57 protein-coding genes and 2 pseudogenes (2 of these 59 only partly in view) are annotated in these 57,671 nt (G+C 40.4%); 15 read left to right on the top strand and 44 right to left on the bottom strand.

Annotation, left to right across the window (positions count from 1 at the left end):
- The 6 genes from C6348_RS04185 to C6348_RS04160 form a co-directional block, all read right to left on the bottom strand.
- On the bottom strand, positions 1–522 hold the 5' portion of the coding sequence (locus C6348_RS04185; protein ID WP_106041985.1) for a LutB/LldF family L-lactate oxidation iron-sulfur protein. 900 nt of this gene lie to the left of the window's left edge; 522 of the gene's 1,422 nt are visible here — the first part of the coding sequence; its start codon is at positions 520–522; its stop codon lies off the left edge, out of view.
- Positions 523–543: 21 nt separating this feature from the next.
- Entirely contained in the window at positions 544–1,260 is a 717-nt protein-coding gene (locus C6348_RS04180; protein WP_106042324.1) for a (Fe-S)-binding protein, read from the bottom strand.
- Positions 1,261–1,500: 240 nt separating this feature from the next.
- Positions 1,501–3,096, bottom strand: coding sequence for a M48 family metallopeptidase (locus C6348_RS04175; RefSeq protein ID WP_106041983.1), 1,596 nt, complete (start codon positions 3,094–3,096; stop codon positions 1,501–1,503).
- A 274-nt stretch (positions 3,097–3,370) separates the two neighbouring features.
- Positions 3,371–4,222: an SDR family oxidoreductase gene (locus tag C6348_RS04170; RefSeq protein WP_106041981.1), complete on the bottom strand. Its 852-nt coding sequence runs from the start codon at positions 4,220–4,222 to the stop codon at positions 3,371–3,373.
- 131 nt (positions 4,223–4,353) lie between these two features.
- On the bottom strand, positions 4,354–4,767 hold the full coding sequence (locus C6348_RS04165; protein WP_095285206.1) for an Rrf2 family transcriptional regulator: 414 nt from the start codon (positions 4,765–4,767) through the stop codon (positions 4,354–4,356).
- Positions 4,768–4,815: 48 nt separating this feature from the next.
- Entirely contained in the window at positions 4,816–5,289 is a 474-nt protein-coding gene (locus C6348_RS04160; RefSeq protein WP_106041979.1) for a VOC family protein, read from the bottom strand.
- 160 nt (positions 5,290–5,449) lie between these two features.
- Here C6348_RS04160 and C6348_RS04155 point away from each other — a divergent pair, with 160 nt between their 5' ends.
- A complete protein-coding gene (locus tag C6348_RS04155) occupies positions 5,450–5,893 on the top strand; it encodes a DUF2188 domain-containing protein (RefSeq protein ID WP_106041977.1) in 444 nt (147 codons plus the stop codon).
- A gap of 23 nt (positions 5,894–5,916) precedes the next feature.
- On the opposite strand, the gene ku is transcribed toward C6348_RS04155, so the two are convergent.
- Positions 5,917–6,765 carry a non-homologous end joining protein Ku gene (gene ku / locus C6348_RS04150; protein WP_106037743.1) on the bottom strand — a complete coding sequence of 283 codons (849 nt, stop codon included), beginning with the start codon at positions 6,763–6,765 and terminating at the stop codon, positions 5,917–5,919.
- 114 nt (positions 6,766–6,879) lie between these two features.
- On the opposite strand from ku, the gene C6348_RS04145 reads away from it, so the two are divergent.
- Together C6348_RS04145 and C6348_RS04140 are read left to right on the top strand one after the other, a co-directional pair.
- A complete protein-coding gene (locus C6348_RS04145; RefSeq protein ID WP_106042322.1) occupies positions 6,880–8,745 on the top strand; it encodes a DNA ligase D in 1,866 nt (621 codons plus the stop codon).
- A 34-nt stretch (positions 8,746–8,779) separates the two neighbouring features.
- Positions 8,780–9,475 (top strand): YoaK family protein, encoded by a 696-nt coding sequence (locus C6348_RS04140; RefSeq protein WP_106030930.1) that lies wholly within the window; start codon positions 8,780–8,782, stop codon positions 9,473–9,475.
- Positions 9,476–9,502: 27 nt separating this feature from the next.
- On the opposite strand, the gene C6348_RS04135 is transcribed toward C6348_RS04140, so the two are convergent.
- On the bottom strand, positions 9,503–9,739 hold the full coding sequence (locus tag C6348_RS04135) for a hypothetical protein (protein WP_060596409.1): 237 nt from the start codon (positions 9,737–9,739) through the stop codon (positions 9,503–9,505).
- A 460-nt stretch (positions 9,740–10,199) separates the two neighbouring features.
- Positions 10,200–11,312, bottom strand: a complete 1,113-nt coding sequence (locus C6348_RS04130) for a Rap family tetratricopeptide repeat protein (protein ID WP_106041975.1) — start codon at positions 11,310–11,312, stop codon at positions 10,200–10,202.
- A 757-nt stretch (positions 11,313–12,069) separates the two neighbouring features.
- Between C6348_RS04130 and C6348_RS04125 the strand changes: the two genes are divergently transcribed.
- Both C6348_RS04125 and C6348_RS04115 read left to right on the top strand, forming a co-directional pair.
- Positions 12,070–12,315, top strand: a complete 246-nt coding sequence (locus C6348_RS04125) for a hypothetical protein (protein WP_034660753.1) — start codon at positions 12,070–12,072, stop codon at positions 12,313–12,315.
- A 508-nt stretch (positions 12,316–12,823) separates the two neighbouring features.
- Complete coding sequence (locus C6348_RS04115) at positions 12,824–13,195, top strand: iron chaperone (protein WP_034660752.1); 372 nt, start codon at positions 12,824–12,826, stop codon at positions 13,193–13,195.
- Positions 13,196–13,247: 52 nt separating this feature from the next.
- On the opposite strand, the gene C6348_RS04110 is transcribed toward C6348_RS04115, so the two are convergent.
- The gene (locus C6348_RS04110) at positions 13,248–13,829 is read right to left on the bottom strand and encodes an undecaprenyl-diphosphatase (RefSeq protein ID WP_060596382.1); all 582 of its coding nucleotides are present in this window, start codon (positions 13,827–13,829) and stop codon (positions 13,248–13,250) included.
- 141 nt (positions 13,830–13,970) lie between these two features.
- Positions 13,971–14,513, bottom strand: coding sequence for a GNAT family N-acetyltransferase (locus C6348_RS04105; RefSeq protein ID WP_106041973.1), 543 nt, complete (start codon positions 14,511–14,513; stop codon positions 13,971–13,973).
- A gap of 113 nt (positions 14,514–14,626) precedes the next feature.
- Here C6348_RS04105 and C6348_RS04100 point away from each other — a divergent pair.
- A pseudogene (locus C6348_RS04100) lies at positions 14,627–15,013 on the top strand (macro domain-containing protein); the annotation flags it as partial.
- A gap of 237 nt (positions 15,014–15,250) precedes the next feature.
- Here C6348_RS04100 and C6348_RS04095 read toward each other — a convergent pair.
- From C6348_RS04095 to C6348_RS04085, 3 genes are all read right to left on the bottom strand, one after another.
- A complete protein-coding gene (locus tag C6348_RS04095) occupies positions 15,251–15,724 on the bottom strand; it encodes an antitoxin YezG family protein (RefSeq protein WP_099725746.1) in 474 nt (157 codons plus the stop codon).
- Entirely contained in the window at positions 15,724–17,646 is a 1,923-nt protein-coding gene (locus tag C6348_RS04090; protein ID WP_106041971.1) for a T7SS effector LXG polymorphic toxin, read from the bottom strand. Before C6348_RS04090 ends, C6348_RS04095 begins: the two co-directional genes overlap by 1 nt.
- 134 nt (positions 17,647–17,780) lie before the next feature.
- Positions 17,781–18,458, bottom strand: a complete 678-nt coding sequence (locus C6348_RS04085) for a hypothetical protein (protein ID WP_142394257.1) — start codon at positions 18,456–18,458, stop codon at positions 17,781–17,783.
- Positions 18,459–18,664: 206 nt separating this feature from the next.
- On the opposite strand from C6348_RS04085, the pseudogene C6348_RS19350 reads away from it, so the two are divergent.
- A pseudogene (locus tag C6348_RS19350) lies at positions 18,665–18,862 on the top strand (hypothetical protein); the annotation flags it as partial.
- A gap of 65 nt (positions 18,863–18,927) precedes the next feature.
- Here C6348_RS19350 and glnA read toward each other — a convergent pair.
- From glnA to spoVK, 5 genes are all read right to left on the bottom strand, one after another.
- Positions 18,928–20,262, bottom strand: coding sequence for a type I glutamate--ammonia ligase (gene glnA, locus C6348_RS04075; protein ID WP_106041967.1), 1,335 nt, complete (start codon positions 20,260–20,262; stop codon positions 18,928–18,930).
- Between the two features lie 59 nt (positions 20,263–20,321).
- On the bottom strand, positions 20,322–20,732 hold the full coding sequence (locus C6348_RS04070) for a MerR family transcriptional regulator (RefSeq protein ID WP_060596372.1): 411 nt from the start codon (positions 20,730–20,732) through the stop codon (positions 20,322–20,324).
- A gap of 91 nt (positions 20,733–20,823) precedes the next feature.
- Entirely contained in the window at positions 20,824–22,104 is a 1,281-nt protein-coding gene (locus C6348_RS04065) for a methionine gamma-lyase family protein (RefSeq protein ID WP_106041965.1), read from the bottom strand.
- A gap of 18 nt (positions 22,105–22,122) precedes the next feature.
- Positions 22,123–23,385 carry a GTPase HflX gene (gene hflX / locus C6348_RS04060; protein ID WP_106041963.1) on the bottom strand — a complete coding sequence of 421 codons (1,263 nt, stop codon included), beginning with the start codon at positions 23,383–23,385 and terminating at the stop codon, positions 22,123–22,125.
- A gap of 121 nt (positions 23,386–23,506) precedes the next feature.
- Positions 23,507–24,466 carry a stage V sporulation protein K gene (gene spoVK / locus C6348_RS04055; protein WP_034662129.1) on the bottom strand — a complete coding sequence of 320 codons (960 nt, stop codon included), beginning with the start codon at positions 24,464–24,466 and terminating at the stop codon, positions 23,507–23,509.
- Positions 24,467–24,786: 320 nt separating this feature from the next.
- Here spoVK and C6348_RS04050 point away from each other — a divergent pair, with 320 nt between their 5' ends.
- On the top strand, positions 24,787–25,545 hold the full coding sequence (locus tag C6348_RS04050; protein ID WP_106041962.1) for an N-acetylmuramoyl-L-alanine amidase: 759 nt from the start codon (positions 24,787–24,789) through the stop codon (positions 25,543–25,545).
- A 66-nt stretch (positions 25,546–25,611) separates the two neighbouring features.
- Here C6348_RS04050 and C6348_RS04045 read toward each other — a convergent pair whose 3' ends face one another.
- The 9 genes from C6348_RS04045 to C6348_RS04005 all read right to left on the bottom strand — a co-directional run bounded on the left by C6348_RS04045 (position 25,612) and on the right by C6348_RS04005 (position 32,486).
- Positions 25,612–26,229, bottom strand: a complete 618-nt coding sequence (locus C6348_RS04045; RefSeq protein WP_106041960.1) for a hypothetical protein — start codon at positions 26,227–26,229, stop codon at positions 25,612–25,614.
- 84 nt (positions 26,230–26,313) lie between these two features.
- Positions 26,314–27,294: a class 1b ribonucleoside-diphosphate reductase subunit beta gene (gene nrdF, locus C6348_RS04040; RefSeq protein ID WP_060596362.1), complete on the bottom strand. Its 981-nt coding sequence runs from the start codon at positions 27,292–27,294 to the stop codon at positions 26,314–26,316.
- Between the two features lie 17 nt (positions 27,295–27,311).
- A complete protein-coding gene (gene nrdE, locus C6348_RS04035) occupies positions 27,312–29,414 on the bottom strand; it encodes a class 1b ribonucleoside-diphosphate reductase subunit alpha (protein WP_066030874.1) in 2,103 nt (700 codons plus the stop codon).
- Positions 29,374–29,766: a class Ib ribonucleoside-diphosphate reductase assembly flavoprotein NrdI gene (gene nrdI / locus C6348_RS04030; RefSeq protein ID WP_008360380.1), complete on the bottom strand. Its 393-nt coding sequence runs from the start codon at positions 29,764–29,766 to the stop codon at positions 29,374–29,376. The genes nrdE and nrdI overlap by 41 nt, the downstream gene beginning before the upstream one ends.
- A 265-nt stretch (positions 29,767–30,031) precedes the next feature.
- On the bottom strand, positions 30,032–30,244 hold the full coding sequence (locus C6348_RS04025) for a hypothetical protein (RefSeq protein ID WP_003212415.1): 213 nt from the start codon (positions 30,242–30,244) through the stop codon (positions 30,032–30,034).
- A gap of 79 nt (positions 30,245–30,323) precedes the next feature.
- The gene (locus tag C6348_RS04020) at positions 30,324–30,650 is read right to left on the bottom strand and encodes a YmzC family protein (RefSeq protein WP_106041958.1); all 327 of its coding nucleotides are present in this window, start codon (positions 30,648–30,650) and stop codon (positions 30,324–30,326) included.
- Between the two features lie 161 nt (positions 30,651–30,811).
- Positions 30,812–31,033, bottom strand: a complete 222-nt coding sequence (gene hfq, locus C6348_RS04015; RefSeq protein WP_003211269.1) for an RNA chaperone Hfq — start codon at positions 31,031–31,033, stop codon at positions 30,812–30,814.
- 25 nt (positions 31,034–31,058) lie between these two features.
- A complete protein-coding gene (gene miaA / locus C6348_RS04010) occupies positions 31,059–32,015 on the bottom strand; it encodes a tRNA (adenosine(37)-N6)-dimethylallyltransferase MiaA (protein ID WP_106041956.1) in 957 nt (318 codons plus the stop codon).
- 69 nt (positions 32,016–32,084) lie between these two features.
- A complete protein-coding gene (locus C6348_RS04005) occupies positions 32,085–32,486 on the bottom strand; it encodes a YmaF family protein (RefSeq protein ID WP_106041954.1) in 402 nt (133 codons plus the stop codon).
- Positions 32,487–32,590: 104 nt separating this feature from the next.
- Here C6348_RS04005 and C6348_RS04000 point away from each other — a divergent pair, with 104 nt between their 5' ends.
- The 4 genes from C6348_RS04000 to erbB all read left to right on the top strand — a co-directional run bounded on the left by C6348_RS04000 (position 32,591) and on the right by erbB (position 34,191).
- Positions 32,591–32,842, top strand: a complete 252-nt coding sequence (locus C6348_RS04000) for a hypothetical protein (RefSeq protein ID WP_012010040.1) — start codon at positions 32,591–32,593, stop codon at positions 32,840–32,842.
- 101 nt (positions 32,843–32,943) lie between these two features.
- Positions 32,944–33,486 (top strand): TetR/AcrR family transcriptional regulator, encoded by a 543-nt coding sequence (locus tag C6348_RS03995; protein WP_106041952.1) that lies wholly within the window; start codon positions 32,944–32,946, stop codon positions 33,484–33,486.
- Between the two features lie 3 nt (positions 33,487–33,489).
- Positions 33,490–33,807: an SMR family multidrug efflux transporter EbrA gene (gene erbA / locus C6348_RS03990; RefSeq protein WP_060596350.1), complete on the top strand. Its 318-nt coding sequence runs from the start codon at positions 33,490–33,492 to the stop codon at positions 33,805–33,807.
- 15 nt (positions 33,808–33,822) lie between these two features.
- Positions 33,823–34,191 carry an SMR family multidrug efflux transporter EbrB gene (gene erbB, locus C6348_RS03985; protein ID WP_034662159.1) on the top strand — a complete coding sequence of 123 codons (369 nt, stop codon included), beginning with the start codon at positions 33,823–33,825 and terminating at the stop codon, positions 34,189–34,191.
- 47 nt (positions 34,192–34,238) lie between these two features.
- On the opposite strand, the gene C6348_RS03980 is transcribed toward erbB, so the two are convergent.
- Both C6348_RS03980 and C6348_RS03975 read right to left on the bottom strand, forming a co-directional pair.
- The gene (locus C6348_RS03980) at positions 34,239–34,688 is read right to left on the bottom strand and encodes an OsmC family protein (protein ID WP_106030914.1); all 450 of its coding nucleotides are present in this window, start codon (positions 34,686–34,688) and stop codon (positions 34,239–34,241) included.
- Between the two features lie 77 nt (positions 34,689–34,765).
- Complete coding sequence (locus tag C6348_RS03975) at positions 34,766–35,500, bottom strand: poly-gamma-glutamate hydrolase family protein (RefSeq protein ID WP_034662166.1); 735 nt, start codon at positions 35,498–35,500, stop codon at positions 34,766–34,768.
- 584 nt (positions 35,501–36,084) lie between these two features.
- Between C6348_RS03975 and aprX the strand changes: the two genes are divergently transcribed.
- Positions 36,085–37,410 (top strand): serine protease AprX, encoded by a 1,326-nt coding sequence (aprX, locus tag C6348_RS03970; RefSeq protein ID WP_106041950.1) that lies wholly within the window; start codon positions 36,085–36,087, stop codon positions 37,408–37,410.
- A gap of 90 nt (positions 37,411–37,500) precedes the next feature.
- Here the strand turns inward: aprX and C6348_RS03965 are convergent, their stop codons facing one another.
- The 3 genes from C6348_RS03965 to C6348_RS03955 form a co-directional block, all read right to left on the bottom strand.
- Positions 37,501–38,649 (bottom strand): Rap family tetratricopeptide repeat protein, encoded by a 1,149-nt coding sequence (locus tag C6348_RS03965; RefSeq protein ID WP_106041948.1) that lies wholly within the window; start codon positions 38,647–38,649, stop codon positions 37,501–37,503.
- Positions 38,650–38,814: 165 nt separating this feature from the next.
- Positions 38,815–39,564 carry a poly-gamma-glutamate hydrolase family protein gene (locus C6348_RS03960; protein ID WP_034662173.1) on the bottom strand — a complete coding sequence of 250 codons (750 nt, stop codon included), beginning with the start codon at positions 39,562–39,564 and terminating at the stop codon, positions 38,815–38,817.
- A 312-nt stretch (positions 39,565–39,876) separates the two neighbouring features.
- The gene (locus C6348_RS03955) at positions 39,877–40,350 is read right to left on the bottom strand and encodes a CarD family transcriptional regulator (protein WP_034662177.1); all 474 of its coding nucleotides are present in this window, start codon (positions 40,348–40,350) and stop codon (positions 39,877–39,879) included.
- Between the two features lie 568 nt (positions 40,351–40,918).
- Between C6348_RS03955 and C6348_RS03945 the strand changes: the two genes are divergently transcribed.
- Positions 40,919–41,317, top strand: a complete 399-nt coding sequence (locus tag C6348_RS03945) for a hypothetical protein (RefSeq protein ID WP_106041946.1) — start codon at positions 40,919–40,921, stop codon at positions 41,315–41,317.
- 125 nt (positions 41,318–41,442) lie between these two features.
- Positions 41,443–41,979 (top strand): biofilm surface layer hydrophobin BslA, encoded by a 537-nt coding sequence (bslA, locus tag C6348_RS03940; RefSeq protein ID WP_060596340.1) that lies wholly within the window; start codon positions 41,443–41,445, stop codon positions 41,977–41,979.
- A 208-nt stretch (positions 41,980–42,187) separates the two neighbouring features.
- Here bslA and mutL read toward each other — a convergent pair whose 3' ends face one another.
- The 11 genes from mutL to rny form a co-directional block, all read right to left on the bottom strand.
- A complete protein-coding gene (mutL, locus tag C6348_RS03930) occupies positions 42,188–44,089 on the bottom strand; it encodes a DNA mismatch repair endonuclease MutL (RefSeq protein ID WP_106041944.1) in 1,902 nt (633 codons plus the stop codon).
- A gap of 20 nt (positions 44,090–44,109) precedes the next feature.
- A complete protein-coding gene (mutS, locus tag C6348_RS03925) occupies positions 44,110–46,686 on the bottom strand; it encodes a DNA mismatch repair protein MutS (RefSeq protein ID WP_106036804.1) in 2,577 nt (858 codons plus the stop codon).
- Between the two features lie 124 nt (positions 46,687–46,810).
- Positions 46,811–47,356 carry an outer spore coat protein CotE gene (cotE, locus tag C6348_RS03920; protein WP_003212450.1) on the bottom strand — a complete coding sequence of 182 codons (546 nt, stop codon included), beginning with the start codon at positions 47,354–47,356 and terminating at the stop codon, positions 46,811–46,813.
- 269 nt (positions 47,357–47,625) lie between these two features.
- On the bottom strand, positions 47,626–48,060 hold the full coding sequence (ricA, locus tag C6348_RS03915; protein WP_003211238.1) for a regulatory iron-sulfur-containing complex subunit RicA: 435 nt from the start codon (positions 48,058–48,060) through the stop codon (positions 47,626–47,628).
- Between the two features lies 1 nt (position 48,061).
- Complete coding sequence (gene miaB / locus C6348_RS03910) at positions 48,062–49,588, bottom strand: tRNA (N6-isopentenyl adenosine(37)-C2)-methylthiotransferase MiaB (protein ID WP_060596336.1); 1,527 nt, start codon at positions 49,586–49,588, stop codon at positions 48,062–48,064.
- 158 nt (positions 49,589–49,746) lie between these two features.
- Positions 49,747–50,928 carry a glycine C-acetyltransferase gene (locus C6348_RS03905; RefSeq protein WP_106041942.1) on the bottom strand — a complete coding sequence of 394 codons (1,182 nt, stop codon included), beginning with the start codon at positions 50,926–50,928 and terminating at the stop codon, positions 49,747–49,749.
- Positions 50,925–51,989, bottom strand: coding sequence for an L-threonine 3-dehydrogenase (gene tdh, locus C6348_RS03900; RefSeq protein WP_034662202.1), 1,065 nt, complete (start codon positions 51,987–51,989; stop codon positions 50,925–50,927). Before tdh ends, C6348_RS03905 begins: the two co-directional genes overlap by 4 nt.
- A 173-nt stretch (positions 51,990–52,162) precedes the next feature.
- Entirely contained in the window at positions 52,163–55,207 is a 3,045-nt protein-coding gene (locus C6348_RS03895; protein WP_106041940.1) for an efflux RND transporter permease subunit, read from the bottom strand.
- 202 nt (positions 55,208–55,409) lie between these two features.
- On the bottom strand, positions 55,410–55,670 hold the full coding sequence (gene spoVS / locus C6348_RS03890; protein WP_003211281.1) for a stage V sporulation protein SpoVS: 261 nt from the start codon (positions 55,668–55,670) through the stop codon (positions 55,410–55,412).
- Positions 55,671–55,871: 201 nt separating this feature from the next.
- Positions 55,872–56,666 carry a TIGR00282 family metallophosphoesterase gene (locus C6348_RS03885; protein WP_034662209.1) on the bottom strand — a complete coding sequence of 265 codons (795 nt, stop codon included), beginning with the start codon at positions 56,664–56,666 and terminating at the stop codon, positions 55,872–55,874.
- 88 nt (positions 56,667–56,754) lie between these two features.
- Positions 56,755–57,671, bottom strand: partial view of a ribonuclease Y gene (gene rny, locus C6348_RS03880; RefSeq protein WP_003211958.1) — the 3' portion only. The gene runs 646 nt beyond the window's last position; 917 of the gene's 1,563 nt are visible here — the last part of the coding sequence; its start codon lies off the right edge, out of view; it ends in the stop codon at positions 56,755–56,757.

Below are 57,671 nucleotides of genomic sequence, written 5' to 3'. Positions count from 1 at the left end.
GAGCTTTTCGTGAAAGACTTCTCGTATTTGTTCTTTCGTCATATGAAGAGCAGGTGCCACAATATGTGAAGGAGGTTCATGATCATCTACTTGCAGAATATACTCGCCAAGATCGCTTTCCACCACCTCACAGCCGATCTCTTCAAGCGCTTGATTCATTTCAATTTCTTCTGTGACCATTGATTTTGATTTAACGATCTTTTTGGCCGCTTTTTTCTGTGCCACATTTTGTATATACGCCGATGCCTCTTCCTTTGTTTTTGCAAAAAAGACATGTCCTCCACGTGCACTAACGCTTTCACTTAATTGGTATAAGTAGTCATCAAGATGCGTCAGCGTATGCTGCCGGATTTCCTCGCCAAGTTCTCGCCACTTTTCCCAGTTGCCAAGCTCTTCGCTCGCAGATAGCCGCCTTTCATACAGGCGTTCCTGCGCTGAGGATACAGCACCTCTCATGACAGTATCTTCTAACCCTTCCCCGATTCGTTCTTTAAAGCCCTTCTCTCCAATTTTCATACTCATGTGCCGTTCCCCCTCTTAAAGTCAGCGGCTATTTAATACTTCTGCGATATGCATCACTTGAATGGGCTTATCAAGACGATTCAGCCTCCCGCCAATATTCAGCAGACAGCCGCAGTCAGCACCAATAATGTATTCAGCGCCTGTCTCCTCTATGCTTTGGACTTTCTCATCGACCATTTGCTCAGAAATAGATGTCATTTTTACTGAAAAGGTTCCTCCAAATCCACAGCAATTTTCTGCGCGCGGCAATGGTGTCATCGTCAAATCTTTGACATTTGACAACAGTGTGAAAGGTGCTTCCTTAATTCGCAGCAGTCTCGTCATATGACAGGATGTGTGATAGGTTGCGTTTCCTTTCAGACTCGCCCCTACATCTGTGACGTGTAATATATCAACAATAAACTCGGTTAATTCATATGTTTTCTCAGCAAGTGCCTCAGCTTTTGCAGTCCACACTGGATCTTCTTTTAAAAGATGAGGATATTCTAAAAACATCGCCTTACAAGAACCTGACGGTGTCACGACATATTCAGCTGATTCAAAGGCTTTGATCATGTTTTTTGCTGCTTTGATGGTTTCTTTTGTATAGCCGCTGTTAAAGGCTGGCTGTCCGCAGCACACTTGTGCCTCTGGAAATTCCACTTCTACACCGAGCCTTTCTAGTACTTTCACTGTCGCCTTTCCTACATTTGGCTGCATGGTGTCAATTAAACAGGTAACGAATAAATGGACTTTCATCGGCGAACTTCCCTTCTTTGCTGCAATTTGATTCATCATTTTGGTCATCTGATGACGAAATAACAGGCCTTATTTTCATTTTAATCCCAAATTTCTGAAATTTCAACGAAGTGATTTGTCTAAATTTGGACATATGGCATGTGTAGCTTGAATGAAAAAAACGCCCTTTTGATAGGGCGCTTGAGAAGATTTATTTTGAAATCAATTCACGAATTCTTTCTTCAATAGGTGTGAGGTGGCCTAATTTTTCTTTATGTTCTCAATTCGTTTTTCAAAAGAGGGGTGACTTTCACGCCATTCAGACTTTCTTCCATAATCTCCATCTTCTTCTTCAATAAGACTGCTTAATTTAATCAAAGTATTGAGATACAGTGTTTTATTCTCAAGATGGGAAACAGCAAAGTTATCAGCCTGAATCTCAAATAACCGGCTGATTTTCTTTGGCAGCCATTCCGTAATGAAGATCATGAGAATTATTCCTATTGGGAAAATAAGAACATATTGCCACCATCCGTTGGCAAGCATAACCTGTCTGGCATAATACATACTGATGCCCATAAGTAATGTTACGATCAAAGTTAGGTACATGGTATAATGTGCGTGTTTTAACTTCGCATGTCCCATTTCATGATATAAGATAGCACGAATTTCATCTTTATCAAACTTATTTAACAACCCTTCTGTCACATACACATCGACTCTTCTTTTAAATGGAAGTTTAAAAGAATATATCCAGGCATTCACATCCTGTTGAGAGTCTTTTTTCACCCAAATATTTACCTTTTGGTTTGTCTTATACTCAATATCCTTGCGAATACACATGAATGCTTCCGTATTTAAAACTTCATATTTGTTTATTATTTTTTGAATGATTGAGTAACCAATAATAAATAATATGATTAGAGCGAAGTACCAGCCACAAAATAGAAAAAGGTTATCCATGATCTTCGCTTGAAATGACAAAGGAAGTAATAAATAAGATCCGAAATATAACAAGGATAATGTGGCAGCACCAATCAAAACGACTTGCTCCCTAACATTCATTAAGAACGAATTTCCTGACGCGCCTTCATTTTCTTCTAAATCTTCAGGCGTATCTTTTGTAGTATACTCAAATGAATAAGCAGTCAATAAGACTGACAGGAAACTAGGTACAAGTATAGAGAGAATAATACTTAAGACATAAGAGCCTGTTATTGATAGCACATATCCCATTAAGAAATAATAATTTAATCCCAAGGGAAGAAAAATGGCTAGAACAAAGGGAATAAATAATGTGAATAGGTTTTTCATAGATTCATGAAGATTAAAAAATAAAAATAACATAGCTGGAAAAAGGATTCCCATTAAGGTAATTAATATAATATATGTGGTATTATGCTTAAAACCTGTTTTGACCTTAGTCGTTTCTGTTAGATTCGTTAGATTGTATTTAGAGAAAAAAGGATTTTGCGATACCTGTTCCATCTTAATTTTATCATCATGAATAAGTACAAAACCTCTTCTTAGAAAAACCGTTGCCTTATCTTTCATTAATTTGTCAGTTTCAATTGTGCTAATTCCATTCCTAGAGGGAATCTCCGTGAAATTTATTTGCTTTCCCCCCAATTGAAAGGCTGCTTCTGAACGATCTTTGGAGTGACCATCTTGATAGGTTAATAAAAAATTACCCTGATAAAGAGAATGGGAGATTAATACTTTTGGATTGTTATCTTTGTTCGAATCAAGTAGAACAAATGGAGAAACAACTGCTGAACGGATACCAACTTCAATCAAAATGACTATTATTGTAATAATGCTTGCAATAAAATAAGAAAGTGAGGCTTTTCGTAACATTTCATCACATCCTGCTTATGTAGGTTTAAAAAGGTTGCATATGTTAAGAAAGTAAGAGTGATAGCCATTATATACATCCATTTTCCAGAAGAACTTATGAAAATCTAACCCTTATTAGCTTCCATATGCTAGGGTACACTTTCTCAATTAAACAGGAAGAATAAACAAATAATAAGCCTAAATTCCATTTTAGTCCCAACTTCCTGAAATTTCAATGAAGTGCTCGTGTGGCTGAATGAAAAAAACGCCCTTTTGATAGGGCGCTTGAGAAGATTTATTTTGAAATCAATTCACGAATTCTTTCTTCGATAGGTGTTAAGGGCCGGCCTAATAATGTTTCGAAATCACGGCTTTCAACAGCTAAGGCACCATCGCGTATGCCGCTTTGAATGGCTTTGACAAATGGCACAGCTTCTTTTGGTACACCATTTGAAGCTAAAAATTCTCCAAATGTGTCGACATCAATTTGCTCGACTTTGATCTCTTTTCCGCTTACCTCACTGACAATGTGTGCAAGTTCAGTATGCGTCCGAAGAGGTCCTGACAGCTCATATATCTCCTGGTCATGTACAGGAAGTGTTAACGCATTTGCGGCCGCTTCTGCGTAGTCATTTCTTGTTGCCCAGCCAACCTTGCCATCACCAATTGGACTTAAAAATGGTGCGCCGCTAACGGCTGCTAGAATCGTATCTCTTTCGTTTTCTACATACCAATTGTTTCTTAAAAACACATGAGGAATGCCAGAGGCCACAATCGCTTCTTCTGTTTTTGCATGGTCATGTGCAAGGACAAGCTGACTCTCTCTTGCACTCACAACGCTTGTATAAGCAATAAAGGATACACCAGCTGCTTTCGCCGCTTGGATGGCAGCCGTATGCTGCTGCACGCGGTCTCCTTCTGCAGTTGAAATCATCAAAAGACGGTCAATGCCTTGAAAGGCTGCCTTAAGGGTGTCTGGCTGAGTAAAGTCTCCATGGCGTACATCCACCCCAGCTTCCTTCAAATGTGCTGCTTTTTGCGGGTCCCGAACACTGACCGCAATTTGTTCAGCCGGTACCTTTGTAAGCAAATGCTGGACGACGAGCAATCCAAGCTGTCCTGTTGCGCCTGTTACTAATAACTTCATTTGTTTGACCTCCTCATTTTGTGATTCGACGGTGATGTTTTGGTACAGCTTTACGTATCCGTTTATTCGTTATAACCATCTCGATTACAACAACTGGTGTAAAAAAAGCTCAAGTTCAGCCTGAGCTTCTTTTATTCTGACTCTGTCAACAATTGCTGGATGGTCACTTGTTTGAGGTGATTTTCAAGCGCTGCCTGAGCTTCTTTTAGTTCACTCCTCAGTCTTGTATCCATTGCTTGACCAATCGGACATGCGATGACTGGCTGATGGAAGTTAAATAAATCTTCATCCTCGCTTACATCGACAGCACGGTACACATCTAACAGCGTGATTTCCTCTGCCGGCCTTTTTAAATAAGCCCCGCCTACTCCGCGGCGTATCTCAATAAGTCCCGCCCGTTTGAGCATTGCCATCATTTTTCGAACAATGGCTGGATTTGAATTCACACTCTCCGCAATAAAATCCCCTGTACACTCTTTTGGAACACCTGCAATAAATGACAAAATATGAACAGCAATCGGATACCTGCTGCTAATTTGTTTCACAATCTTTCACCACCGTTGTAATCAATATAGTTACAATGAGTGATTTTGTCAATCAATAAACGGATTTTTCTTTCTATCCCAGTCCTCATATGTCATGATATCGTAGTCTTCTGCTGTATCAAGTTCAAGCGGGGCAATGCATTCAAGCAAATTCTCATCTGGGTCAAGAAAATAGATCGCTGCATGAAATTGCGGCGGATTATCCAGAACTAAAGGCTGTTCCTCTTCTGAAAAGCCAAACATTGGGTGAATACTGATGCCTTTTTCAACCAGCCAAGCCTTGATCTGTTCGATATTGGACGTTGTAATTTGAAAGGCAACGTGCCGAGTTGATGGATGGTATGGAAAGGCGTTCATATCTACTTTCCACAAGCCAAGCCAGCTCTTTCCTTTCTCAATCCATAAAAAAGCAACTCGTTCATTTTCGTGAGCAAGTGTCAATTCCAATTTTTCATAAAACGCAATAGATGCCTTCAAATCACTCACAGGTAAATGGGCTTCATACAAACCTTTTATCATCATCAAAACCACTCCTTTTCTCCCTTCTATTCTGCTGGATTTGATGAGATTCCGCCTCAGCAAAACGATGTATTTTATCCCCTTCATTGGTTTGAGAAGAATGATATGTTTGATCCATTGCAGATGGGGGAAGGTGTTCAAATAAAAGAAAGGAGCGGTTCATATGCCTTGGACGATGAACGATTATCCAGCTTCATTTAAATCATTAGACAACGTCATTCGAAAAAAAGCGCTTGAGATTGCCAATAAAATGATTCAGGAAGGCTATGAGGAAAATAGAGCCATTCCAATTGCAATCAGTCAAGCGAAAGAGTGGAAGAAAAACGCAACGGAGAAAGAGATAGAGAATTTCTCATCTCATGGTTCTGTCAAACCTTCTGAGGGCAGCAGCTCTGCACGACCAGAGCTCATGGATCATGCGCAGCATGTCGTCAAGCACGAAGAAGGCTGGGCGGTTCAAACAGAGAAAGCAAAACGAGCAAGTGAGGTCAAAGAAACGAAACAAGAAGCAATTGACCGGGCAAAGGAGATTGCATCTAATAAAGGGACTTCTGTTGTTATCCACAGAAAAGATGGAACAATTCAGGACGTGTTAAAACCGCAATAAGACCGCTCGAAAGCGGTCTTTTCTTATGCATTCTTTTCTTTTTTCGCTGGTGCTTTTCTTTTTTTAGGTGCTGCTTTTTTCGCTTTGGCTGGTTTTGATCGATCGATTGAAGCCTGTAGAGCCGCCATTAAATCAGTCACATTGGATGCAGGATCTTTTTTGCCTGTCGTTTCTGGCTGAACTGTATGTTCTCCAGATATTTTATCGCCAATTAAGTTCATCAGCTGTTCTCTGTATTCATCCTGATATGCAGCTGGATCGAAAGTTGTGGTTAATTGTTCGATTAAAAGAAGCGCTGTATCTAACTCCTTTTTCACAATGTTCTCCTCTTGGGGGATATTCGGTACATCAGATACTTGTCTAATTTCATCAGGGAAATGAATGGTTTCCATCAGCAAAATATGTTCATAGCACCTAACGATTGCTAATTGCTCCTTTGAGCGGATCATAATCTTCGCCACACCAATTTTTCCCGATTCCTCTAAAGCTTTTCTTAATAATGAATAAGCCTTCGCACCGCCCGTATCTGGTGATAAAAAGTAACTTCTTTCATAATAGATTGGATCAATCTCTTCTATTTTCACAAAATCAATGATTTCAACCGCTTTTTCTTCATTTTCTTTTCGCAGTTTTTCAAGCTCTTCATCGTCTAATTCAATGAATTTATTTTTCGCATACTCGTACGCTTTGACGATTTGTTCTGGTGCCACCTCTTCCCCGCAGTTAGCACAAACCTTTTTATAGTTAATGGGCGTGTGACACTCTTTATGCAGCTGTCTTAATTTAATATCTTTGTTCTCTGTAGCAGTAAACAGCTTAACTGGAATATTGACTAGTCCAAAGCTAATGCCGCCTTTCCAAACTGTATGCATCGCGTCGCCTCCGTTCTTTTCTCCTTACTATGTAATGTTTTCGTTAGACTTATGTATGCGAATGAAAATTTCATCCCACTCTAAGAACACATCATATGAGGAAGTGACATGACAATGAAACCTATGCGATTAACGGCGGCACATGATATTCCTACCGGTTCAGACTGGGTGTATGAATTAAAATATGATGGCTTTCGGACCATCCTGATGTGGGAGGAAAACGAGATTCATTTAGAAAGTAGAGCCGGAAAACGATTAAACGAACAGTTTCCTGAGGTTATTGAACAGTGCGAACAATTAAGGGACCAGTTTGCTCCTTTTTTACCACTTACGTTTGATGGGGAATTGGTCTTTTTACTGGATGAACAGCAAAGCGATTTTGCGAGGGTTCAGCAAAGAGGCAGGCTGAAAAACAAAGAGGCTATTAAGCTGCAGGCTGAGCGGTTTCCATGTCATTTGATTGCATTTGATCTATTGAGATGCACAGGGAGATCCCTTGTTGATTTACCATTGATGGATAGGAAAAAACAGTTACAGCAAGTTTTCCAAGAAGCAAAACTTCCGCCAACTGTTCAGCTGGAGCACCCTTCCCTTCTTCAACTTATTCATACAGACACAAATCATGAATATATGAAAAAGCTGATGACGACGTATTTAGCAGAAGGACTCGTTGCGAAAAAAAAGACGAGTAAATGGCACGACAATACCCGGTCAAAAGAATGGCTGAAAGTCAAAAACTGGCGCTATGTCTCTGTCATTGTGACTCGTTTTGATAAAGAAAATGGCTATTTCCAAGGCTGTATTTATCAAGATCATCATCTCACCGAGGTTGTCCAATTCAAGCATGGGTTTTCTAAAGAAGAAGAACAAACGCTGCGTACACTCTTTCAAACAAAAGGCCAGCTAAAAGGAGCATCAGGATATGAAATCCCTCCTTCTATCGTCGCCAGCATTGCTTGTATATCCTTTGATGGATCCGCCTTAAGAGAGCCGCGTTTTTCTTCCTTTTTACTAGATACTGACCCAGCAGCGTGTACGTTTCAGCAAATGCTCAAACAGCTGTATCCGCTCCCTGCCGTGATTGACGTCACTCATCCTGAAAAACCAATTGTGCCGGCTCTTCATCTGAACAAGGCAGATTACTTACTTTATTTGAGACAAGCGGCTCCCTATCTCTTGCCCTTTTTACGTGAAAGACGACTTACTTTAATTCGGTTCCCTCATGGCGCTGGGGATGAATTTTTTTATCAAAAGTCGACACCTGATTATGCACCAGATTTTGTGTTGACCGATCAAGTTGATGATATTGCTTACACGGTCTGTAATGACCCTCAGACGCTTCTTTGGCTCGGTAACCAGCTTGCGATGGAATTTCATATTCCTTTTGAAACAAGGGATACGGACCGGCCGGTCGAAATCGTCTTTGATTTAGACCCGCCATCTGTTAACGAGTTTCACCTAGCCATAGAAGCTGCCAAGCGAATCAAAGCGCTTTTAGACGGGCTCTTTCTTACAGCCTTTATTAAAACAAGTGGCGGTAAAGGACTGCAAGTGTATATTCCATTAAAGAAAAATGCCTTCACATACGAAGAAACGAGATCATTCACCGCGTTTATATGCCAATTTTTATGTGAACAAGCTCCTGAGCTATTTACTTTAGAACGTCTTAAGAAAAAACGCGGCAATCGCTTGTATTTAGACTATATTCAGCACGATGCTGGAAAAACAATCATCGCGCCCTATTCACCAAGAGGAAATGAGCTTGGACTTGTAGCGACACCGCTTGAATGGGACGAACTCCATCACGATGGCCTTCATCCTTCTTTGTTTACCATGCCAGCTGTTATAGAGCGTCTAAAGGAAAAAGGAGATCCATTCCGCCGTATGAGGCATCTTGTAAATGATGACACTTTCAGACAAGTCTTACATCGGCTTGAAGACATCATACCGGCACATAAGATGGACATACGCCGTCATTAAGCGTTACACTTATTCATTAGAGAGTAAGAAAGGGATGACCATTTTGACCGCACATTCATTTCGAAATATAGCACTAATCTTCTTGTGCCTTTCCGCAGGAATTGTGGATGTGATTGGCTATTTGAGCCTAGGGCATGTGTTTACAGCCAATATGACAGGTAATATTGTGCTGCTTGGCATTGCAGCAGGAAGCTCCTTGCAGCTAACAGCCCTTCATTCCATCACTGCACTGAGTGGATTCGTTCTAGGGGTTTTACTTGCTGTTGTGATAGGCGGAAAGCATGAGAAAACGTTTTGGCCAAAAGCCGTTACACGTATCTTTATCATAGAAGTCATGATACTACTTTTATTTGCTCTCATGACCATATTTCCTTATACACAAGGTGCTTATTTTATGCTCATTATCCTTTTAAGTATGGCCATGGGCCTGCAGACAGCGGCCGCCCGCAAATTAAATGTGGCTGGCATTTCCACAACGGTTCTAACGAGTACACTCGCTAACCTATTTGAAGATTTGGCTCAGCGCATTTCACACCGGGAAAAAAGAAAAGCTCCTATACAGCATGTCAGTTTCATGCGAATAGGCTCTATTGTCTTTTACTGCCTAGGTGCCGCTTTAGCGGCATACACAGATGCGTACGACCCGTTTATCATCATTTGGCTGCCTATCTCTATCCTTGGGGTGATTGTGATCACTGCTGCATTGAAGCACTTTCACCAATTGAAATAGCCAATCGTTAGATGGCTATTTCAACGTTCACTCATAACTTCTCACATAAAAACCAGGAGGACGCCCCATAATGAACGTGGAGCCATACGGATATCCAGAAAATGTCCCGAATCCCCCGTATCCAGGGAAGCCGCCTAAACCAGAAAACACACCAGGGCTCACATAATATCCGCCAAAGCCGATATGAGAACCAACCGATCCGATATGTGCTCCCCCACCGCTAAAACCGCCTCCATGAAAACCTCCATAAACTCGTGGATACATACAATCACCTGCTTTCGTCTAACAACTCATCACATCATATGCATGACAAATGGAGCGGTGTTCCGACTTTTTCTTTTACTTCTATGTACAATAGACCAATTTGATAAAATGTGAATGAAAAGTCCTGCAAAAAATTAAATTAAGCAAAGAAAGGTGACCTTTTTAACTTGTTGCGCTGCCCTATGTTTATTTAGAATAATGGGGCAGGTAACAATTTGCACACCCCCTTTGTTGCGAATTCTTCTTATTAAACGTTCTTGTAGCGTTTAATAAGAAGAGCCTATTAACAACATACAAAAAACCCTTGCTGACGATGATCAACAAGGGCGAGAGATAAATGGTGGATTAACCACCAATGATTTTTTCTGCTACTTCGAAAGAACCCGCAACGTTTTGAGTCAGAACTGACGCAGCGATCGCTAAACCTACAACGAATAATACTTTTAAACCTGTTTTCATCTTAAATCAACCCCATTCTTTTCATATGTAAATCCGCTTCTAAACTTTTGTTCAAGTAAAAAACAGACTGCTCATAAAGTGCTTGCTTTTCACAATACTTAGCAGCAAAATGTGAAAGCTCTTTTACTTCATGATATTCATTCTTCTCTTCTAACTTTCTTAATTTCTCATCAATTTGCTGAAATCTTTGTGGTGCATTCGTTAAGTAAAGGTCATGGACGATGCCTATTTTCAGCTGAAACACTTCATGAGAAGCATCTTTTATTCTGGCATACGCAGCCTCTATATATTGGCTTGCACACTGCTTTTCACCAATCACACAGAGTTCCCGGCTGATCAGATACGTAGAATGGAAAAAGAAATCCGACTCATAATATTCTTGATGGGACAGTGCTTTTTCAAGATGACGTATTGATTCTTTCGGTTTGTTCCAAAATGAATATAAAATGGCTACATTGTGATGGAGCTGAGCCAGCATAAAGTCATCCTGCTCGCTTGTCAAAACCTCTTCCGCCAGGCGATAATTTTCAAGCGCCTCTTCATACCGGCCGATCTCTGTTTGATTCGCCGCAATGAGAGAGTATGAAAGGGCCGTTCTTCTTTCATAATGCTTGTGCCGTTTATAGACGTGAAGTGCTCTGCGGATATAGCTTAATGAGAGCATGATATGACTAAGCCGGTAGTAAAGCCAGGCCACCTTAAAATCGAAATCAGCACGTTCGATCTCACTTGGAATTTTATCTAAGAGCTTTTCAGCACTTTGATACATTTGCAATGCAACCTCGTAATTTCCTTGATGCTGCTCATACACACCCTCATAAAAATCAAAATAGTAGGCAAGTCGGTTAGACAAGTCATCCTCTTTTTTCCCATGATGACCTTCTATACTTCTCGTTGAAACACTGCCCTTTTGCCCTCTTAAATTGTACATGAGAATGTGATGTCTCTTCTCAAGAAGAGAATAGTACATAAGGATGTCCGCATCGTCAATTTCCTCTACCGCTTGTTTCGCTTTAGCAAATAACCGTTCTGCCTCATCTGCATGATCTTTTTTGATTTCCATGTTCCAGTCATTTAATAATGATGCCAATTCCGCAACAGGAATCTTGCTCATTCTACACCCCCAATCACCTTCAGCTGCATCACATGATTTCACTAAATATGGAACTTCTATTAGCAATTGCTAATTAGTCCATTTGAGATCATTTTAATATGAATCACTTGAATCTTCAATAACCGTTTCCATTGAAAATGCGTTTCTTTCTTCTAGTCAATGATGTTTGTGTAAAAATTCCGCCTTTTTTCGGAATTAAAGTAACCAATCATCTCGTAATGAAATGAAAAAGTCCTTTTTTGAGCTTTTTGTCCTTGAACGCTTGTGAGTAACGCCTTCATTTTTGTTTGATAGTTTATCTCTTTCAGTTTACTCATCAACAGGTTTGTCACTTTCTATCAGCCCAATTCAATGCTGTATACAAATCCATATGGTCTTTTATCATATGTGCCTTTGACTATTTTGTGCGATTCGCGTAAAGATCAGCGGCAGAAAGAGAACCCATGGAACTAATCGCAAAATTTACCGAACGAAAAGTCACTTTTAAAAGCTGTTCAATTAATCTATCGCATAATACGATATTACGTCATGCTCCGCCAAAAACGACGCCAGTTATACGCAAATAAAAAAACAAATCAATAAAGCTTTAAAAGTGTTAAAAGGTTTATTCATACATTGTGAAAATTATCACCTTATATAAATAGGTAAATTTAAGGTATTTTTACAAAATTGGACACAAAATGCTTTTTCTCTTTGATACTATTGAATTAACCTATTTACAAATAATAGGTTAATTCAAATTAAGGAGTTGTTTTGTTTGAAAAAATCAACATTAAAAAAAGCTGTATTATCTATCGCCTTTTCTGCAACAATGTTATTTTCTATGAATACTGCAAGTGCTGCTCCGTTAGAGTGGGTCAGAGATGCTTATCCTGATCAGTGGGATTACGTATTAATTAAACAAAATGGGGTAAGTTACACTCAAGTTTGGACAAGTAGTAACAGTTATTTCCTTGTAAAATGCGAAGTATTATCTAACGGAAAATGCTTTGTTTCAAAATAAAAATATTTACAAAACGACTTCCAATTTTGGGGTCGTTTTTTACTTCAAAGTCAAACTCCTCTAAACGGGTGCTTTAAATTAAACCTCAATGAGAGCATAATCCAGGTCTAGGAAAGTCTTTGCTTTTAAAAGTGTATACAATCTTTCACTCATACCGATTTCATTATATACCTTGTAATAGTTAATTTTGGAGCATATTTTGGTTTAATCTCCCTAATCTCTTTATACATAGGTTTTTCTTTACAATAACCCTATTAGCATTTTACTATATATAATAAGATCAATAACTTCCGCGCCTCAGCAGCTCTAGAAGGCTAGAGCACTGTAAAACGAATTATAGCTGGCGAGCCGCAAGGTAAGGGTTCAGAAGCATCGAAAAGCACACTAGCTGCGACAGGTGAAATTCCGTAGAGCGGCGTGTTGCCCCTAACCTATGCTTACGAAAGGAGTGCGGGTTCGAATCCCGTCTGAGACGTATGAGGTCGATGGAATTGGAGGATAAAACATCATGCATGTGTTTGAAGAATATGTAAGCAATATCGGTAATCCAAAGCTGAAGCAGCGCACACAAGACATTTTACAATGGATTTTAGACACATTCCCTCAATTAGAGCCAAGAATTGCTTGGAATCAGCCCATGTTCACAGACCACGGCACATTTATTATTGGGTTTAGCGTAGCAAAACATCACATTTCTGTCGCACCAGAAGGTAAAGGAATCGATCACTTTTCAGCTGACATTGTACAAGCGGGTTACGATCATGGAAAAAAGATGTTTCGCATGAAGGAAAGCTTGCCAGTTGATTATCCTCTCCTAAAAAAAATCATCGAATTTAATATCGAAGACAAAGCGGATTGTTCAACGTTTTGGCGAAAATAAAAAGCACCCCGATCTGAGCCATTAACAGATCGGGGTATTTTGCTGCAACATGTTATTTTGTTCTCTTCCTTACAACTTTCTGCTCAAGCCACTCATAACATGACAAAATGGCATTAACGCTCCTTTGGCATATCGGCAAATATACAACAGCGACCGCTGTTAAACACGCTATGACAGCACCTGCTAAGACATCAAATGGATAATGGACACCTACCCAAATCCTTGAAAAACCAACGGCGCACGCAATGATCAGCCAATAAACATGGCGCTTGTGAAAAAGCCAAAAGATCAGACAAACAGAAAAAATAAAGATGGTATGATCACTCGGAAAAGAGTTATTTACTTCCTTTTGAATCAAAAGATTGACATGACTCATTTCGGCAAAGGGCTGCTGGTTGGAATAAAAAATTCCTGCAATTTTGCCAATTAACTCTGCCAATATGAAAGTAAATCCGGCAGATACGACCACCCGCCTATTGGTTCTGCTCCGATTTTGAAACCATATGAACAGACACATGAGCGCTGCTAACAGCACTGTATATTCAGCTAGTCCAATGAATAACGGATTCAAGTAACCATGATCGATACTGAGCTGATTCACCCACCTAAATAAATCTTCATTATACCCCTGCATCTCATTTCATCCCTTTTTCCTCGATTTATGACAAGGATAATTGAAATGAGATGACCGCTCCATCGATCGAACGAACAAACCATGGAATCATATGACATGTTTGTCACTTTGCTGTCACCTGCACATCATTCACTGAGTGCTCTATAGAGAGTGATGCTGCTCCCATTCCTTTTTTAGCAAAGCATATTGATACGTGTTTTCATATTTAGGGGTGCCGTCCTCATAAGTAGTAAATGAAATAAAATCAAGAAAAAGGCCTTCTTTCCGCATGCCTAATCGCTCACATAATGCCTGTGAACGGACATTATCATCTTCTACATAGGCATAAAGCCGCCTTGCTCCCTTTTCTACAAATAAATAGGTCAAGAATGCTTCAGCACTCTCACGTGCATACCCCTTTCCTTCATATGCTGCATTGAAATTCCAGCCGATTGAATACGTATCAGGCTCCTCTTTTAAATGAAACAACTCACCGATAATTTGTTGACTTTCTTTTAAACAAACCGCTACATATGAATGATCTTCTTTTCTCTTTTGCACTTTAGCCACAGCTTCTTCTAATGAAAAAATTCGATCACTAAGAAAACAATTTACTCTTGGATTAGACAAGTACTCCAGCATCCCTGCCGCATCTTCATCACAAAACGGTCTAAGAATTAAACGATTCGTTTCTAATTGATTCATAAATGACTCCTCTTTGCATCATTTCGTGTTTTCTAGTCTCTCCATATTTTAGATGACATGCACCAGCTTTGACAATCAAGTTGTTGTGAAGTGTCTTCAATAACTGTAAAGGGGTCATGGGCGCTGGATTAGCCAAACAAATCAAAAGCAAATACCCCAATGTATACAAAGAGTATAAACAATTATGTACAGAACAAGGAGATGACTTGTTAAGCTCCGTTCAACTCATCACAACTAATGACGGAAAAACAATTGCCAACTTATTTGCTCAAACTGGATACGGAAGAAAAAGAATGCAAACTGATTACGATGCCTTACGCAGCTGCTTACAAAGCCTAAAAGACACAGTAACCTATTCACATGAAGAGAAAAACCGAACTTCCATCGCCATTCCTTACGGGATAGGCTGCGGACTGGCGGGCGGCGATTGGACGATTGTTGAAGACATGATTGAAGAGGTATTGGGTGATTGTGAAGTGACGGTTTATTGGTTTAGATAAAGTGAAAAGAAAGATTTAATTAGAAAAGAATATTGTGTTTTTCGATATTTTTGCTTTCGTGAATCGGTTTCTTTGACATGCTAATCAATACACAGTTGATTCCATATGTATTGATTTTTATTTTGTTGCTAAGTGTTGAATAAGAGCACCATTTCTGCTTGGAATGATGCTCTCAATATGTTCTCTAGTCTTTATTTCTTTAATCTATCAAAACGAATTTTATAACATCTCTAAAAGTTACTCCAATGTAGAGAGGTATTTTTCTAAATGTTTTTTACCAGAATTACTTTTAGGTATAATACCTAGATGATTATATTTCCAAATAGTTTTTCTTTCATGAGGGTTTGTATTCAAAAGGTCATCATAATTAAATTCTATATTAAAATGCCCCGTTTCATCAAATATCATTGTGAAGTTTGTCCAAGGTTCTTGACCATTTTGTTCAAACTCTCTCTTAAGTTCTTGGATACAGTCAACTAATTGATGCCATCTTTCTTTGTATTCATGTTCACTCACTTCAAAAAGTTCAGTGATCTCATGACTATATACCAGTTTACCCTCATTTTCTTTAGATGAAAAATAAAAGTAAACAGTTTGAGAACCTTCAACTACCTCACCATATAAATACACCTTTCCCCATTCAATTGGTATTGTTCCCACTACAACATCAACTATCTCTTTATATAAATGTTCTATTTTTTCTTCATTCATTACTTTTTACCTCCATACACATTGTCGAACCTTTTGATTTCCCATTCATCATCACCGATTTTATATTTAATATCAAAAGTTTCTGGGCGTAGAGAATCCGCTTTATAGTTAGGTGTAATCTTCACTTTAACTTCATCACCATTTTGAAGAGCATCAGCCCAAGTATTTTCAAGCTTTTTCCACTCACCTTTGTTTAAATTCCCATTCATCGGCACAAGATTATCAATATCTCCAGATCCTTTAAAAATTGAAGCAATTAAATGCCCACCATCATCATCTAGTAATCTGTCAGGCTTTCCTGAATTGGACTGAGCATATTGGTTTCTTTTGACCTCTCCATATTTTAAATCACTTGCTTCGACTTTGACAATCCGTCCGTAGTGATCTGTTGTGTAGGTGTAACCTTGTTTAGTTGTATAAACGACATTGGGTTTTAATACTTTTTTACGTTTCCATTTCACATAGTGATCTCCGTAACTGACAACGGTTGGCGGTGATTTTGGTGCTGGTAATCGTCTGCCTGTCTTAGAGATTCCGTATCCTGAATTGTTGTCTAGACGCTTTGCCATGGAGAGGAGTTTATTTTTAAGATTTTCTCCGTCAAAAACGTTATACGGTAGCTTCGGTCCACCAGCCATTTGAAACTTTGGTGAATATGGCAATAGGCTAGGAATGGAGACTCTGTCTAATGATTTTGCTCCTTGTTCAAGCCCTTTCTTCACCGTAGTTTTGGCCGCTGTTGTCCCCGTTTTTGTAATGGCTCCTGCCCCTTTAGAACCAAAGACGATTTCTGCTAGAGAACCAGTCGCATAGGCGAACCAGTGTGAACGAGAATACGCATCACCATCTATGACTTCTTTTTGGAATGAGTCTGAAATTGATTTTCCAATCGCTTTCGATGTTTCAATTGGGTGAGAAACAGCCGTAACGACTGATTCAACGGCACCTCCAGGGTCTGTTACAAGATCGTAGATGCCAACTACTGTATCTTTGGCCACATCATATAGACCAACTGCAGCACCTTTTACACTATCAACGAATACCTCTGATGCTTCTTCCTGCGCTTTGATTTGGAGCAGCTGGCTGTAATACATTTTTTGATCGTAAGAAAGATTTTCATATCCAATTTCGTCTACAATCTCAAAGTATTTCTCTACTGATATACACGAAGGATCATTGAGCTTTTCTTTCAATTCTTTGATTCTTCGTTTCTCTTTTTCTTCTTTTTTTAATTTTAAATATGCTTTCACTTGAGCATCGATTTTATCATGATTCTTGTACACATCTGTCTCATGAAATGCTTTTGCATCATAATACATGGGCTGAGCGTTCTTTCCTTTTCCTGTAGCAGCCATCATTTTTGTATAAAATGTTGCAAGATGTTGCTCAATCGGTTCTGATTTTTCGTATTCTGTTTTTAGGGCATGATCTAATGTATGTATAGCCTCAATTGCATCTTTTCTTTTTTTGTTCGCATCATCTAAGTGCTCGTCTACCTCTTTGCTCGAAAATGTCTGCAATTCAATCAAATCACTAATATCGTCAAAAATAGCCGTAAGGGCTTCTTTTTGTTCCTTCACCATATCTTTATTGTTCTGAATGCCTTGCTTCAATTGAGCGTCTAAGAAGTGCTCGTCAATAAATGTACTACCGCCTAATGATTCATCATCAAGCTTTCCTTTCACTCCATCTAAAAAAGCCTTTTGCATATCGATAAAATCAAGATAAGTGTCCGTGTATAGTGCAAGATCATTATAAAAAGCTTTGATATTATCTGCACCTTTTCCAGTAAACTCGTCACCTAATCCCGATACACTTTTTAATGCTTTTTTCACAAATTTCATTTCTTCTTGAAGCTCATGATAGGCCTTTGACCTCTGTTCAACAGCTGATAGTAAAGATGGAGCATCTAATATTTTCATATAAAAAAGACTCCTTTTATGGAATATTCTTTTACTAGAATACCATAAGGAGCCTCACACTTTATACCACTTTATCCATTTATGAATATCCTTTTTTACTTCAGGGGCATTCCTTAGTTTTCTTAATTAGACCTTTATTTTATAAAGTAATTTTCTCGTTCTAAACCCTTAATAATATCTTTTATTTTTCGGTCACCTCTTGAATAAAAAGCCAAAAAAATAGTTTTAAATATTTTAGGCAATAATTTATAGGTTTCAATTTTTGAACAAAGATGAATGAATTTATCCTTTGATTTTTGTAAGTTTTCTATTTGATCCACTGGATAAAGAATATATTCATCTTCAATAAAAATTGATTGAATTATTAATTCCTTATAAAAAATATCAATATGAATTTGTTCTGTATTTTTATTTACATCGTGATCAAAATTCATATTTTTAACTTTCTCAAATATTTCTTTTTTTATTAAATCTAACTTTTTTTTGATTTTTATGCGTTTTATATTTGGTTGATAATGAGATACCTTTGTTTGAATATAATTCATACCAATAACTTTTGCTACAACCGTTCTATGATTACCATCTCCAGAAGTGAAGTAACAATCTAAATCTTCTAAATAGCTAAGATGAATTTTCCTATCCTGATCTTCCTTAAATGACTTTTTATAGCTTTCTAAGCCTTTTTTCTCTAGGCTATCTATAAGATAATCCACTCTACTTCCCATCGCATCAAAATTTTCTAACCAAGAGTCAACTCGGTATGCTCCCACAATTTTACTTACCTCAACTAATCTCTCCTTCTCTTCTTCCATTTTAGGCACATACTTATATAATCTAAAATCAGGATAATTATGTGGATATGTAGTACTCATATTCTCTATTTGACTTTCAGATACTCCTGCCCTAACAATTTTTTTATTCTCTCAGACATTCTCTTTCAACTCACTTCTATTTAAGATTTGCAAAAATTTTATTTATTAAAAGCCCCTCCATTTGGCGCTGTCCCCCCGTTTTTACACTTTTAGAATCTTGGGCATCTATGAAATATGTTCAGGAGCAACTTGGCCATAAAAGCATTCGAGTAACATCTGATATTTATTCTCATATTAGCAAAAAAATTGACATGGATTCAATGAATAAATATGAAGAGCACATCTCCAAGATCATGGAGTGGTTTTTTCATCATTTTTTGTGGGTGATACCTGTTTCATTTTAAAAGATAAGAAACACCCCCAAAAACAATAAACCCCTGAAACCAATGGCTCCAAGGGGTTTTTATTATTAATACTGAGACATATACTGATCGCGTTCCCATGGGTGTACTTGGGTGCGGAACATATCCCATTCGATTTCTTTTGATTCGATGAAGTGTTCGAATAGGTGATCGCCTAGTGCGTTGATCATGACTTCGTTTGATTTCAGTAACTCAAGTGCTTCTGCAAGTGTTGCAGGTAGGTCAGAGATGCCGTTTTCAAGGCGCTCTTCTTTGTCCATGACATAAATGTTTCTGTCGATTGGTGCTGGTGCGTCTAGTTTATTTTTGATTCCGTCTAGACCTGCTGCAAGTAATACGCTTAGTGCAAGGTATGGGTTTGCAGATGGGTCTACGCTGCGCACTTCTACACGTGTGCTGATGCCGCGTGATGCAGGGATACGGATCAATGGGCTGCGGTTTTGTGCACTCCATGCCACGTAGCAAGGTGCTTCATATCCAGGTACAAGACGCTTGTAAGAGTTCACCGTTGGGTTTGTGACCGCTGTAAAGCTTGTTGCGTGCTTGACGATACCTGCGATAAAGTGTCTAGCAGTCTCGCTTAATTGTAAATCTGCTTTTTCATCAAAGAATGCGTTTTTTCCATTTTTGAATAATGATAGGTTACAGTGCATACCAGAACCGTTTACACCGAACAATGGTTTTGGCATGAATGTCGCATGAAGACCGTGCTTTCTCGCAATCGTTTTGACAACGAGTTTGAACGTTTGAATGTCATCACAAGAACGGATAGCGCCAGCATATTTGAAATCAATTTCATGCTGTCCAGGTGCTACTTCGTGGTGAGATGCTTCAATTTCAAAGCCCATTTCTTCAAGCTCAAGCACGATATCACGGCGGCAGTTTTCGCCTAGATCTGTTGGTGCAAGGTCAAAGTATCCGCCTTTATCGTTTAGTTCAAGCGTTGGTTCGCCTTTTTCATCTAATTTAAATAAGAAGAATTCTGGCTCAGGCCCAAGGTTGAAATCACTAAATCCTAGATCTTCCATTTCCTTTAAGACACGCTTTAAGTTATTACGTGGGTCTCCATCAAATGGCGTCCCGTCCGGCTTGTAAATGTCACAAATAAAGCGTGCAACTTTACCTTTTTCTGCTGTCCAAGGGAAAATAACAAATGTGTTGAGATCTGGGTATAGATACATATCTGATTCTTCAATACGTACGAAGCCTTCAATAGATGAACCGTCAAACATACATTTGTTATCGAGAGCTTTTTCTAACTGGCTCACAGGAATTTCAACATTTTTAATCGTTCCGAGAATGTCTGTAAATTGCAGACGAATGTACTTTACGTTTTCCTCATTTACTAATTTTACGATATCTTCTCTTGTGTATTTTGCCATTTCGTAAAACTCCTCCCCTACAAAAGGTAAAATTGTATAGCAATGCTTTTGCTAATTGGTTAACGGAAGAACCTTGACATATCCCCCTGCCTAAAGGTCGTTCCTTGTTGGAAACGTCCAGCCTGAATGAGTTCTTTCTTCAGTAGCTTCCTGAGTTCATCATCTGTCAAGTTGTGCTTGGCTGTGGTTTTCTCCTCGGCCTTTGTATTAGACGCTGGATGTTCTGCCTCAGCTTTGGCAAAAAGTTTTTTGATCCCTGCCATGTTTACACCTTGTTCGATGAGGTTTTTAATTTCTAGTAATTTATCAACATCATGGAAAGAAAATAATCGGCGATTCCCATCACTTCTTGCTGGAAATACTAATCCATTTTCCTCATAATAGCGAATTTGCCTTGCAGATAATTCTGTTAGCTGCATGACAATCCCAATTGGGAATAAAGGCATTGAGCGGCGAATGTTATCACTCATCTCAACTGTCTCCTCCTCTTTGCTTAAATTTATTATATGTCATGTTATATTATGTGTCAACAATATGTTAGGAATATTAACATGGATTTTTTTATTGAGCAGGTATGTCGATAAAACCTTGTTCCAATAAGGCATCTACAGCACTGCAAATCGCATTTTTCACATGGGCATACGTGAGTCCGCCTTGAACGTAGGCTGTATAAGGCGGTCTGATCGGTCCATCGGCTGACAATTCGATGCTAGCTCCTTGGACGAAGGTGCCCGCTGCCATGATGACATCATCCTCGTAGCCCGGCATATAGCTCGCATGCGGTGTGACGTGACTGTTGATCGGAGATGCATATTGAATCGCCTGGCAGAACGCAATCATTTTGTTAGGATCGCCAAATTCGACGGATTGAATCAAATCCGTTCTTTTCGCATTCCACGCTGGGTTCGTTTGGAATCCGAGCTTCTCAAGAAAACGAGCCGTGAACACTGCGCCCTTTAAGCTTTGCGCCACAACATGCGGTGCTAAGAAAAATCCTTGATACATTTCCTGAAGCGCATACAGCGAGGCACCCGCTTCACTGCCGATGCCCGGAGATGTCATTCGATAAGAGCAAGCTTCTACCCATTTTTCTTTTCCAACGATGTAGCCGCCTGTTTTGGCAAGCCCGCCGCCTGGATTTTTAATAAGGGAACCTGCCATAAGATCCGCTCCCACATGACATGGCTCTTGTAATTCAGTAAATTCACCATAACAGTTGTCCACAAACACAATGATTTCTTCATTGATCTCTTTTACAAATGAAATCATTTGCTCGATTTCTTCTATTGTAAAGGAAGGTCTTGACGCATAGCCTTTCGAACGCTGAATGCCGATCATTTTTGTTTTAGAGGAGATTGACTCTTTTACTTTGTCATAATCGACGGATCCATCTTGTCTTAAATCAATGGCCTTGTAATCAATCTGGAAGTCTTTTAATGAGCCTGTCCCTTCTTTGCCGCGAATCCCTACAATTTCTTCTAGCGTATCGTATGGTTTTCCTGTCATATAGATCAATTCATCGCCAGGTCTCAGCACACCAAATAACGCAATGGAAATCGCATGTGTGCCGGAAATGATCTGCGGACGCACAAGGCCGCTTTCTCCTCCGAAGACATCCGCGTAGATCTTTTCTAACGTGTCTCTTCCCATATCATCGTAGCCATATCCAGTTGTCGGGTTAAAGTGAGAGTCACTGACTTTATGCTTTCGGTAGCTTTCAAGCACCCGCCACTCATTTTGTTCGCTCTTTTGATCAATTTGCTGATGCACGTGTAAAATGTCTTGTTCTGTTTCTGCTGCTACTTTTTCTAAAATACTGCCGTGTTTTAATGTATGAAACATCTTGATTTAATTCCTTTCTTACAACATATACTTCTTGATTTGACCTAATATGGTCTGCTCCTCACCACTAAACCCGGTGATGTCATAAAGTTCTGCTTCTTTTTGAAATTCTAGTGATTCCACGAGCGTTTCTGATTTTAATGCGGAGATGAGCTTTCCTTCATACGCTGGAATCTTCACATGATATGGCTTTAAAAAGGTTTTTTTCAGTTCAGCCATGATATCCGCTTTTAACCGCTTCACATCTTCTTCGCGTCTCGCACTGATTAACAGATGACGATGCTTTGAAGATGGGATGAAATCCGGTCTGATTCGATCTTCTTTGTTATAAACCGTCAGCATTGGAATACGATCTGCTTCTAATTCCTCTAAAAGCTCATGAACCGTTCGTTCGTGACCTTCGTAATCCTCATTAGAAGAATCGATGACGTGAAGCAAATAATCAGCTTCCTTCACTTCTTCAAGAGTGGAACGAAATGCCGCAATCAGTGTTGTTGGAAGGTCTTGGATAAAGCCAACAGTATCTGAAATCAGCACACTGTAGCCAGATGCTAATGTCATCTTACGTGTCATTGGATCAAGCGTCGCAAACAGCAGATCCTCTTCATGACTATCTGCTTCTGTTAATTGATTAAACAAAGTAGATTTTCCGGCATTCGTATATCCGACAATGGCAATTTGGAACACCCCATTTTTCTTCCGGCGTTCCCGGTATCTTGTACGGTGTTCTTTGACTGTAGATAATTGCCCGTTAATTTCGTGAATGCGGTTTCGAATATGGCGTCTATCTGTTTCAAGTTTTGTTTCACCTGGACCTCTTGCGCCAATTCCGCCTCCTTGTCTTGAGAGGCTGATCCCTTGTCCGCTTAGTCTTGGCAAGGCATACTGAAGCTGGGCAAGCTCTATTTGCAGCTTCCCCTCTCTTGTACGAGCCCTTTTTGCAAAGATGTCTAAAATCAATTGTGTACGATCAATAATTTTCACATCTAAGGCAGTTGCCAAAGCTTTTAGCTGACTTGGAGACAGTTCGTCGTTAAAAATAATGACATCACATTCGAATTCATCGCAAAGCACTTCAAGCTCTTCTACTTTGCCTTTACCGATATACGTTGCGCTGTCTTGTCTATTTCTCTTCTGCGTCATTACGCTGACAGCTTCACCGCCAGCTGTTTTGGTTAAGGAAGCTAATTCTTCCATTGAGTATTGAAAGCGTTCATCCGTGACATGCGGCAATTGACAGCCGACAAGGATCGCTTTTTCTGTCATTTCATGTTCATTCAACGTCAGTTGTTTCCTTTCTGTACTTAAGTTTTCAGTAGTACCATCATACCAAACACATCACACGTATACCACTATTCGGATGGTTTATTTTAGTATCTCTTTATAAAAAGGATACGCCATTTTAAGTAGGCGTATCCTCTTTCATTTGCAGATCGTGACTTTTAATCGTGAGCAAATCTTTTTTATCATAATGATCCACAAGCAGAAGTCTCATCGCTTGGGTTCGAATGGCCTTTTCAATCGTGTTTCGCACAAACCGGCCGTTACTGAATTTTGCAGGGCTTGTGGTGCTTTTAATGTGCATTAAATAATCTCGCAGCTTCCATTCAGCTTCTTGCGTAAATATATATTCTCTGTCAGCCATCATTCGTTTGGCAATGTCCATGAGCTGATCGACAGTATAATCAGGAAAGCTGATATTGATTGGAAATCTGGATTGCAGGCCGGGGTTTAATGATAGAAAATGATCCATTTCCTTGGAGTAGCCAGCAAGAATGAGAATGAATTCGTGCTGTTTGTCCTCCATATGTTTTACTAGGGTATCAATCGCTTCTTTCCCAAAATCCTTTTCTCCTCCGCGGGCAAGAGAATAAGCTTCGTCGATGAACAAAATGCCGCCTAGTGATTTTTTAATTAACTCCCTTGTTTTTTGCGCAGTATGACCAATGTACTCTCCGACAAGATCTCCGCGTTCCGCTTCAATTAAGTGCCCCTTTGAGAGGACATTCATTTCAAAGAAAAGCTTCCCGACAAGCCTTGCAACCGTTGTTTTCCCTGTGCCTGGATTCCCTTTGAACATCATATGAAGCGCTTGTTTCCCTACTTTCAACCCTTGTTCCTGCCTTTTTTGATTGACAAAAATCCAAGCATAAATCTCTTTTATGTTTCGTTTCATTTCATCCATACCGACAAGGCTGTTCATTTCACGCTCTATTTCCCGTAAGATGCTGTGTTTTGCCTCATTTTTCTGCAAGGCTTCTAGGTATTCTGCCTCTGAATCTGCATCAACCAATACTTGCTTTTGTCCGTTAAGTATAATATTGATTTGGCCGTTGTTTTTATATGTGACAGCTCGCTCCAACGTATTCACCTCTCGCTCTTCTCTCTTTATTCTATTCGGGTGGAGCTGTAATCGTGACAATCGCCCGCTTAAGCCCAAGTTTGCTGTCAAAATGACCCGAGATACCGGATATTGTAGGGATTTCTGCGGTTTCCCAGGAAATGATGTGCTATTTCCATTGTATTCATCCAATTTAGGCGGACAAACCAACAATTTGCTTTTTCTTAGAAAAATGTAGCTTTCTCATCACAAATTATGCAGAAAAGAGTCTCAATGATTTCCGCATTTTGTACAGGCAATTCTTCTATTTTCTCATAAAATAAAGACGAGGTGATGAATAGATGGTGAAGATTTTTATTGATCCTGGCCACGGAGGAACAGATTCTGGAGCTGCTGCTAATGGACTTTTGGAGAAAAACATCACACTTCAAATCGCGCTTTTACTGAGAGATATCATGATTAGTGAATATGATGGGGTTTCCGTCCGCTTAAGTCGTTCAATTGACCAATCCGTCACTTTGTCCCAGCGTACAAATGCGGCAAACAGCTGGGGAGCTGACTATTTCGTGTCTATTCATGTTAATGCAGGCGGGGGCACAGGTTTTGAAAGCTTTGTGTATCCTGGCGTTTCAGCACCGACCACCACGTATCGCAATGCCCTTCATGATGAAATTGTTCGCTCGGTGGATTTTGCCAACCGCGGCAAGAAAACAGCGAACTTCCACGTTCTTCGAGAAACTTCTATGCCCGCTATTTTAACAGAGAATGGTTTCATCGATACGACAGCTGATGCCAATAAGCTCCGCAATGCGACCTTCCTTCAAGGCATCGCTCGCGCTCATGCCACTGGATTAGAGAAAGCCTTTCAGCTGAAAAAAAAAGCTAGTAATCTTTATAAAGTACAGGCTGGAGCTTTCAAGGTGAAAGCCAATGCGGATGAATTAGCAGCCACACTTAAATCCAAAGGCTTTGACGCCTTCGTTGTATTAGAGGGAGGTATGTTCCGAGTGCAAGCTGGGGCTTTCCGCACAAAACAAAATGCGGATGACCTCGTCGCAAGACTAAAGCAGGCCGGTCACGACGCATTCGTTTTCCAATAACTGAAGCTGTTATAACGAAATAAACCGGCTCAAGTCTGCTGCTGAGCCGGTTTATGATTGATTCTTTTATGCTAAAATGTTCACGACAAATTGAGACCATGTTTCAAGTCGATCGAAGTATTCGGGCTTTTTCAAATCGGATGCTTTCATCCATTTTCCTGAGATTTGATCTGTTTCTTTCACTTCTACATGAGCACCCGGCGCTAATTCAAGCGCTGATAACAGGCCAATGTGCACACGGCCGACACTGTTGTCATCATCATTAATTAAACCAAGGGTTTTCATCTCAAGTTTGTCTTCTTCTTGAATAGAAAGTTCCTCGTCCAGCTCACGATCCGTATTTTCTTTTAGAATTTCAGCAAAGTTTTTCCCTTCGATGAAATTCATGTGACCACCAAAGCCAAGAGACAACTTATGATGCAATCGAGTCTCTCCCCCGCCTTGAAGTCTTTCATATACATACACTTCGTCCTCACGCTTAATCACGACATAAGGAATCGGCTGCTTGAAGTCAGGATTTTCTTCCGCATCGCCTCTGCGCATCTGCTTGAAGTGCTCTTCGATTTCTTTCATAATGGTGTTGATTGTTTTCTCTTCACTATTCACACCATTAAACGCAAGCGTTTCGTTTTGGAACACGCGTGCGCGCGGTGCAACTAGTATGATTTCATCCATTTTTCCCATGTTCGGTAACCTCCAGTATGTAACGCTTTGTATGAAATGGCAAAAAGCCAAAACGAGTGATGCGTTTTGACTTTTACGCCTTACTTATGATTCATCTCCAAAGAAGAAGTCGTCATCTTTTAACGGCTCAACCGTCGCTTTTTTGTAGCCGTTCCCTTTCATTGAGAAGAAGTCATGCGATTTTGTTTTTGTATTGAGTCCGTTCAATACAATTGGATTGATCTCTTCTTCTTCAAAGTAAGGGGCAAATCCAAGGTTCATTAACGCTTTATTGGCATTGTAACGAATGAACTTTTTCACATCATGTGATAAATTGACTTGGTCATATATATCTTCCGTGTAATGAAGTTCATTTTCATAAAGCTCGTTCAAGAGGTCAATCGAGAAATCATATAGCTCTTTTTGCACTTCAGGTGTTTGTTTGTTGTAAATTTCTTGCGCTAATAATCCAACGTACACACCGTGAATCGCTTCATCACGCAAAATCAAGTTGATGATTTCACCACTTTGCATGAGCTTTCCTTGTCCATAGAAATAAAGCGGGTAGTAAAAACCACTGTAAAATAGGAAGCTTTCTAAATAAACAGAAGCAACCATTGCTTTAAAGAGGGAAATCGGATCGTCCTTTTGAATCGAACGGTATAAACTGACAATCATATCTGCTTTCTTTTGCAAGAATTTATTTTTCTTGACCCATTCAAACACTTCACTGATCGTTTCAGTTGGTGCGAGGGTCATGAAGATATTTGAGTAAGATTTTGCATGTACCGCATTTTCCATCATCGCCATAAAGTTTAATACCGCTTTACGCTGATGGCCTTCTACATGTTCAGCCACAATCGGCATCCCTGTATTTCCTTGTTCTGTATCAAGTAAAGTCAGGCCAGCAAGTACCTTCATGTACGTATCTCGCTCTTTTTCACCTAAATATTTCCATGTTAAGAGATCCCCGTTTAAGGAAATCTCTTCAGGAAGCCAGAACTGCTTCACATTTTGGTTGTAAAACATTTGTGTAAAATCGTCTTCGTGTTTTGACCAGTTGGCTGCATCATAAATTTTTGTCACGTTAAACTCTCCTTTAATCAAACAACACAAGAAAGACAGCCTTCCTGCCCTGTATCTTTCGTTCTTGCATAATAAAGTGTCTTAATGCCTTTGTGGTGTGCATACAGATCGATGCGGTTTAAGTCACGCGTTGTCATCGTATCTTTCAGGAATAGTGTAAAGCTGATTCCTTGATCGACGTGCTGCTGAATCGTTGCGATCATATCGACCACTTTAAACATGTCCATATCGTACGCTTCTTTATAGAAGAACCAGTTCTGCGCTGAAAGACCTGGCATCGGGTAATAGGTTTTGCTGTTGCCGTATGTTCTTTCTTCGATACGTTCCATAATTGGCATAACAGAGGCTGTGGCCGATTGCACATAAGAAATGGAACCTGTTGGTGCAATACATAAGCGGTAGCTATGGTACATGCCATTTTCCGCTACAAAGTCTTTGAGTGCTGCCCAGTCTTCTTTTGTTGGAATGTGCATGCCTTCAAATAGTGCTGCTGCTTTTTCTGTTTTTGGTGTGAAATCATTCTCCACGTATTTATTGAAGTACTCACCCGTTGCATAGCCAGAGCCTTCATAACGATGGAATGTTTCTCCTTTTTCTTTTGCAAGCTCACTTGAGCGTTTAATTGAATAATAGTTCACCATCATAAAGAACGTATTCGCGAAATCTCTTGCTTCTTCACTTTCATAGGCAATTTGGTTTTGAGCCAAATACCCGTGAAGGTTCATCGCGCCAAGTCCGATTGATTTCATCGCCTTGTTCGCTTTTCGAACAGCCGGTGCATTGCGAATGTCTGTTGTTTCAGACACAAGTGTTAGTGAGTCTGTTGCAAGTTTGACCGTTTTTTCGATCGATTTGTTTTTCATGACATTCATGATATTTAATGAACCAAGATTACAAGAAATATCAAGACCGATTTCATCTTCTTGATCATAGTCCGTGTAAGAAGAGACCTCTGAAGCCTGAAGCACTTCTGAGCAAAGGTTTGAGAATTTCACTCGTGAAATATGGTTTAATGCATGCTCTCTATTCACATTATCTTGGAACATGATATATGGATAGCCTGATTCTGAGCGAAGAACAGCCAATTTTTCAAGAAGCTTTCTCGGATTGACTTTTTCTTTTTTGATTTCCGGGTTTTCTACAAGCTCATCATACATTTCTTCCATGTCCATCTCATCAAGATGCTGTCCATATTCTTTATAGACTGTGTGTGGATAGAAGGTGTAAGCTGTTTTATCTTCTCTTGCCAGCTCGATAAATTTGTCCGGGATGACAACACCGATGGACAATGTTTTCACACGAACATCTTCATCAGCAGAGATTTTTTTTGTATCTAAGAAATCATTGATATCTCTGTGGAAAATATTGAGGTAGGCACTGCCTGATCCTTGTCTTTGTCCCATTTGATCTGCATATCTGAATGCATTATCAAGAAGCTTCATCACGCCGACGACACCTTTTGTCGCGTTTTCAACATCTTTGATTGCTTCGCCTTTTGCACGAAGTTTTGACAGGTTCAAACTGACGCCGCCGCCTAGTTTTGAAAGCTGCATTGAAATATCAATCGCTCTTGAAATATCGTTTAATGAGTCATTCACTTCAAGCAAGAAACAGCTCACAAGCTCACCGCGTCTTTTACGTCCAGCGTTTAAGAATGTTGGTGTACTTGGCTGGTACTCCTGATTGATCATCAGTTCTACAAACTCAAGTGCTTTTTCTTTATCTCCGCCCGCAAAGAAAAGCGCTACAACTGAAATGCGGTCTTCATAGCGTTCAAGGATTTTCTTTTTATCATTTGTTTTCAGTGCATAGTCGTTGTAAAACTTAAACGCACTCATGAATGATGGGAATCTAAATTTCTTCGCATATGCAGCTTCGAATACTTCTTTAATATCTGCCATGCTGTATTGTCTTAAAAATTCTTCCTCATAGTAGTCGTTTTCTATTAAGTAATCAATCTTCTCTTCTAAGTTGTGAAAGAAGACCGTGTTTTGATTAATATAATCTACGAAATAACTATGTACAGCTTCTTTGTCCTTATCAAACTGAAACTTTCCTTCTTTTTGAATCATAATCTCGTTATTTAATTGTATCCACTTTGGAACCTGATTTTGTGACAATTCTTTCTACCTCCTGTGTAAACAATTCAACATCCCTTTTTGTTCCGCTTAGTTCAAAGGTGTGCAAAATAGGAACTTGATATTGTTTAGAAATCGTATCGGCGCTTTTGGCAAAATTATCTCCCCACACTTTGTTTCCACTCACCGCTACACCTAGTAAAAGGTGAGCATTTTTCTCTAAAAAGGACTGAGTGGTACTAGGGACTTGTCCAAATCCTGTCGTAAAGGTGACGAGAATAAACGGCGTATCCAAAAACTCTTCTCCAGTCAATTTTCGTTTGTCTGTAAAAGGGGTCTTGTCCAAAAAGCGTTGAACATTTCCTGTTTTTGAATCAAATACGATTTGAATCAATTCCATCACGACCTAGTTTTTAGTATTGTTGATCATTTCATTATTCACTATATATAGTATACTATGTTTTTTCAAAACACAACATATAGATGTTCGAAACGAAAAAAATCAACCAACCCGGCCGAACATTCATAGCCGAACTCGTACGTTCAAATAAATAGAGCAGAACAGGATCTAAAAATAGACTGCTCTACTCCCTATTCAACTGAAACCGAAATCTATCATAACACGAAAAAAAATCGCTTAGTAGACTAGACTTTTTGTTTTATTTTTTGTAGGCATCGCACTGTAAATCTTCTGACACTTCTGTAATTTCCACTTCAACACCTAATTCTTTTAGCACCGCTTCAAGCGCAGAGACGATTGAAGCTTCTCTGACTAATTCTTTCCCATTTACAGAAACGCTTGTTCCATATTCGAAACAGGAGTCGTCTTCACAAGTTTGTTCCCAGTGATTAATTTTAATTTTGTGTGTCATGAACTCATCCTTTTCTGTCTAGATGTCTGATGCATGATTATAGTGTAGCGGCTTCACATTCATTTGTAAATTTACGTGCTTACTCTTCAACAGAATCATCATCATATTCCTCGTCCCATTCATCTATGTACTTCGTTTTAACGAGGGTCAGTTCTCCCTCTTTTTCATCAAACCGGTACACATGTACTTCCTCATCTTTCACAACAGCAAAGTGATTATTTTTTAGTGCAACAGCTGATTGTAAAAGGCCCTCTATATGTCCATGATCATCTTGATTAGCATAGTTATGCGAGCTTTCCTGTCTCGATTCAATGTTTGAAATGGCGCACGATCCAAATAAGACAACAATCCCAATCAATAAAAGGATCACTCTAATCCTTCTTAATTCAAGCTCTGCATTTTCCATATCGTTTCCCTCACCTTTCTTCATATCCAATAAGGGATTATACGTAAAATAGACAGAAAAGTTTCACGGCATGCAAAATAGCCCCTCTGCACTGACAAAAAACGTAGCGGGTTCCGGCCGGTTTATTCGCAGATGCATGGGGCTATTAGGTCGAACATATCCTATTCTAATTCTAGATTTACATTCTTTTGAGGTGCAAATGTAGAAATGGCGTGTTTATAAATAAGCTGCTGCTTCCCTTCTGTTTCAAGCAGCACCGTGAAATTGTCAAACCCTTTCACTTGACCGCGAAGCTGAAAGCCATTCAGTAAGAATACTGTGACAAAGGTATTGTCTTTACGGATTTGATTCAAAAATTGGTCCTGAATATTAATCGGTTTCATGTTTCGTCCTCCTTGATTCTGATAACTACAGTTTCGCTTTAAGTTCAAGCTTTCCTGCTATATATGCGAAAATTTCCTCTTTTTTGTCTGAAAAGTGGCAAGGCGGTGTCATGTCGAACCAAGTGACATCCATTTTATTACGAAACCACGTGAACTGACGCTTCGCATATCTGCGGGAATTTTGCTTTAATTGCCGGGTGGCTTCATCAAGTGAGCAGTCACCTTGAAAATACGCATACAGCTCTTTATAACCAATCGCTTGAACCGATTGACAATCCTCCAAGCCAGATTGATAAAGTGCGCTCACTTCCTCAATTAAGCCTTCATCTATCATCATATCAATTCTTTGGTGAATGCGCTCGTACAAAAGCTCTCGATCCATTTTCAGCCCAATGAAGGCTGTATCATAAAGAGGAACTTCTTGATGACCGTTTTGCATCTCCGACATTTTCTGACCTGTTGTATGGATCACTTCCAGCGCCCGGATCACGCGGCGGACATTATTCGGATGAATGGCTTTTGCAGCATCAGGGTCTACTGCCTTTAGCTTTTCGTGCAGCTGAAGGGGGCCATGCTGCTGTTCAAACAGCGCCATTTCTTCTCTAAAAGCAGGATCACTTTTCTCGTCGGTAAATGTATAATCATATAAAACAGATTGGATATACAAACCTGTTCCGCCGACAATCATGGGTGTTTTCCCTCTAGCGGCAATCTCTTTGATTTTCAAACGGACCAGCTGCTGAAATTCAGCTGTAGAAAAGGATTCGTCCGGCTCTTTAATATCAATTAAGTGATGCGGGACACCATCCATTTCTTCAGGGGTGATTTTAGCTGTTCCAATGTCCATTCCTTTATAAATCTGCATAGAATCACCGCTGATAATTTCTCCATTAAATGCTTTGGCTATATGAATGCTCAGTTTTGTTTTGCCGACAGCCGTCGGTCCTACTAATACAATCACTGGTTGTTTCGTTTTTTTCATAACATCACTCTCTTTTACAAACTGCCTACAGTATAGCATAACTTCTCATTCTCTCCTATATAGGGCCTATCACCAGCCGAGTGGTTCATTTCCGACCACTTCGTATGTTTTTCCTTTTAAACGGTGCGTATGCCTTGGCCGCTCTTCGTCCGGACTATAGACGACTCCTCCATACGGAATGGGGACAGAATCGTTATAGGCAGAAAACGTGACTTCTTCAATCTCGTGATAGTGCGTACCATCCAATCTTGGAATTGCCGGCCCTGTGACGCCGTAGTATCTGTGGAAATGCCCTCTCTCAAAAGAGGTGATCCCGCGATAGAAATGAGTATGCTGATCGGTATTACTTCCATTGACAGGCTGAGAAATGCCTTCTATTAAATGATAATGCTCTTCTGTTACATCCGTTCGTGCTTTATAGGCATGAGCATGCGGCGGGCATTTTGCCCAATCAGATGGATACAGGCCCATTTTTTACATTCCTCCTTATAATAGGCGTTCACCCAAACACATATAGGCCAATCGAATACACTGATGTCAGTTACAGTGATTTTATGTGAGAGGAGCCTTTTTTTATGAATTATTTTGATGCACCGCCATTTATGCAAGAAGACATGAGAAGACCTTTTGGTTTTGGCTTTGGACGCCCGGGTTTTGGGTTTGGGAGACCTGGATTCGGTTATGGTAGACCCGGATTCTTCGGACCTCCATTTTTAGGTGGTTTTGCTGGAGGTCTGCTTGCTGGGTCTCTGCTTGCGCCAGGCTATGGCTATGGGTACCCTTATCCGCCTCCGTACCCGCCATATGGACCATACCCTTATTATTAAATATGACGATTTAGCGAAATCAAATGAATCGATTGACACACTCGTTTTTGATGGGTTAACATTTACTTTACCGACCGTTCAGTAAAGTAGGTGTTTTTTTTATGTCTAAAACCAAAAAAGAGCAAATCTTTGATGCAGCTGCCCGCACGATTTTAGAAGAAGGATTAAGCCAGCTTACCCTTCAGCAAGTGGCAGAGCATGCACATATGACCAAAGCCGGCCTGCTTTATCATTTTGCAAGCAAGGAAGAGCTCATTCAAAAAATGAATGAGCACGCGATTCTTTGCTTTCGTCAGCAGCTCGAAACGTATCAAGAAACTTACAAACACGAAAAAGCGCCTTATGCACGTGCATATATATTGGCCACATTACATGATCTTGATCATCAAAATACGACCCAGCTATGTACAAGTATGCTGGCTACCATGTCATTTGATGAAGCGTTATTGAACCCTTGGCGTGATTTTTATGCGGAGTTCAAAGCGAAAGCAGCTGAGGAAATAAACGACCCTGCATTGAGTCAGCTAATTCGACTCGCATGTGATGGGATATGGTTTTCAGAAATGTTTCAGCTAGAACCGCTGAATCGAGAAGAAAAAACCCTTTTACTTCATCGGATTTTACACCTATTAGAGGAGGGATGATTCATGATCCTCGGATATCTTTTTCTGGCTGTGGCCATTTTTTCAGAAGCCATTGGCGCCGTGATGTTAAAACTCTCAAATGGCTTTACGCGCTTTAAGCCTAGCGCTGTCGTTGTTGCTGGCTATACACTTGCATTTTATATGCTGTCATTGACACTTAACATCATTCCGCTTAGCATGTCTTACGCAACATGGTCTGGGGTTGGTACAGTCCTCACGGCTATTTTTGGCGTGCTTTTTTTCAAAGAAACCTTGAACCAAAGAGCAGTCATTGGGATAGCGATGCTTGTCTCAGGGGTTGTACTTTTAAATATGTCATAAAGGATGTGGGAGAGCATGAAAGGAATGCTCTATTTAACAGGAGCCATTTTGACGGAGGTTTTTGGCAGTACGATGCTGAAGCTTTCACAAGGTTTTTCGCAACTGCTGCCGAGTATTGGGGTCCTGATCGGATTTGGCTGCGCCTTTACCTTCCTCAGTTTGGCACTTAAAACCATTGACCTTTCGTCTGCTTATGCGACATGGTCTGGCGTTGGAACAGCACTCACTGCTCTTATCGGACTCGTGCTGTTTAACGAAACCATTCACATAAAAGGCTTCATAGGCCTTGCACTTGTGATATGCGGCGTGATTGTCTTGAACCTGTCCAAAAAACAAAAGGAAGAAAACAAAGAACAAATCGATCAAACCGAATGGACGTCATAAAAAAAGTCATTTTCTCCATTTAATAAGAGAAAATGACTTTTTTGTTTTTACCCGCCAACTTGAATGGTTTCTTCTAAGGAAATGGCCACATTTCCTTGAACAGCTCTTGAGATCATACATGAGCTTTCGGCTTTATGCGCGAGCTTGCGGGCCAGCTCAATATCTTGCGGGGAAGCGGATTGTTTGAGGATGATGACAGGCCGGTGAATGATTTTTTCATATGTAAACACACCATTGGTCACATCTACGACAGCCTCAGAACTCATCGTTAGATCCTCTTTCTCTAATTGGCTCCGCTCCATCATAGCGGCAAGTGTAATAATATAACACGTAGCCGCTGCACCTAAAAGCATCTCATCTGGATTTGTTCCAATGCCGGGACCGTCCATTTCTTTTGGAATTGAAATCTTCGTTTTTAACTGTGCACATGAGATTGTACCCACATCGTTACGCAGACCAGGCCAGCTCGCCTGAAGATGAAAATGATGACGCGCCATATTCGTCTCTCCTTTTATTATCACTTTTTATAGTGTAACAAGAATTCACGCTGCTTGTCTTAACATGTGCACCATCTTTATGTATATTCCTCATCCAGCACTGTCCGAATCGCCCTGACATACCGGTAGAACGTCTCGTTTTTTGTACTCGACCGCCGCCGAAAGTCAAAACTGTCAAATAAAGCTTCACGCTGACTTCTACTAATCTCTAGCTGTACACTTTGCCCTGTTTTTGTAAGATTATTAATATTATGATTGCTTGTTCCGCTCAGGGTTGCGTGTGCGACAGCCAGTTCAGCAGAAAATCCGTTCCGCTCTAATGAGTTCACAATTTTTTCTGCACGGTCGTAATCTGTTCCGCCAACGAGAGTATGGTCAATTCCTTCCTCACCTTTGTATCCATGAACTGCTAAGATATAATCGTGTGCTTTTGCCTGCGCGACGCCGACTGGCTCATCAAAGTTTGTGCTTGTAATATGAAGTTCTGACGCATTCTCTCTTAAGCCTTCAAACAAATACGTAGAGAAATCATTATCGAAAAAATGGACGATCTCGCTCACGCCGCCTTCAATCCTCCCGCCATGGGGTGACATCACTAGAAGACGGCTTCCAGGCACTGGGTTGGCTGTAATCTGATAGCTGCTTGTTGATTCGTTTTCTTCCAGTTCTTTAAAATTGCGATAAATATCATTTGAACCGCTTTCGTCTTCCCCACCTGATGACACTGGCTCATCATGTTCCTGTGCTTGCATTGTATAATAAACGCCCCATCCGATCGCAAGCAGGAGAAGCAAAGCAAAAAACTTCTTCATTCCCGTTCTCCTTTAACAGATTTCTAAGCCGTTTCTATGATTTATATTGAATCTTCATTTCTTTTCATTTTTTCCACTTTTTCTCTTCAAATTTGATCATAACACTCTAGATCATGAGATTCCTCAAAAATAAGATAATTGCATTTATATACACAGAAACGCCTCTCCTCTTTGAAAACAGAGTTAGAATAGTATGACAGACAAATGAAGTTATGTTTAAAATGGCCTAGTTCTATCCAGTCTGTTTTCTTTAATTCGGCTTGTATTTATATGGATTTGATTTTTTTCCTCTGTGACAAGTCACATTTGTATGAGCATTGACCCTGTTTATCTCCCCCTTTTTTCTGCAAAATCCATTGTTTCACCGGTTCTCTTTGAAGAACTCTCCCACCTATCATCGGCAGATTCTACATGTTTTTCACCTTTTTCTATTATTTTACAAAATGTAAGCGCTTTTCTTTTTAAAGAGAAATCAGTCAGCCGCCAATATAAAGAAAAGGAGGGGCATGAATCCGAACCAAGCAGCTCTCATTCTCATAACGTAATAGTGTACAAGAATGGATAGCTAGAATGGAGGGCATTACATGTTTGGATTTTCTATGGTGCAAATGGTCAGAACACATGCTAGTAAACTGGATCAGCCTTTAAGAGAAACCGTCCTTCACCTTTATAAACCTTTTAAATGGACGCCATGCTTTCTTCATCGTTTCTTTGAAGGAAGATTAAAGAAGAGAAAGAAGCTTCGTGTGATCATTGAATTTAAGGAAGGTGCGGTCGAAGCAGGTATTCAAAGCGCAAAACAGTTCATGAAAAAAAGTAGAAAAACAAAAATTAAACGGCACTTTTCACATATCGACTGCTGCGCTGCTGACCTAACACCGGATGCTTTAGAGGAGCTGTTAGCGAATGGTGAGCATATTCGTAAAATTTATTTAGACCGGAAAGTTCATGCACTTCTGGATATGGCCACACAAGCAAGTCATGCTGATGAAGTCATCCGAAACGGTACAACCTTAACAGGGGAAGGTATTACGGTCGCTGTCATTGACACAGGGATTTATCCGCATGAAGATCTAGAAGGAAGAATTCGCGATTTTGTGGATTTAGTCAAGCAAAAAACAAAGCCTTATGATGATAACGGGCATGGCACTCACTGCGCTGGAGATGTAGCTGGAGACGGAGCTGCCTCAGATGGCTTGTACAAAGGACCTGCTCCAAAAGCTCATTTAATTGGCGTGAAAGTGTTAAATAAACAAGGGGCTGGATCACTTTCTACTATTATAGAAGGGGTTGAATGGTGCATCCAGTTCAATGAAGATCACCCTGATGATCCGATTCATATTATGAGTATGTCACTAGGCGGAGATGCCCAGCGTTATGATGACGAACAAGACGATCCGATGGTGCGCGCTGTCAATGCTGCTTGGGATCAAGGCATTGTTGTATGCGTCGCTGCCGGAAACTCTGGTCCTAACAGTCAAACGATTGCGAGCCCTGCCGTCAGTCAAAAAGTTATTACGGTTGGCGCTTTTGATGACCGGAATACACCAGAATCAAACGATGATATCGTGGCACCATTTTCGAGCAGAGGCCCTACTGTTTATGGTGAAACAAAGCCTGATATCCTTGCACCAGGAGTGAACATCGTCTCTCTCAGATCACCAAGGTCCTTTCTAGATAAACTCGATAAATCAAGCAGAGTCGATGACGATTACACGGCGTTATCTGGCACATCTATGGCAACACCGATTTGTGCTGGTATTTGCGCTCTTCTATTAGAGCATTCACCAGATTTAACGCCCGATGATGTCAAAACCCTGTTAAAAGAAAATACAAGCAAGTGGTCTGGAGATGACCCGATGATTTACGGAGCAGGTGCCATTGACGCAGAAAAAGCCATCAAAGAATAAATTAAAAAAGCCCTTTACGTTGATTCGTAAAGGGTGTTGTTTGTCTGTTATTACGTGTGAAGTCTTTCATCTACTTGAGCAGCTGACATGTTATGCTTCGTTCTCATACATCTCATCTCCTTTTTGAATGTGCGTACGCGCTTCGATCACAATCTCAAAAAAAGTGGAAGATTCCTTGTACATGTCGCGTTCCTTATAATAATTAGCCGCATCAAGCGCTAATTCCTCTAAATCAGCAAACATTTTTTTGCTTCGCAGACCAAAAAGGGCCGACCTTAATTGCTCACAGCTGTCTTTTTCTATATAAAGCGCCTGCAAAAATTGGAATTTCAACTGATAAATTTCATCTTCCAATAAACAAGCCTCTTTCATTCCTTTACGTATAGCCTCGCCAGCCCGCTGGATATCTCCGAGTTTAAAACAAGTAAGGGCAAGTGAGAATAATGATTTGATCATCGTGGATGTTTGATCTTTTTGATAAAGGGAAATGGCTTGTTCAAAAAAGACAGTCGCTGTATGATACGTTCCCATACTATAATGACAAGCACCTAAGTTATTAAGAGCCATCGCTTTAAAATAAGATGTGCATTCTTGCCGTTCCATCGCTTCACAGACCTTTAACGCTTTTTCTAAATAAGGAAGCGCTTTTTGGTGCTGACTCACATCAATCCAATTACCTGCCATGACAAAATCACATTGAATGCTTCTTTTTCCATAAAGCTGATGTTTCTTATAAATGTCTCTCGCCTTTTTAGCATAATGCATGGAGAAATAAGTTTGTTTCATATGATAGTATACTTCAGCGATTTTATAGTAAAATTCCGCTTTTTCAATCTCATCTGTCACTAAGATCAGTTGATGTTCCGCATGCTTGTAATAGGAAATAGCCTCGATATACCGGCGCTGGATAAACGCATACATTCCATGGAAAAAATGAAAGTAATAGCCGAGCAAGCCTGTCATCTCATCTTCTCCATCTTCCATTTCTTTCGGAAAAGACACGGCTTGAAGCGTTTCACTCCCTGCATGGACTGGCGTTAAATGCTGAAGCATCATTTGATGGCGAAAATCCATTAGAGAATAATATAGAAGTAAATCTTGATCCTCTTCCATCTCATGAATTTCTTCTTCAACAAGGCGCTTCATATCGTTTGCTTGTTCGACTTCAAATTTGCAAATATGCGTGTACCATTGATTGATCTTTACACCTACTTCGGAAGATGGTATTTTGTGTGCCATCCACTTCAGCCCCATTCTATCATATCAAACTGATAACTATTATTTTACATAATTTATGTTTTTAAGGCAAATTGTAAGTTATTACATAATTTATGTTCATTTCGCATATTTCTATCTTTTTTACCAAGTTTAAATAGAGTACTTTTGCCCATCAAAACGGTTTTTCTACGAAGATGGGTCAAATTCTCTTAATACTTCTTTTAAAGCACTGATATAACGTCTGAATGCTTTTTTCTTTCCTTTTCTCGTATCAAAATTGTCGAAAAAGGCTTCTCTCTGCGCCGTACTAATTTCTAGCTGAACACTTTCACCACTCGCATTTCGATTATTAATATTTTTGGGATCTGTTCCTGAAAGCCGTTCGCCTTCTTGCACCATTTCTGCAGAAAATCCTCGATCCTTTAATTCTCGTACAACTGCTCTTTGCATTTTTTCGTTTGTCCCGCCAACTAGCGTGTGTCTTTTATCACTTTTATAGCCGTGGATAGAAATGGAGAAGGGGTACGTTTTAATCATTTGAACCAATATCGGTTCATCAAACTTGGTGCTTGTAATATGCAAATCACGATTATTGTCTTGTTTTGTTCCTTCAAACAAATACGTAGAGTACTTTTCTTGAAATGCTTCTACAATTTCACTTGTTCCTGGTTCAATTTCCCCTCCATGAGGAGAAAAGACGAGTAAATCACTTCCACCCTTTTCGTGAAATTCTATTTCATAGCCTTCTCTTTCATGTCGGATAAGCTGTTTAAAGCTTTCATATTGATCCCCTTTTTTTCGCTCTTTTTGATACTTTTCTACCTCTTCTTGATATTGTTTTTGCTCTTTTTTTTCTTGAACAGAATGGCTGCATTTCACCATTAAAAGAGCACACAGGATCAGAAAGATGAATCCACATATCAGTAGCCTTTTCATTTCACCGCTCCTTTTCATTCTCTTAGGTGTCATCTTATCGCATTATTTTACTATCAATGGCTAACAGAATTCAAAGGTTGTCCGGCTCATTTGAACGAATCAGGAGAACTTACCTGTTTTTTATGCTGCCCTAGGTATTTCTGACTTCTTTGAATCATTCGTTGCTTGAATAAAAACTGCATCGTATGACCTTATTTTAGCTTTAGTTAAAATCACCTACAAAAATGGACATATTCTTCTGATTTCAAACAAAAAAAGCCGTAAACAAAAGGTATGCCCTTCTGTTTACAGCCAATTACTGTATATCCATCATTAAACTCTTAGTTCATTCTCTAAAGCTGAAAGGACTTCATCTTGCGACAGTCCTTGTGCAAGAGAAATCTCACTCACTAACATGCCTCGTGCATCTTCAAGCATCTTCTTTTCACTTGAATTTAATGCTTTCTTCTGATTGCGTCTCATCAGATCTTTGACAACGTCTGCACCATCTTCGATCGCACCTGTTTTTAGCTTTTTCAGATTTTCATCATATCTTTGCTTCCAAGTAAGCGTGTCGTCGTTTGTTTCTTCTGCAAAATTGTTCATCACAACTTTCAGCGTTGCTTGATCTGCTACCGGACGTATACCTAGTTGATTGATTCTGCCTCTTGGGATCATCATCTGCATATTCGGCATTTGAATCAGAAAATATTCCTCCGTCTTACCTAAAATCTCTTTTTCTTCCATTCCTTCAATCACACCGGCACCATGCATAGGATAAACAATTTTATCACCTATTTGAAACAAATCCGCCACCTCCGAAAGTATTCACATTATGATTATAACACATTTCATCGGTGGATAAAAATTTATATTCTATCATGTTATTTTAGCACTAGTCAATTCTTTTTATTTGAGTTTTTCAGAAAAAGCCTTTTTTTACAAAAAAAGCGCCATTATCCAGTCCCCTTGTCTTATTCTTGCATATACTAGCATTGAGTCACATTTAGGAGGGATGACAATGTGCAAATGCAAGTGCAAACATTCCCACTCAAACTGTTATAAAAAGCATGACGATCATTGCCATGAGGATCCATGTAAAGAAAAAAAGTTTCATCATAAAAAAGATAAATGGTTTGAGAGCGATTTCTGGGATACTTCTAGAAGCTACGATCCCTATTACTGTCCTAAAAGTGTCTGCAGCAGCTGTAAGAAGCGTCGTAGAAGAAGACATGGCTTCTCATATTAGCAATTGACGCTTTCACCTGCTTTTCGTTTTCCCGGCTGAAAAGCCGGTTTTTTTCATATGGATAGGCTCATGAAACGGATCATGCTCATAGGATATGGCAACCTGACATAAAGGATGAGATATCAAATGAACAATATGAATAGCCCAATGAATCATCATCACCAAGAAAACCCCTATCATACATTTGAGAATGTGTATACAGCCAATCATGAGCATGTGGTCGCGCCAAACATGGAGGATCCTATGAATATGCCAAAGCATGATCATACCGGTAAAAAAGATATGTACAGCGGACACTATCCGCATCATCATTCAACCTATTCGCCGTTTCCAAATCAGCATGATGCCTTTTCACATGTTCCAATGAAAGATCACCATCATCTTGGCCACTATGGTGGATACGGAATGATGCCATATCATCCATACGGATATCAAGATATGCATATGATGATGCCAAATCAGCAAATGACAGGCCATGGTTATGGAATGAACCAACCAAATGCGTTTTTCCCCCGTTATTACTAAACAAAGTGAAAAAATAAGGGTACAATATACCATTTAATACCATATAGGAATATGGTAACCTTATAGGTAAATAATGGGTGTAATCATCTATTATTTGCCTATATTCAACAAGGGGGAAGGAAAAAATGAAAAAAACATGGACAATGATCATGATCGGAATGCTTACACTGGTCATGGCACTATCGGTACCGATTGCCGCATCCGCAGAAGGAGTCAAAACGGAGGAAGGCAAAGCATCAACGAATGCAAGACCAGCTGAACTTTATGCAAAAATTACAGGTACAAGTAAGCAGGAATGGTCTTTTTCTGACATTGAGCTGACATACCGCCCAAATTCTATTTTAAGTATCGGTGCCATTGAGTTCACATTGCCTGCAGGCTTTCAAGCGACAACAAAAGACATCTTCAATGGAAAAGCATTAAAAGACAGCTACATTTTGAACAGTGGAAAAACTGTCCGCATTCCAGCTAGAATCGATTTATTAGGAATCTCACAATATAAATTACAACTTTCTCATAAAGTACTTCCTGCTGCAGGTACATATACGTTCCGCGCAGAAAACCGTGCGCTTAGCATTGGTTCTAAATTTTATGCAGAGGACACCCTTGATATTCAAACACGACCAGTTGTGGTCACACCGCCAAATCCTTGTGGATGCTAAATAAAAAAGCGCTCTAATAAGAGCGCTTCAGCGTGTAGACAAACCCTCGCATTCTTTGTCAGGTCTGTGCTCCGTTACTCACGAATGTTCAATTCGCTCCGTTCCGGTGCTCGCCCTTCCTAGACTGCAAAGGTTTTCTATCACGCTGAAAAGAAGACAAAGGGCCAAAATCAAGATGATTTTAGCCCTTTGTCTTTTTTTCATTTGATCACATGACCCGTTTAAACATTTTTTCCATTTCATATGTCGAGTGATGAATGATGATCGGCCGGCCGTGCGGACAAGTGAAGGGGTCCTTTGTCTGCCGGAGTTCATCTAATAAGGCTTTGATTTCATCATGACGCAAATGGCGATTTGCTTTGATAGAACCTTTACAGCTCATCATGATCGCCGCTTCTTCTCTCAATTTTTTGATATCAACACGCTTCTCATTTAGCACTTGCTCTATAATCTCTTCGATCAGTTCAGCCTCTTCCCCTTTTGGAAACCACTGCGGATGCGACCGAACAATGTAGCTTCCTGAACCGAAAGGCTCTAAGAAGACGCCCACTTTCGTTAGTATCTCTTTATGCTCTTCAATAATCAGCATATCGTTTTTCGAGTAGTGGAATGTTAATGGGACGAGCATTTCTTGCACTTCCTGCTTGATCTCTCCTACCTTCTCACGATAATACTCATACTTGATTCGCTCCTGGGCCGCATGCTGATCGATAATATAAAGCCCTCGTTCATTTTGAGCCAAAATATATGTGCCGTGCATTTGCCCGATGGGATACATGACTGGAACACGTTCGTTTTCTGAAATGGTTTCTGCAACATCTTCTCTCAGTACCGACTCTTCATATTCTAGTGAAGCGGCGGATTCCTCTAACTGAACACGCTCAGATGGAGCATCTTCATTAAATACGGGTGATGACGTCCCTGTCATTTCCTGCGCAGGCGTCCCGTATGTGCCCATCTGATTTGTCTCGTATACAACCGATTCGAGAGGCTCCGGTTGATAGCGTAGCGGCGTTTCCGTTTCGCTTGTGTTTACTTTTTTCGCATCAAAGGTTAAGGATTGCTGCTCATTTTTCACTGCTGGCATTGGTGCTTTCTTTGGCACTGAAGCACTTGGAATAAGCTGCTGCTTTTGAAATACTTCCTTAATTCCTTGTTTGATTAGCTCATGAAGTTCCTGCTCTTTACTTAGTCTCACTTCAAGCTTCGAAGGGTGAACGTTCACATCCACTAAAATGGGGTCCATCTTCATCTCAATAAATGTAATCGGATGGCGGCCAATCGGCAGCAGGGTATGATACCCTTCATGGACCGCTTTCACGAGCGGAAAATGCTTAACATATCTGCCGTTTACAACAGAAGACATATAATTCCGTGATGCCCTTGTCACTTCTGGCAAGGAGATATATCCTTTCACTTCAAAATCAAGTGATTGCACGTGAAGCGGCACCATTTTTTTCGCAACAGCTGTCCCGTAAATGGCCGCAAGCACATGCCGCACATCCCCGTTTCCATTCGTCTGAAGCAGGACTTTCCCTTGATGTCGCAAGCGAATCGATACTTCTGGGTGAGCCAGCGCAATTCGATTGACGACATCCGATATATTGCCAAGCTCCGTATGAACGGTTTTCATGTATTTTAAACGGGCAGGCGTATTGTAAAATAAGTTGGTAACGACAATCTCGGTACCGCGGCGGCCAGAGGTTTTTTTCTCTGAAATGATCTTTCCGCCTTGCAGTACCAGGTGCGTTCCAGCTCCTTCACCAGTACTTGTTTTCATTTCTAGATGAGAGACAGATGCGATACTTGGCAGCGCCTCTCCCCTGAACCCGAGCGTTCTGACACGGAACAGATCATTTTCATCTTTGATTTTACTCGTTGCATGGCGCTGAAAGGCGAGCTTACAATCTTCAGCATCGATTCCAACACCATTATCAATCATTCTAATAGAGGAAAGACCTGCTTCTTCTACATCGATTTCAATCACTGTACTGCTTGCATCGATTGCATTTTCCATAAGCTCCTTTACTACAGAAGCCGGACGCTCGACTACTTCACCTGCAGCAATTTTATTGGATAGGTCATCGGATAACTGAATAATCTTTGCCATTTTGCTCACCTCACCTTATATTATAATTTCTTTTGCAATTCATATAGCTTTGTCATCGCTTCGAGCGGGGTCATATCCATTAGGTTGAATGACTTTAATTCCTCGATCACCGCTTGATCTTTCTGTTTTAGAACTGGTTTAGTTTGCGGTTTTTCTTCTACTTCAAAGAAAGAAAGCTGCTGTTTTCCCTCGGTCTTTTCTGTTTTTGGGGCTGCAGATACGTGCGGGGTCACTTCATGTGATCCGCTCTCAAGCTCCGTCAAAATGGTCTGGGCCCTATCGATGATGGCATCAGGCAATTCAGCAAGCTGCGCTACATGAATACCATAGCTTTTATCAGCTGCCCCCTCTTTGATTTGATGTAAGAAAACGACCGTGCCTTCATGCTCTTCAGCACGTACATGGACATTTTTCAGCTCGCTTAATTGAGACTCAAGGACTGTAAGCTCATGGTAATGTGTAGAAAATAGCGTTTTGGCACCAATATGATCGTGAACAAATTCAATGATTGCCTGCGCAAGAGCCATTCCATCATAAGTGCTTGTCCCGCGTCCAATTTCATCAAATAAGATCAAGCTGTTTTTCGTTGCATGCACCATCGCATTTTTTGCTTCAAGCATCTCTACCATAAAAGTACTCTGACCAGAAATCAAATCATCTGCCGCACCAATGCGTGTAAAGATTTGATCAAAGATCGGAAGGGTCGCCTTTGATGCCGGCACAAAGCAGCCAATTTGCGCAAGAATTGAGATAAGCGCCATTTGTCTCATATACGTACTTTTCCCTGACATATTCGGCCCAGTAATGAGTAAGGTTTGCCGGCCATTTCCCATATGGCAGTCATTTGGCACATACTCCTGATGATCCATCACTTTTTCAACGACTGGGTGACGGCCATCTATGACATCCACCTCATCCTCTGAGAATTCCGGACGGATATAACGGCGCTTTTCACTGACAGTCGCAAAACATTGGAGGGCATCCAGCTCACTCATTTGTTTTGCGAGCAGCTGTAATCTCGGAATATAGACTTTCACTTGTTCCCTGAGAGCTGCGAATAGTTCATATTCCAGTTCGCTTATATTTGATTCTGCCTCAAGAATCAGCGCTTCTTTTTCTTTCAATTCAGGTGTAATATACCTCTCTGCATTGGCAAGCGTTTGTTTTCTTTCATAACGCCCTTCCTCCAGAAGATGCGTATTCGCGCGTGTCACTTCGATATAATAACCGAACACTTTATTAAACCCGACTTTTAAGGAGCGAATGCCTGTGTATTCTCTTTCTTGCTGTTCAAGCCGTGCAATCCAGTCCTTCCCATTTCGGCTGGCATCACGGTATTCATCTAATTTTGCATTGTAGCCGTCTTTAATCAAATTGCCTTCTTTTAACGTCATCGGCGGGTTCTCATATAGCGCATCTTCTAATAAATCAAGTAAGTCACCACAAGGATCAATATCATTCGCTCTTGATTTCGCCATTTCCTCTGGCAGTGAGTGCACAAGCTCTTTAATGGCTGGCACTTGCTTTAAGGATTCTTTTAACTGAATGAGATCACGGGCATTTACGTTGCCAAATGCGACGCGGCCCGCTAGACGCTCAAGATCATATACTTGCTTTAATCGTTCACGCAGATCCTCTCGTTCAAAGAAATGATCCATGAGAATTTGCACCATTTCCTGACGTTCCTTAATTTGCGAAAGACGAATTAACGGCCGGTCGATCCACTGTTTGAGCAGCCTTCCGCCCATCGCTGTTTTTGTTTCATCTAGCAGCCATAATAAAGAGCCCTTCTTGCTTTTTGAGCGGATCGTCTCTGTTAATTCAAGATTTCGTTTTGAGTAAAGATCAATTTTCATTGTTTGTTCGAGCTCAAACACTTGCACTTGCTGAAGGTGATCGAGACTTCTTTTTTGCGTTCTTCTTAAATAAGCATATAATGTCAAAAAGGTCGATCTTAGTTGCTCGCTCAGGCGGGACACGAGTCGCTCAGCTTCATCGATTAACTCATCACTATCTTCGTATGAAATGGTCGCTTGGCACCGTTCCTTTAATGTTTTGACTGTTTCCTCATCCAGCTGCTTTGACACCACAATTTCTTTTGCACCGACAGAATAAATTTCAGACACGACTTCATCTAATCGATCGATGAAAGCCGCCATATTTTCACCTGTAGATAAATCGGAAAGTGCAAGTCCGTATCCATTTTCAAATCTTGTAACAGATGCAATGAAGTTGTTTTCGTTTTCACTTAAGCCTTTACCATCCATCACCGTACCTGGTGTAATGAGTTGAACGACTTCTCTTTTGACCACACCTTTTGCCGTTTTAGGATCTTCCACCTGCTCACAAATCGCGACCTTGTAGCCTTTTGAAATCAATTGTTCTATGTATGCAGAAGCAGAATGATAAGGCACACCGCACATTGGTATTGTCCCGCCATCTCTGCTTGTTAACGTAATTTCCAATTCTTGTGCCGCTTCTTTTGCGTCATCAAAAAACATTTCATAAAAATCGCCTAAGCGAAAAAATAAAAAGGCATCTTGATACTCTGCCTTGATTTTTAAATATTGCTGTATCATGGGCGTATAACTTGCCATATTTCTAATCCCTCACTATATTACATTCGAATTCATACCATCTTTCATTATAGCATAAAAAATCCCCTTTTTTCTCCTAGATAGGACACAAAAAAACTAGGGGGATATGCGCCCTAGTCATCAATTACTCTTCTGGATCACCCGCTAGGAATTCTGGATGAATATCCTCTAACTCCTCATCCACCTCTTCTTCCCACTCGTGATCATCTTTTTCTTTCCAGCTTGAATTGACCTCTACAACAATTTTTGTTTCTCCTACCACTTCAGCAATGAATTCACGTTCTGCCTGAACGATAATTTTATTGCCGTTTGGTGAAATGGTCACTTCTAAACAATTCGGCTGCTGCAGCACTTTTGCAATCACTTCATGCTCATCATCAAGGAAATTTTTATCTTTATATCTCAGTTTGATGATGTCTACATATTTCACCCGTTCTGTGACGACTTCTGTTTTTGTGTTATCAGCGTAAGAATACCATACGTTAATATCAAAGGTTCCTTCAATCTCAACAGTTTTACCGACCTTTTCAGCATCATACTTATGATTAATGATCCAACCACCTAGGATGCTGGTTGGTTTTTGCGATGGAGAAATGGTGTGTGTGCTTTGGGTGAATTTCCTCCCTTTTGCAACCACCGCTTTTGTAATAATCTCTCTGTATTCAGACATTCCGGCATGCCTCCTTGTTCTTGATCGTTTTATCTTATGCTGGGCATTCGTCTAGTGTGTCACGATTTTGAACTTCATGTTCAATTAAATTCATTTCTGTTTCAGTGTATGCATGGTCGCCCATAAACTTGCCTTGAAAATTGGAAAAGTTGGAGAGTGAGAGATTTTGGGGTGACGAAGCAAGAGGTAGAACAGGAAGGGTGAATTTCTTCTGTTCTTTCAAAAAATGATGATAGCAAAGCAAAAAACCCCGCATCTGCGGGGTTTTCTCATTTAATGGAGCAACTTGGTGATGAGTTTTTCACTTTTGAACCGGTTTCTCCTAATAAGAGGTCACCGCCGGTTGAAAGAATGATTTCATCTGTTACTTGATTAGAAATCGTATGCGCTACGAGCTGAAGCAGGGAATTGACTTCCACTTGTGATTCTTTGAATTCTTGAATCACCGGGATTTCATCCAGTTCTTCTTGCAGGGCATCGATTTTTTCTTCCACTTGCTTTAAGGCTTCATGTTTGCCGTAATGCTTTAAATTCACAGCTTGTTTTTGAAGCGCCTTAATTTGATTAATAATCGTTGAAATTTTTGTATTTTCATTGATTTGCGCTTCTGCTTTCTTGAAGAAATCAACTTCTTCTGTTTCAGAAATCATTTTAGCGAGCTCTCTTGCACGCTCGACAATCTCTTTTTTTGAATAAAGCGTCATTTTAATTCACCTCGATAGCTTCTCCAACCATTTCTCCGTCAAGAGACCAAGTTTTGGCTTGTGTGATTTTCACTTTGACGATGTTGCCAATCGCTTCTTTTGGTGCTTTAAAATTCACAAGCTTGCTTTTACTTGTATATCCGGCTAGGATTTCAGGGTTGTTTTTACTTTCACCCTCTACTAATACTTCGACAGTCTGCCCTTCATATTCCTTCATTTTTTTCGCGGAAATTTCATTCACGAGGGCATTCAGGCGCTGCAGACGTTCTTTTTTCACATGCATTGGCACGTTGTCTTGCATTTTCGCTGCTGGTGTTCCTTCTCTTGGAGAGTAAATGAACGTATAAGCGGCATCAAACTCAACCTCGCGATAGAGGGAAAGTGTTTCCTCAAACTGCTCATCTGTCTCATTTGGGAACCCAACAATAATGTCCGTTGTTAATGAAGCATTTGGCATGGCTTCTTTGATTTTGCGCACAAGATCAAGATAACGCTCACGGTCATATTTTCTCGCCATGAGTTTCAATACAGAAGAACTTCCTGATTGAACTGGCAAATGAATATGATCGAGAAGGTTCCCACCCTTAGCAAGCACTTCAATTAAGTGATCGTCAAAGTCACGCGGGTGGCTTGTTGTAAAACGGATACGCGGAATATCGATTTTACGCAGCTCATCCATCAGGTGTCCAAGACCATATTCCATGTCTTCAAAATCTTTTCCATACGCATTCACGTTTTGACCAAGAAGGGTAATTTCCTTATATCCTTCTGCCGCTAAACGTCTGACCTCTTGAATAATTTCATCCGGGCGGCGGCTTCTTTCCTTACCGCGCGTGTAAGGGACGATACAGTATGTACAGAATTTATCACAACCGTACATAATATTCACCCAGCCCTTAATTTTTCCTTGGCGGGCTCTCGGAAGGTTTTCAATGACATCGCCTTCTTTTGACCAAACCTCGATGACCATTTCTTTTGAAAGATAGCATTCAGATAACAACTCTGGCAGGCGGTGAATGTTGTGTGTACCGAAAATCAAATCAACAAATGGATGTTTCTTCAAAATACGGTTGACGACAGATTCCTCTTGCGACATACATCCGCAGACACCTAAAATTAAATCTGGCTTTTCACGTTTTAATGCTTTTAAATGACCAAGCTCTCCGAACACTTTGTTTTCCGCATTTTCACGAATCGCACAAGTGTTTAATAAGATGACATTTGCATCTTCCGTTGAGTTTGTTGGCTCATAACCAAGCGCCATAAAGATACCAGCCATCACTTCTGTGTCATGCTCATTCATTTGACAGCCATATGTTCGAATATAAAACTTGCGGCCGTTCCCTAAACCTTGAAACCGCTCGTCAATTTGAAATTGATTGTATTCGACTTCTTCTTTACCCCGTTTTTTTGCTTCTTTTAAGGAAGGCGGAATGTACACAGCTTCAAAATACTGGCTGTAGTCCTTCTCGGATTTTTTGTCCGATGAACTTACTTGTCCGCTCGCTTTTCTCTGCTCTTCATTCATGAATTTGTACTCCTTTCAAACCAAGCTCCACCCTACAGTATAGACTATTTTGTGATGAATTGAAAATAAATTCATATACAGTTTTTCTATAAAAAATGCCTATTCAGCAAGAAGGTCACAGCCAATCTCTTTATTAAAAAAAGAGAGCCTGCGCTCTCTCAATCAAGTATGTTCAGTTTTTTTGCTTCTTCTTTGATCACCGTCAGTGCACGGTCTAGTTCTTCTTTTGTGTGCTCTGCTGTGATGATGGCTCTAATTCTCGCTTTTCCTTTTGCCACAGTTGGGAAGGCGATGCCTTGAGCAAACACGCCTCGCTCTATTAAAGCCTTTGAAAAGCGGAAAGTAAGGGCTTCGTCTCCAATCATAATTGGAATAATCGGTGTTTCTGTGGGTGCAACCTGAAATCCAAGACTGACGACTTTTTCTTTAAAATAGGCGGCGTTCTCCCAGAGCGTGCCAATTCGCTCCGGTTCATCTAACAGCACTTCAATCGCTTCTTCACACGCTCTAGTCACTGCTGGCGGATGTGAGGTGCTGAATAAAAACGGTCTTGCTTTATGTTTTAAATAATCAATTAAAACTGCTGAACCCGCTACATAGCCGCCAAGGACTCCGACAGCCTTACTAAGTGTCCCAACCTGAATTTGCACTCTGCCGTCGAGTTTAAAATGGTTGACTGTCCCGCGGCCATTTTCACCAAGCACGCCCGAGGCATGCGCATCGTCTACCATCACAAATGCATCATATGCTTCTGCGAGCCTGACAATCTCAGGAAGTGGCGCAATATCTCCATCCATCGAGAACACACCATCTGTGACGATGAGACGCATGCGGTAATTCATAGATTTCTTTAAAATTTTCTCAAGCTGTTCCATATTGGAATGACCGTATACCTTTTTATCTGCTTTTGTTAATCGGATGCCGTCAATGATTGAGGCATGATTCAGTTCATCTGAAATCACAATATCATCTTTTGTCAGGATACTTGATAAGACCCCTTGGTTGGTCGTAAAGCCTGATTGGAACACAAGGGCTGCCTCTGTCTTTTTAAATGCAGCGAGCTTTTTTTCAAGACGTTCGTGCATCGTCATTGTGCCGGCGATGGTTCGTACAGACCCTGTGCCAGCACCAAATTCATCAATTCCCTCTTTTGCCGCTTTCATCAGCCTTGGATGTGAGGTGAGGCCTAAGTAGTTATTTGAGGAGAGCTGTATGACAGATTGTTCATTTAATGTCACAGTGGATGATTGTTTTGAGTCGATCTCTTTCAATGTTTGGTGGGTGCCTTGCTGCTTCATTGTTTCCAATTCATCTTGTAAATACGTGAATTCTTTCATCATTTCTTCCCCCTTTGATTTGATGGCAGCATCAGTACGACCTTTCCGCACGTACCATTTCTCATGAGTTCAAATCCCTTTTCGAACTGTTCAAATGGCAGCGTATGGGTGACAACTGGCTGGACATCGATGGTATTCGTTCTTAATAACTCAGATACTTGACGCCACGTCTCAAACATTTTTCTCCCCGTGATTCCTTGGACGGTTAATCCCCTAAAAACAATTTGATTCGTAATATCAATTGTCACTGGCCGTTCTGGCAAGCTTAGTATATTGACTTTCCCTCCATTTGCACAAGCTTCGAGAGCTTGATTAATGGCAACTGGATGTCCTGACATCTCGCATATCACATCTGCTCCTTCCATCCGTGTGAACTGCTTAATCACCTCAACAGGATCATCTTTTCCAATATCCACGATATGATCTGCCCCCATTTTTCGGGCAAGATCCAGCCTGTATTCGTTTTGATCGACGGCAAACACTTGAACAGCACCGGAAGCTTTCGCGACGGCGATCGCCATTAAACCGATTGGTCCGCAGCCAAAAATCGCCACCGACTTACCTGAAACGGGTGTGTGCAGCACTGTATGAACAGCATTTCCAAGCGGCTCTTGGATAGACGCAAGCTCTACTGGCATTTGAGCTGGATTGTGCCACACATTTTGTTCAGGTACTTTGACATATTCAGCAAAGCAGCCGTCAATGTCTACCCCTAAAATTTTTGTTTCACTGCATAAATGCTGCTGACCGGTTAAACACATATAGCACTGATTACATACAACATGTGTCTCTGCCGATACAAAATCCCCTACTTTTGCACGTGAGACTTGCTTCCCTACTTTGACAACTTCCCCTGTAAATTCATGTCCAAAAATGTAGGGCGCTTTAACTCTTCCCTTTGCCCAGTCATCCCAGTTATAAATATGCACGTCTGTTCCGCATATCGAAGTGGCTTTCACCTGAATCAATACTTCATGATCATTGATTTCTGGAATCGGCATTTCCATCAGTACCGCTCCGTAAGCGCTTTCTTTTTTAACAATTGCTTTCATCGTTCCACACATGACGTACAACCCCTTTGTTAAAAAACTTCTCCCAATGAGATTTTAACACGTCTTATTTTAGTCGTAAATACCACTGTCTACTGTAAAAAGACAAATGAACACTCCACATATTTTTTTGGATATTTTTCTAAAAAAAAGCAAATCCCCGTAGAGAAGGAGATTTGCTTTTTGCGTCACCGTCTTTTTGAAACGGCAATATATAAGGCTGGCACAATGAAGAGTGTGAGAATCGTTGAGAAAAAGACACCCGAAACTATGCAGATTGCCAGCGGCTTAAAGAGCGGATCATTACTTAATGCTACAGGCATAAGGGCAACCAGTGCTGTAAATGCTGTTAGTAAAATTGGCCTAATCCTAGCTCTTCCCGCTTCAATGACAGCTGTCTGTTGATCGAATCCTTGCTTACGCCGCTGCTCAATAAATTCGAACAAGACAACCGCATTTCGGACCACGATACCAGCTAATGAGACAATTCCCATTGTTGCCATGAAGCTGAACGGTGTTTGTGTGACAAACAGTCCTATAACAGCTCCAGATATCGCTAAGTAAACCGTACCTAGAACTAACAATGGAAGCATCAATGAATTGAACTGAAAAGCGATGGTCACATAAATGAGCAGCAAGACAACCCCAAATAAGAGACTAATTTCAATAAAGAACTGGATTTGATCTTCATTTTCTCCACCTTGAGAAATGGTTAGCTCCTTCGCAGCATCCGTTTTTCCTACTTGATTGACGACTTCTTTCATGTCATCTTTAAACGACTCTGACGTGCCAGGGTACGCCTTCAGCGTAATGGTCGGAATTCCATTTTCATGTGGAATGCTTTCGTACTGCTCTGTTTCTTTTTCTTTTACATATCGGCTAAGCGGCTCGAGTGAAGGCATACCACCTTCATTTGAATTCACAGGCACTTTTATTTCTTTTAGCTTTAATCCATTTTGGTGTGTAGCCATATCCTGTTTGACCACTAGGTCGATATCTTTTGTTCCTTGTTTAAAGCTGCCTAATGGCATGCCTTCTGTCACTAGACCGAGCTGTCTGCTGACAAACTGAGCGCTGAGCCCATCCTCTGCCATTCGGTCACGGTTTAACTCAAAGGAGATGGTTTTTACCGGCTGATTGACATCGTCAGTGATCAAGCTCGCTCCTTTTTCTTTCATTTCACTTGTGAGCGTTTCTTTGATATTAATGAGCTTTGCAAAAGAGTCGCCCACAATGGTTACTGTCACAGGCGCACCGGTTGGCGGTCCTTGAACAATGGTTTTCATAAAAATATCAGCATCTTTGAATTTCTTACGCAAAGGCTCTGTCATACGATCTATCAATTGTTTACTGGTCATCTGATCATTGTCTACTCTCACAACAACTTGACCAGTATGATCACTTGCATTTGAGATACTTTCATTAAACAGGTTCGGTACACCGCCGCCTGCAAAGATCGCCGTCTCTTCAATGCCTTTTTGCTGTTTCGTCTCTTGTTCTATTTTCTCTAATGTTTCATTTGTTTTGTCTAATGTTGTTTCACTTGGAAGTGTGACAGTGACAACCACTTCTTTCTTATTCGCTGCAGGGAAAAATTCAAATGGTGTGACGAAAATCAGTAAAAAGGCAAGCGTTGCAACGAGCAAACCACTTAGGCCAATAAGCAGCGGACGCTTCACAATGTTCGTCAGCACACGGTCTGCATAAAAATCAGCTAATTTTTTTAACGGTTTGCCTAGGAATCCTGGCTCTTTTTGAATTTTCTTGTTCTTTCTTTTTCGGTTCACGGTATATTGATAGACTGGCACTAGTGTCAGAGAAATCACCATAGACGCAAGTACAGTCGTGACTAGGACAGACGGTAATGCTCGTATAAATGAACCGTTTGCACCTGATAGGAAAACAAGTGGCAAGAAAGCAAACACAACCGCAAGTGTTGAAGTCAAAATAGACCCTGCAACTTCTTTCACACCTGCAATCGTTCCTTTAAGCGGACTTTCGTATTTTTTCATCTGCCTTAAAATATTATCGTTGACGACAATGGCATCATCGACAAGTATTCCTAGGGCAATGATAAAGCCGATAATCGAAATCTGATTGAGGTCTACTTGTAAAAATGGCAGCGGAATCGTTCCGATTGTGATCGATAATGGGATGGCAAGTGAAACGATGAACGCACCGCCAATGGTAAGACCAAGTGTGGTGACGATAATGACAGCGATGACCGCAACAATGGCTTCTTTTATCAAATCATTAAAAATGGCATCCACATCACTTTTTTGTGAATAGTAGTCTACCCACTCCACACCATTTGGAAGCTGCTTCTCTTTCTTAATAACATCACTGACTTTGTCATACATTTTAGGAATATCAAGCCCTGGTTTGATATTGACTGTAAATGAATAGGCGGGCTTTCCGTTATACGACACAATGTCACTTTTCTCTTTTTCTACTTCTTTTAAGCTGCCAAGCTGACTGATTGTGACCGGCTCACGGTTCGTTTTGGAGAAAAGCTCAATCTTTTTCACTTGATCCAAACGGTCATAGGCATCAATGGACAGCTTAACCTTCTCGCCGCCTGCCCGAATGTCGCCTAGTGGAGATGTGTCAAATTCCTGATTGATGGCATTTGTGACATCCGTTACATTTAACCCTTCATCCTCCAGTTTACTCGATTCTAAGTTTAATACCGCTTGTTTGTCATTGAATCCTTTGATGACGACACTGGCTACCCCTTTGATGTCCTCAACCTTTTCCTTCAACGCACGCAGCGATTCCTGACTTTTTGCCAAGTCCGTTAATTGACTCGCCACAACCATATAAGAACCAACCGGCACGTTGCCGAACTCATCCTTTACATCCGGCTCCATCACTCCGTCAGGAAAGGACGACGCAGCACTTGTGGTTTCATTCTTAATTTGATTTGCCACCTCTTGAAAGTCGGCTTGATCACCAATTTCAAGCACAATATTTGAAAAACCAATGGCAGAAACAGAGCTCGTTTTCTCTACACCATTGATATCAGATATGGCTGATTCGAGCTTATTGGTTACATTACTTTCCACCTGTTTTGCATCCGCACCAGGAAACACGGTGGAAATCGTGACGATATTCGCTTGGAATTCTGGCAGTTCTCGTTTAGGGAGCTGCGCGAATAAATAGCCGCCAGCAATGAGAACAATAAAAAATAAAATAAAAACAAGCTTTCCTCTTTTCAAAAAAGCTTCAATCATTATTTCACCTACTTAAATATTTATTTTTGATGAAGTATTTTTAACTTAACCTTAATTTATCATCATGGTGAAAAAATGCAAGCTCTAATATGTCATTTTTATCTATTTCATGAACTGAATATGTTATATAAGAAATGTATAGTGGTAAACAAAAACAACCTGCTTACATGATGTAAGCAGGTTGAAAATAATAAAATTAGAATTATCGCGGCTCAACAATCAATTTGATTGCTGTTCTTTCTTCTCCATCGATAAGAATGTCAGTAAAGGCTGGAATGCATATCAAATCCACTCCGCTTGGTGCAACAAATCCCCTTGCTATGGCTACAGCCTTGACCGCCTGATTCAGCGCTCCAGCGCCGATTGCTTGTATTTCCGCTGCACCGCGTTCACGTAAAACGCCTGCTAATGCTCCTGCTACTGAATTCGGATTTGACTTTGCTGAAACTTTTAAAATTTCCATTTCTGCTCCCCCTTAAATTTACAATGGATAAGTGAGTGTTCATTAGAACAATCTTTGTTAGATGATGCTATTTTTTGAAAATCCATCCCCAAAATGTTTTTCAAAAATAGCAGGCTACCTACCATTTTTACTATATTCACGATAGAGGGCGCATATTCCTTCTTTCTGATTAATATTTTTCTGAAATAAATATGTGAACATTTATTCAAAGAAAATATGGTCATCATTTATCAAAATTCGATCAATTTTGACAGCTTTTTTCGACTGTTCGTCAATTTCTACGATTACTGCACTTAATGTTGTGCGTCCTTCTGCAATCTCAAAACGGACTGGAAGACTCGTTTTGAATCGTTTAATAATCGTCTCCCGATCAACACCTAAAATGCCATCATAAGGTCCTGTCATTCCCACATCTGAAATATACGCAGTTCCTTTTGGCAAAACGCGGTTATCTGCTGTTTGAACATGTGTATGCGTTCCAACGACACATGATGCACGGCCGTCTGTATACCAGCCCATCGCTTGCTTTTCACTTGTGGCTTCACCATGAAAATCAATAAAAATGAACGGTGTACGTTTGGATGCTTCCGCAATTAACTCGTCTACTTTTTGAAACGGGCAGTCAATTGGCGGTAAAAAAGTGCGTCCTTGTAAATTGATGACGGCCAGTTCTTTTCCTTGTTTTTTTATAAACGTAAGACCTTTACCAGGTGTGCCTTCTGGGAAGTTCGCCGGACGAACCATGTTGGCTGCGTCATCGATGAAATCAAAAATGTCTCTTTTATCCCATGTATGGTTGCCCATTGTAAGCACGTCAGCTCCTGCTTGCAGCAGCTCATGATAGATTTTTTCAGTTATCCCTTTCCCATGAGCAGCATTTTCTCCGTTGACAATGGTAAAGTGGGGCTGATATTTCTTCTTTAGCTTTGGTAAGTATTCTTTCAGTGTGTCTCGTCCAGGTGAACCGACGATATCTCCAACAAATAATATTTTCATGCGCTTTGAACCCTTTCTCTTATAAATTGACTTCTTATCAGTGTTGCATATTTACACAAAAAAATAAAGCGGCGCTAAGCGCACCGCTCTATTTTGCATACTCTACTGCGCGAGTTTCTCGAATGACCGTCACTTTAATGTGACCAGGGTAATCGAGCTCGTCCTCAATCCGCTTACGAATATCCCTTGCTAGACGGTGAGCTTCAAGATCATTAATTGAATCTGGCTTCACCATAATACGTACTTCACGTCCAGCCTGTATCGCAAACGATTTTTCAACACCTTCATAAGATTCAGAGATATCTTCTAATTTCTCAAGTCTCCGAATGTAATTTTCAAGCGTTTCACTTCTTGCACCAGGGCGTGCTGCAGATAATGCATCTGCTGCCGCAACAAGAACAGCGATAATAGATGTCGGTTCTTGGTCACCGTGGTGAGAGGCAATACTGTTGATGACAACAGGATGCTCTTTATATTTCGTCGCAAGCTCAACGCCAATTTCTACGTGGCTTCCTTCTACTTCATGATCAATGGCTTTTCCAATGTCATGCAGAAGACCTGCTCGTTTTGCAAGCTTTGCATCTTCTCCAAGCTCTGAAGCCATGAGACCTGCAAGATGTGCAACCTCAATTGAATGCTTCAGGACATTTTGTCCATAACTTGTACGGAATTTTAAGCGACCGAGAATTTTGATGAGATCCGGATGCAGACCGTGAACTCCGACTTCGAATGTCGTTTGCTCACCCATCTCGCGGATATAATCATCGACTTCACGGCGTGATTTTTCCACCATTTCTTCAATTCGTGCAGGATGAATGCGGCCATCCTGGACTAGCTTGTCCAGAGCTATCCTCGCTGTTTCACGTCTAATCGGATCAAAGCCCGATAGGATAACAGCTTCAGGTGTATCATCTATGATCAAGTCAATACCTGTTAACGTTTCTAACGTACGGATATTTCGTCCTTCACGTCCGATAATACGACCTTTCATCTCATCATTTGGAA

Origin of the sequence: Bacillus sp. YBWC18 (assembly GCF_002998775.1) — a bacterium.
Taxonomy (GTDB): domain Bacteria; phylum Bacillota; class Bacilli; order Bacillales; family Bacillaceae; genus Bacillus.
This window is presented reverse-complemented; position numbering and strand designations above follow the sequence as displayed.

Bases quoted from the DNA above. Each gene is read 5' to 3' on its own strand.
- C6348_RS04180 (WP_106042324.1), bottom strand. From the start codon at position 1,260: ATGAAAGTCCATTTATTCGTTACCTGTTTAATTGACACCATGCAGCCA.
- C6348_RS04175 (WP_106041983.1), bottom strand. From the start codon at position 3,096: ATGTTACGAAAAGCCTCACTTTCTTATTTTATTGCAAGCATTATTACA.
- C6348_RS04170 (WP_106041981.1), bottom strand. From the start codon at position 4,222: ATGAAGTTATTAGTAACAGGCGCAACAGGACAGCTTGGATTGCTCGTC.
- C6348_RS04160 (WP_106041979.1), bottom strand. From the start codon at position 5,289: ATGATGATAAAAGGTTTGTATGAAGCCCATTTACCTGTGAGTGATTTG.
- C6348_RS04155 (WP_106041977.1), top strand. From the start codon at position 5,450: ATGCCTTGGACGATGAACGATTATCCAGCTTCATTTAAATCATTAGAC.
- ku (WP_106037743.1), bottom strand. From the start codon at position 6,765: ATGCATACAGTTTGGAAAGGCGGCATTAGCTTTGGACTAGTCAATATT.
- C6348_RS04145 (WP_106042322.1), top strand. From the start codon at position 6,880: ATGAAACCTATGCGATTAACGGCGGCACATGATATTCCTACCGGTTCA.
- C6348_RS04140 (WP_106030930.1), top strand. From the start codon at position 8,780: ATGACCATTTTGACCGCACATTCATTTCGAAATATAGCACTAATCTTC.
- C6348_RS04135 (WP_060596409.1), bottom strand. From the start codon at position 9,739: ATGTATCCACGAGTTTATGGAGGTTTTCATGGAGGCGGTTTTAGCGGT.
- C6348_RS04130 (WP_106041975.1), bottom strand. From the start codon at position 11,312: ATGAGCAAGATTCCTGTTGCGGAATTGGCATCATTATTAAATGACTGG.
- C6348_RS04115 (WP_034660752.1), top strand. From the start codon at position 12,824: ATGCATGTGTTTGAAGAATATGTAAGCAATATCGGTAATCCAAAGCTG.
- C6348_RS04110 (WP_060596382.1), bottom strand. From the start codon at position 13,829: ATGCAGGGGTATAATGAAGATTTATTTAGGTGGGTGAATCAGCTCAGT.
- C6348_RS04105 (WP_106041973.1), bottom strand. From the start codon at position 14,513: ATGAATCAATTAGAAACGAATCGTTTAATTCTTAGACCGTTTTGTGAT.
- C6348_RS04095 (WP_099725746.1), bottom strand. From the start codon at position 15,724: ATGAATGAAGAAAAAATAGAACATTTATATAAAGAGATAGTTGATGTT.
- C6348_RS04090 (WP_106041971.1), bottom strand. From the start codon at position 17,646: ATGAAAATATTAGATGCTCCATCTTTACTATCAGCTGTTGAACAGAGG.
- C6348_RS04085 (WP_142394257.1), bottom strand. From the start codon at position 18,458: ATGGAAGAAGAGAAGGAGAGATTAGTTGAGGTAAGTAAAATTGTGGGA.
- glnA (WP_106041967.1), bottom strand. From the start codon at position 20,262: ATGGCAAAATACACAAGAGAAGATATCGTAAAATTAGTAAATGAGGAA.
- C6348_RS04070 (WP_060596372.1), bottom strand. From the start codon at position 20,732: ATGAGTGATAACATTCGCCGCTCAATGCCTTTATTCCCAATTGGGATT.
- C6348_RS04065 (WP_106041965.1), bottom strand. From the start codon at position 22,104: ATGTTTCATACATTAAAACACGGCAGTATTTTAGAAAAAGTAGCAGCA.
- C6348_RS04050 (WP_106041962.1), top strand. From the start codon at position 24,787: ATGGTGAAGATTTTTATTGATCCTGGCCACGGAGGAACAGATTCTGGA.
- C6348_RS04045 (WP_106041960.1), bottom strand. From the start codon at position 26,229: ATGGGAAAAATGGATGAAATCATACTAGTTGCACCGCGCGCACGCGTG.
- C6348_RS04025 (WP_003212415.1), bottom strand. From the start codon at position 30,244: ATGACACACAAAATTAAAATTAATCACTGGGAACAAACTTGTGAAGAC.
- C6348_RS04020 (WP_106041958.1), bottom strand. From the start codon at position 30,650: ATGGAAAATGCAGAGCTTGAATTAAGAAGGATTAGAGTGATCCTTTTA.
- hfq (WP_003211269.1), bottom strand. From the start codon at position 31,033: ATGAAACCGATTAATATTCAGGACCAATTTTTGAATCAAATCCGTAAA.
- miaA (WP_106041956.1), bottom strand. From the start codon at position 32,015: ATGAAAAAAACGAAACAACCAGTGATTGTATTAGTAGGACCGACGGCT.
- C6348_RS04005 (WP_106041954.1), bottom strand. From the start codon at position 32,486: ATGGGCCTGTATCCATCTGATTGGGCAAAATGCCCGCCGCATGCTCAT.
- C6348_RS04000 (WP_012010040.1), top strand. From the start codon at position 32,591: ATGAATTATTTTGATGCACCGCCATTTATGCAAGAAGACATGAGAAGA.
- C6348_RS03995 (WP_106041952.1), top strand. From the start codon at position 32,944: ATGTCTAAAACCAAAAAAGAGCAAATCTTTGATGCAGCTGCCCGCACG.
- erbA (WP_060596350.1), top strand. From the start codon at position 33,490: ATGATCCTCGGATATCTTTTTCTGGCTGTGGCCATTTTTTCAGAAGCC.
- erbB (WP_034662159.1), top strand. From the start codon at position 33,823: ATGAAAGGAATGCTCTATTTAACAGGAGCCATTTTGACGGAGGTTTTT.
- C6348_RS03980 (WP_106030914.1), bottom strand. From the start codon at position 34,688: ATGGCGCGTCATCATTTTCATCTTCAGGCGAGCTGGCCTGGTCTGCGT.
- C6348_RS03975 (WP_034662166.1), bottom strand. From the start codon at position 35,500: ATGAAGAAGTTTTTTGCTTTGCTTCTCCTGCTTGCGATCGGATGGGGC.
- aprX (WP_106041950.1), top strand. From the start codon at position 36,085: ATGTTTGGATTTTCTATGGTGCAAATGGTCAGAACACATGCTAGTAAA.
- C6348_RS03965 (WP_106041948.1), bottom strand. From the start codon at position 38,649: ATGGCACACAAAATACCATCTTCCGAAGTAGGTGTAAAGATCAATCAA.
- C6348_RS03960 (WP_034662173.1), bottom strand. From the start codon at position 39,564: ATGAAAAGGCTACTGATATGTGGATTCATCTTTCTGATCCTGTGTGCT.
- C6348_RS03945 (WP_106041946.1), top strand. From the start codon at position 40,919: ATGAACAATATGAATAGCCCAATGAATCATCATCACCAAGAAAACCCC.
- bslA (WP_060596340.1), top strand. From the start codon at position 41,443: ATGAAAAAAACATGGACAATGATCATGATCGGAATGCTTACACTGGTC.
- mutL (WP_106041944.1), bottom strand. From the start codon at position 44,089: ATGGCAAAGATTATTCAGTTATCCGATGACCTATCCAATAAAATTGCT.
- mutS (WP_106036804.1), bottom strand. From the start codon at position 46,686: ATGGCAAGTTATACGCCCATGATACAGCAATATTTAAAAATCAAGGCA.
- cotE (WP_003212450.1), bottom strand. From the start codon at position 47,356: ATGTCTGAATACAGAGAGATTATTACAAAAGCGGTGGTTGCAAAAGGG.
- ricA (WP_003211238.1), bottom strand. From the start codon at position 48,060: ATGACGCTTTATTCAAAAAAAGAGATTGTCGAGCGTGCAAGAGAGCTC.
- miaB (WP_060596336.1), bottom strand. From the start codon at position 49,588: ATGAATGAAGAGCAGAGAAAAGCGAGCGGACAAGTAAGTTCATCGGAC.
- C6348_RS03905 (WP_106041942.1), bottom strand. From the start codon at position 50,928: ATGATGAAAGAATTCACGTATTTACAAGATGAATTGGAAACAATGAAG.
- tdh (WP_034662202.1), bottom strand. From the start codon at position 51,989: ATGTGTGGAACGATGAAAGCAATTGTTAAAAAAGAAAGCGCTTACGGA.
- C6348_RS03895 (WP_106041940.1), bottom strand. From the start codon at position 55,207: ATGATTGAAGCTTTTTTGAAAAGAGGAAAGCTTGTTTTTATTTTATTT.
- spoVS (WP_003211281.1), bottom strand. From the start codon at position 55,670: ATGGAAATTTTAAAAGTTTCAGCAAAGTCAAATCCGAATTCAGTAGCA.
- C6348_RS03885 (WP_034662209.1), bottom strand. From the start codon at position 56,666: ATGAAAATATTATTTGTTGGAGATATCGTCGGTTCACCTGGACGAGAC.